The sequence below is a fragment of the Streptomyces sp. NPDC048514 genome, assembly GCF_043199955.1.
GTDB lineage: Bacteria > Actinomycetota > Actinomycetes > Streptomycetales > Streptomycetaceae > Streptomyces.
In genome coordinates, this window is record NZ_JBICWT010000005.1 from 57,672 (window position 1) to 115,342 (window position 57,671).

The window sequence follows — 57,671 nt, forward strand, 5'->3', positions numbered from 1 at the left end:
CGCAGCAGCTCCTGCGTGCGGGCCGCCGCCTGTTCGCGGTCGTAGGCGAGCAGCAGACGGCAGCCCTGACCGTGGGCCGGCCGGACATGCGGGAGCCACCCCAGCCAGGACCACTCGGCCGTGCGCTCCTCCACCGCACGGGCGCGGTCCGCGCTGATCAGCACGATCTCCAGCAGATCCGGGGAGTGCAGCGCGGCGAGCTGGGCCAGCACCGCACGGGCCAGGCCGGACAGCCGGGGGCGCGGACCGGCCAGGCCCAGCGCACCGGCTTCGCGCAGCGCCGCCGTCACCGGTACGGCGGGCAGCAGGCCCGAGCTGTTCGGCGCGCTCCGGTCGGCCGTGCCGAGCCGCACGGTCAGCGCCTCCGGGTGGTTCGCCCCCCGCTCCCACAGCCGGGGCCCCGGACCCAGCGCCGTCAGCAGCAGCGCGGCCGGGTCCGGCCAGGTCTCCGGCTGCCGCGGGGATTGGGGCAGCGGTGACTCGGCGGCACGGGCCGCTCCGTCGGCGTAGGTCTCCGGCCCGGGCGGCTGCTCCGCACGACCCCCGGCCAGCCGTCGTGCCCACGCGCCGAGCCCGCGCCGCCGCGCACCCTGCGGGGCGCCGCCGCCGGTGAGGGGATCCCCTTCCCGCCCGCCCGCCTGAGCGCCCCCCGCCGGGTAGGCGCCACCGTCCGCGCGGGCGTCCTGCGTCGGGTACGCGGCTGGGTGGGCGCCGCCGTCCGTCCGGCCGTCCTGCGCCGGGTAGGCACCACCGTCCGCGCGGGCGTCCTGCGTCGGGTACGCGGCTGGGTGGGCGCCGCCGTCCGTCCGGCCGTCCTGCGCCGGGTAGGCACCACCGTCCGCGCGAGGGCCCTGCGACCAGGAGGTGCCGCTGTCCGCCCGACCGTGTGCGGACCTGTCGTCGCCCGGGTCTCCGGGTGCCCGGCCGGGACCGGTGACGCCGAAGCGTCCTGCATGCGTGTCCCCGCCGGAGGCCGTACCGCTCACCCGCCGGCCCCGGGCCCGGCCCCGGTCGTGGTCGCCGGGGGCCCCGCCGTGCCCGGGGACCGGACCGGTCGCCCAGCGGTCCGCACCGGCGTCTCCGCGGTCCCCGCCGGCCGCCCCCCGGCTTCCGCCGGGCCGCTCGATGCTCGGGGCGGCAGCCTGTCCCGGTACCACCGGCGGCTCCGGGAAGCCGGTCGGCCGCAGCCCCGTGTCACCGCCGGAGGTTTCCCGGTCGTGGACGGGACGAGCCGGTCCGGAGGATCCGTGGGCGCCGGGGGACGGACCGGGCCGCACGCGTGCGTGAGCCGCCTGACCGCCCTGTGGGCCGATGCCGGTGCCGGCAGCGGATCCGGGCGGCCCCCCGGCCGGCGTACCCGCATCCGCCCCCGGAGTCCCGCCGGCCGGGACGACCCGTATGCAGCCCTCCCCGTCGGCCACCGTCCGGACCCGCGCCCCCGGTCCCCCGGACGGCGTCACCCGCAGGGCCGACTCGCCGATCCTCAGCAGCGCGCCCGCCGGGAACGGCACCGGCCGGTCCGTCACCCGCGTGCCGTCGAGGGCCGTTCCGTTCGTCGAGTCCAGGTCGGCCACGCCGACGCGGCCGTCGGCGTCGACCGTGACCGCGCAGTGCAGACGGGAGACGTCGGGGTCGTCCAGCGGGACGTCGGCCTCGGCTGAGCGGCCCACCGTGATGCGGCCGCCGTGCAGCAGATGGACCCCGCCCGCGTCCGGACCGGCGACCACGTGCAGCTGTGTCGGCGCGTCGTCCAGCTCGGGATGCGGCTCGGCGGCCGCGGGGGCGCCGAGGGACAGCACGGCGCCGTCGACCAGCGGAGGCTCGCCGAGGGTGCAGCGGCGAAGGTCCAGGCGGTCGGTTCCGGCGTACAGGACGACGGGGGAGCCGCCGGCGTCGCGGCCGGCACCGCCCTCCGCGGCGACCGCACCGGCCAGTGCCGACGCGACCGCGGCCAGGTCCGTGCCCGTGGGCGCCGTGACCAGTACGTCGCGGCTCGCGGCGCGGCCCCGCTCCGCGGGCGGGCCCAGCGGGTCTACGACGGTCAGCCGGATCTGCATCGGCGTCAGCGGTCCCTTCTGCGCGGGTCTGCGCGGGCGCGGACTTCCCCCCACCCCACACGAGCACGTCGGCCAGTACTGGGAGGCATCCTTGCACCTGCCACCGACAACGCGCCCGGAACCCGGAGAGAAGTGATCTTGATTGGTCGGCTCTGCCCGCAAAAGTGCCTGACCACTAGCGCACGTCCGATCAGTTGAGATCGGTCACGTCCGGGCCCGGCAACCGGGAGACCGGACGCAGCGTCTTTCCTTCGAACATGCTCGGGAACGCATACGTAGTGCTCTGAAGCACGGCACTACAGTGGGTCGGAACACCGGAATGCAGGCAAGCAAGCCTCAGCAAGCAGCAGGGAGCGCGTGACGTGCGGCCAGTCGGCAGCAAGTACCTGCTTGAGGAGCCGCTCGGACGCGGCGCCACAGGCACCGTCTGGCGTGCCCGCCAGCGCGAGACCGCGGGCGCCGAGGCGGCCGTGGCCGGGCAGCCGGGCGAGACGGTCGCGATCAAGGTCCTCAAGGAGGAGCTGGCGAGCGACCCGGACATCGTGATGCGCTTCCTGCGCGAGCGCTCCGTCCTGCTCCGCCTCACCCACCCGAACATCGTCCGGGTCCGCGACCTCGTCGTCGAGGGCGATCTGCTGGCGCTGGTCATGGACCTCGTCGACGGCCCCGACCTGCACCGCTACCTGCGCGAGAGCGGGCCCCTCACCCCGGTCGGGGCCGCCCTGCTGACGGCCCAGATCGCCGACGCGCTCGCGGCGAGCCACGCCGACGGCGTCGTCCACCGCGACCTGAAGCCCGCGAACGTGCTGCTGCGGCAGCACGACGGCCAGATGCACCCGATGCTGACCGACTTCGGCATCGCCCGCCTCGCCGACTCCCCGGGCCTGACCCGCACCCACGAGTTCGTCGGCACGCCCGCGTACGTCGCGCCGGAGTCCGCGGAGGGCCGCCCGCAGACCTCCGCCGTCGACATCTACGGCGCCGGCATCCTGCTCTACGAGCTGGTCACCGGCCGTCCGCCGTTCTCCGGGGGCAGCGCCCTCGAGGTCCTGCACCAGCACCTGAGCGCCGAACCGCGCCGGCCCTCCACCGTCCCGGACCCGCTGTGGACGGTCATAGAGCGCTGCCTGCGCAAGAACCCGGACCAGCGCCCGAGCGCCGAGAACCTCGCGCGCGGGCTGCGAGTCGTCGCCGAGGGCATCGGCGTGCACGCGAACTCCGCCCAGATCGCGGCCGCCGAGGGCGTCGGTGCCCTGCTCGCCCCCGACCCCGCGCCCGCCGCCGTCCCCGGCGTGCCGGGTGCCGCCGACCCCACCCAGGTGCTGCCGACGAACGCGCCGCAGGGGGCGTACGACCCGAACGCCGCGACCAGCTTCCTTCCGCACACCGGCGGCCCGGCCGGCGCCGCCGACCCCACCGCCGTGCTGCCGAACACCGGCGCGGCGGACCCGACGGCCGTCCTGCCGCCGGTGCCCCCGGGCCGGCCCGGACAGCAGGGGCAGCAGGGTCAGCAGCCCGATCAGCCGCATCCCTGGCAGAGCCAGCTGCGGGCCGCCCGCGACCGCAACGAGCAGACCCAGGTCCAGTACCTCGACCCGAACGAGGACCCGCTGCGCCGCCGCCCGCAGCGCCAGGCGGCCCGGCCCCAGCAGCAGCCGCGCCAGGCCCCGCAGCCCCGCCCGCAGCAGCCGCAGCCGCGTGGCCGGCAGCAGGCCCCGGCCGGCTACGGCTACCCGCAGCAGCAGCCCCCGCACGCCCCCCAGCAGCAGCCGCAGCGCTACGCGCCGCCCGCCCCGGAGCCGCAGCGGCCCGCGCGCGAGCCCCGGGCGCCCCGGCAGCGCAACGCCAACCCGATGAAGATCCCCGGGCTCGGCTGCCTCAAGGGCTGCCTGTTCACGATCGTCATCCTGATCGTCGCGAGCTGGCTGGTCTGGGAACTGACCCCGCTGCAGGACTGGATCGGCACCGGCAAGGGCTACTGGGACCAGCTGAGCGACTGGGCCGGCAAGGTGGGCGGCTGGATCAAGGACCTGGGCGGCTCCACCGGCGGCTGAAACCGATCGGGCGGAAGTACCGGAAATCGATCGCTGGTTTAGGGACTTGTCGACATCTGGCGGGTGATTTCCGTCTCCGCGGTGAAGGTTGGCGTGTCCGGCGCGTAGTTTTGTCGACCAGGGGTCCTGGTCTGTCGGCTGGGGGTCCGGGGGTCGCCCCCCGGAATGACGCAGCACGACAACACGCGTCTGTAGGAGCAGTCTTGGCACGGAAGATCGGCAGCCGGTACACCGCGAACCAGATTCTGGGGCGGGGCAGCGCCGGCACGGTGTGGCTGGGCGAGGGGCCGGAGGGCCCCGTCGCCGTCAAGCTGCTGCGCGAGGACCTCGCCTCCGACCAGGAACTCGTCGGACGCTTCGTCCAGGAACGCACCGCGCTCCTCGGCCTGGAGCACCCGCACATCGTCTCCGTGCGCGATCTGGTGGTCGACGGCAACGACCTGGCCCTGGTCATGGACCTGGTCCGGGGCACCGATCTGCGCACCCGGCTGGAGCGTGAGCGGCGGCTCGCCCCCGAGGCGGCCGTGGCCATCGTCGCGGACGTCGCCGACGCGCTGGCGGCGGCCCACGCGGCCGGGGTCGTCCACCGGGACGTCAAGCCCGAGAACGTCCTGCTGGACATGCAGGGCCCGCTCGGCCCCGGCGGAGCGCACCCGGCGCTGCTCACCGACTTCGGGGTCGCCAAGCTGATCGACTCGCCGAAGCGGACCCGCGCCACGAAGATCATCGGTACGCCGGACTACCTGGCCCCGGAGATCGTCGAGGGGCTGCCCCCGCGGGCCGCCGTCGACATCTACGCGCTGGCGACGGTCCTGTACGAGCTGCTGGCCGGCTTCACCCCCTTCGGCGGCGGGCACCCGGGCGCGGTCCTGCGCCGCCACGTCACCGAGACCGTCGTGCCGCTGCCCGGCATCCCCGAGGAGCTGTGGCAGCTGATCGTGCAGTGCCTGGCCAAGGCGCCCGCCTCCCGGCTGCGGGCCTCGGAGCTGGCGGCGCGGCTGCGCGAGCAGCTGCCGACGCTGGCCGGGATGCCGCAGCTGGACGTGGACGAGCCGGACGTCTCCGAGGAGCCCGAGGACGAGCCGGCGCCCGCCGCCCCGCCCGGTGACGAGCCGGTGCGCCGGCGGGGGGCCGTCTCCCTGGTCCCCGGTGCCAAGCCGGACTCCAACCGGGACACGCACACCTCGATGCGGGTGCCCGGGCCGGACGAGCTGGCGGGCGGCGCCCACGGGACCGCTCGCGCCCCTCGGGCCATCGGCGAGCCCCGGCCGGGCTCGGCGCGGCATCGTGCGGTCGTGCGGCGCCGCCGGATCACGCTGGGCGTGGCCGGGGTGGTGCTGGCGGCCGTCGTGGGCGTCGGCGCGTGGCTGATCTCCGCGGACGGCGACTCGGAGCCACCGCAGGACACCCACAGCACCTCGACCCCGTGACCCGTCGGGGGTCGCCCTGCCCCGTGTGACGCCGAGGAAGGGCCTTGCCCCGTGTGACGCCGGCGAGGGGCGCCTCGCCCCCCGTAGCCCCCGGGCGCCTCGGCCCCTTCGTGGCCCCTCTGGGCGTCGCCGCACCCCTGTTCGTGCCCGGCAGGGGCCGCCATGCCCCTCCGTGCCCGTCCGGGGCCCCATAGCCCCCTCCGTGCCCGTCCGGAGCCGCCATGGCTCCCTCCGTGCCCGTCCAAGGCCGCCGTGCCCCTCCAAGGCCGCCGTGCCCCTCCCGTGCCCCGGCGGTGGGCGGCCTGCCCGGAGTGACGCCGGGAGGCGCGTCCGGCCCCTGGACCGCCGTCTCCCCGCCCCGCACGCACCCGCTTCGCCGGGAGGCGGGCCGGACCGGTTGCCGCAACCGTTACGCTGGAGAGCGTGGCAGTCGTCGATGTATCCGAAGAGCTGAAGTCCCTCTCCTCGACCATGGAGTCGATCGAGGCCGTCCTGGACCTCGATGCGATGAGGGCAGATGTCGCCGTGCTCGAGGAGCAGGCGGCGGCGCCGTCCCTGTGGGACAACCCGGACGAGGCGCAGAAGATCACCAGCAAGCTCTCCCACCTCCAGGCCGAGGTCAGGAAGGCCGAGGCGCTGCGCGGCCGGATCGACGATCTCGCGGTCCTCTTCGAGATGGCGGAGGAGGAGGACGACCCGGACACCCGCGCCGAGGCCGAGTCCGAGCTGACCGCCGTGCGGAAGGCGCTGGACGAGATGGAGGTCCGGACGCTGCTCAGCGGTGAGTACGACTCCCGTGAGGCCCTCGTCAACATCCGTGCCGAGGCCGGTGGCGTCGACGCCGCCGACTTCGCGGAGAAGCTGCAGCGCATGTACCTGCGCTGGGCAGAGCAGCGGGGCTACAAGACCGAGGTCTACGAGACGTCGTACGCCGAAGAGGCCGGCATCAAGTCGACCACCTTCGCCGTGCAGTCGCCGTACGCCTACGGCACCCTCTCCGTCGAGCAGGGCACCCACCGCCTCGTGCGCATCTCGCCCTACGACAACCAGGGCCGCCGCCAGACGTCCTTCGCCGGCGTCGAGGTGCTTCCCGTGGTCGAGCAGTCCGACCACGTCGAGATCGACGAGTCGGAGCTGCGCATCGACGTCTACCGGTCCTCCGGGCCGGGCGGCCAGGGCGTGAACACGACCGACTCCGCGGTCCGTATCACCCACCTGCCCACCGGCATCGTGGTCTCCTGCCAGAACGAGCGGTCGCAGATCCAGAACAAGGCCACCGCGATGAACGTCCTGCAGGCCAAGCTGCTGGAGCGGCGCCGGCAGGAGGAGCAGGCCAAGATGGACGCCCTCAAGGGCGACGGCGGCAACTCCTGGGGCAACCAGATGCGTTCGTACGTGCTGCACCCGTACCAGATGGTCAAGGACCTGCGCACCGACCACGAGGTGGGCAACCCGGAGGCCGTCTTCAACGGTGAGATCGACGGGTTCCTCGAGGCGGGTATTCGCTGGCGCAAGCAGCAAGAGAAGTAACTTTGTCGACAAGCCAACTGCCGCCCTCGAGGCGGCAGTTGGCTTATGTCTGGGTTTTACATCACACTCACGGACTGCAATCCCCCGCAAACACCCTGCCGCCGGACATTGCGCGCGCAACGGCCTTGACGTTGCTTTGAAAAATCGGAAGGGTGATGCGCGGCATGCGTATTTGAGGGGCGCATGTGAACCGGGGGATCGAGTCGACGCTTCTGTCGTCACCCAGCTACCCCCGTCGATCACGGCCAGCCCCACGCGCCGCCTCATTGACGAACAGCTACTGGGGGTAGCAACCACATGACGAAGAAGACGCGGATCCGGGTCGCGCGAATAGCCGCGGGCGCCGTGATCGCGGCCGGTGCGTCACTCACCGCCGCCGGTGCGGCCTCCGCCCTGGACCTCGGCGTCCAGGCGGGCCCGATCAGCATCGGTGTGACCACGGACGGCCCGGCCGACGGCGGCGCCGACGGTGGTGCCGACGGTGGCGCCGACGGTGGTGATGACGGCGGCAACTGCCCGGTCGGCATCTGCACCGACGGTGGTGCCGACAATGGTGGCGCTGACAACGGTGGTGCCGACAACGGTGGCGCTGACAACGGTGGCGCTGACAACGGTGGTGCCGACAACGGTGGTGCCGACAACGGTGGCGCTGACAACGGTGGCGCTGACAACGGTGGCGCTGACAACGGTGGCGCTGACAACGGTGGCGCTGACAACGGTGGTGCCGACAACGGTGGTGCCGACAACGGTGGTGCCGACAACGGTGGCGCCGACAACGGTGGCGCCGACAACGGCGGTACCGGTGACAACGGCGGTACCGGCGACAACGGCGGTACCGGTGACAACGGTGGCGCTGGTGACAACGGCGGTACCGGTGACAACGGCGGCGCTGGTGACAACGGCGGTACCGGTGACAACGGCGGTACCGGTGACAATGGCGGTACCGGTGACAACGGCGGCGCCGGCGACAACGGTGGTACCGGTGACAACGGCGGTTCCACCGGCTCCGGTGGCAACCACACGACCCCCGACGGCGGCAACGACAACGCCGCTCAGGAGGAGGGCTCCTCGGCCCTCACGGACACCGGCTCCGACACCGCGGCCCAGGGTGGCGACAAGCAGCTCGCCGAGACGGGTGCCGGTCAGACCGCGTTCCTGCTCATCGGCGCCGCGACGATGATCGCCGGCGGCATCGGCTTCCGCGTCCTGCCGCGGCTGGCCGGAAACCGGGGCGGCGCGGTCGCCTGACCGTAGCCGTACGGTCACGCGCTGCGCGCACGGCCTACGCGAAGGGCCCGGAGCACCGCTCCGGGCCCTTTCGGCGTTCCGGCCTCGCCGGCCCGTCCGCTACGCGGTCTGGTGCGCCAGCAGCGCCACGGCGGCGATCAGCACCGCAAGCAGCGCGATCAGCGCCATCGGGTTCAGACCCGCGAGGAAGCCGTCCTGCTGCAGCCGCTCGCGGTTGGCACGGCACACGGGGCACCGGCCCTCGCTCACGGGCGCCGCGCAGTTCGCGCACACCAACCGGTCGTACGTCATGCGCTCGCCCTCCTTGCACCGGCCATCACACATACAACGCGCGCGGGAACGAGAACGTTCCCCCTCCACTGTGCCAGGTTCCCGCGGAGCGTGCGCGGGGCCCCGGAAGAACGGGGCGAGACGGCGGGCCGGTACAAAACGTACAAGTCTTGCCCAACCTGCACCTGCGACTGCACTTGCACACCCGGTTCGCGTATGGTCACGCTCATCTACCCCCGGCGACCCGTGGTGCATCCGTGATCCGATTCGACAACGTCTCCAAGGTCTACCCCAAGCAGACCCGCCCAGCCCTGAGGGATGTCTCCCTCGAGTTGGAGAAGGGTGAGTTCGTCTTTCTCGTGGGATCCTCCGGCTCCGGAAAGTCCACGTTCCTGCGGCTCGTCCTGCGAGAGGAGCGGTGCAGCCACGGCCAGGTGCACGTGCTGGGCAAGGACCTCGCGCGCCTCTCCAACTGGAAGGTGCCGCAGATGCGCCGCCAGCTGGGGACGGTCTTCCAGGACTTCCGGCTGCTGCCGAACAAGACGGTCGCGGAGAACGTGGCCTTCGCCCAGGAGGTCATCGGCAAGTCGCGCGGCGAGATCCGCAAGTCCGTGCCGCAGGTGCTCGACCTCGTCGGGCTCGGCGGCAAGGAGGACCGGATGCCCGGCGAGCTGTCCGGTGGTGAACAGCAGCGCGTCGCCATCGCACGAGCCTTCGTCAACCGGCCCAAGCTGCTCATCGCCGACGAGCCGACCGGCAACCTCGACCCGCAGACCTCCGTCGGCATCATGAAGCTGCTCGACCGCATCAACCGGACGGGCACCACGGTCATCATGGCGACGCACGACCAGAACATCGTGGACCAGATGCGCAAACGCGTCATCGAGCTGGAGAAGGGCCGCCTCGTGCGCGACCAGGCCCGCGGCGTCTACGGCTACCAGCACTAAGCAAGTTCACGACGGAAAGGCTCGACCAGACGCCATGCGCGCCCAGTTCGTCCTGTCGGAGATCGGTGTCGGTCTCCGCCGCAATCTGACGATGACCTTCGCCGTCATCGTCTCCGTAGCCCTGTCCCTGGCGCTGTTCGGCGGCTCCCTGCTGATGAGCGACCAGGTCGGCAAGATGAAGGGCTATTGGTACGACAAGGTCAACGTCTCGATCTTCCTGTGCAACAAGCACGACGCCGATTCCGACGTCAACTGCGCCAAGGGAGCGGTCACCGAGGACCAGCGGAAGCAGATCCTCGCCGACCTGCACAAGATGCCGGTCGTCGAGAAGGTCGACTACGAGTCCCAGGACCAGGCGTACAAGCACTACAAGGAGCAGTTCGGCGACTCCCCGCTGGCCGGTTCCCTGACGCCGGACCAGATGCAGGAGTCGTACCGGATCAAGCTCAAGGACCCGCAGAAGTACCAGGTGATCGCCTCCGCCTTCAACGGGCGGGGCGGCGTGCAGTCGGTGCAGGACCAGAAGGGCATCCTGGACAACCTCTTCCAGCTGCTGAACCTGATGAACCGGGCCGCGCTCGGCGTGATGGCGCTGATGCTGCTCGTGGCGCTGCTGCTGATCGTCAACACCGTGCGCGTCTCGGCGTTCAGCCGCCGGCGCGAGACCGGGATCATGCGCCTGGTCGGTGCCTCGGGCTTCTACATCCAGGCGCCGTTCATCGCCGAGGCGGCCGTCGCCGGTCTCATCGGCGGTGGCCTCGCCTGTCTCTTCCTGGTGGCCGGCCGGTACTTCACCATCGACCACGGCATGGCCCTGTCCACCAAGCTCACGCTCATCAACTTCGTGGGCTGGGACGCGGTGTTGACCAAGCTGCCGCTGATCCTCGCCACGAGTGTGCTCATGCCGGCGCTGGCGGCGTTCTTCGCGTTGCGCAAGTACCTGAAGGTGTGACGCATGCCAAGGCGGCCGTACGGGCTCCGGGCCGTACGGCGCCTTCGGGTTGTCCTAGACTCACCGCCATGTCAGGCCGTGACCTGTTCTGTCAGCCCCGTCGCATCCGCCGCGGGGCCGCCCTGACATTGGTCTTCGCCGGCGTACTGGCCGCCGGCGCCGTAACCGGCTCCTTCCCCGAGCCCGCGCAGCCCGAGCGGAAGATCGCCGCCGGACCGGTGGGCACCGCCACCCGGCACGAGGCCGTGCAGAAGGCCGCCGCCGAGGCGATGGCCGACGGCAAGTCCCCGACGGAGGCCGCCGAGCGTGCCGTGAGCCGCAGCGGCGACCGGTGGGGCGCCGTCTACTCCGAGGGCGAGTACGAGGAGTTCCAGCAGGCCCTCGACGGCCGCTACACCGGCGTCGGCCTGTGGGCGCGGCTCGAGACGGACGGCCGGATCGCGGTGACGAAGGTGCGGCCCGGCTCGCCGGCGGCCGACGCCGGGATCCGCAAGGGCGACCGGCTGCGCAGCATCGACGGCCGCGAGGTCGACGGCCGGCCGGTCACCGAGGTGCTCTCCTTACTGCGCGGCGACGCCGAGGACGCCCCGGCCGGTACGACGGTCACGCTCGGCCTGCAGCGCGGCACGCGCGCGTGGACCGAGAAACTGCACCGGGCCCGGCTGTCCACCGACTCCGTGACCGACCGCCGGCTGTCCGGCGGGGTCACCGTCATCAAGATCGCCGCGTTCACCAAGGGCACCGCCGGCGCCGTCCGCGCGGCCCTGCGCGAGGCCCCGGCCCAGGCCGGGATCGTCCTCGACCTGCGGGGCAACTCCGGCGGCCTGGTCACCGAGGCCGTGGACACCGCCTCGTCCTTCCTCGACGGCGGCCTGGTCGCCACCTACGACGTCGAGGGCGCCCAGCGGTCCCTGCACGCCGCCGGCGGCGGCGACACCGCCCGGCCCCTGGTCACCCTCGTCGACGGCGGCACGATGAGCGCGGCCGAGCTGCTCACCGGCGCGCTGCAGGACCGGGGCCGCGCGGTGGTGATCGGCTCCCGCACCTTCGGCAAGGGCTCCATCCAGATGCCGACGAAGCTCCCCGACGGCTCGGTGGCCGAACTGACCGTCGGCCACTACCGCACGCCCTCGGGGCACGCGGTCGACGGCCGGGGCGTCACTCCGGACCTGGAGGCGGGGTCCGGGGCGCTGCGACGGGCCGAGACGGTCCTCACCGGTCTCGGCGACCCCTCGTAGGTCCCCCGAAATGCGCTTCCCCCGCACCCCCTGTGTGGTGCGAAAATGGGCGGCACTATGAGCAAGGGAATGTACGTACCGAAGGAGTCCCAGCCCAAGCAGGGCGGAGGGGCCGCGAAGGCGGCCAAGGACGGCAAGCGCAAGATCGTCGCGCAGAACAAGAAGGCACGGCACGACTACGCGATCATCGACACCTACGAGGCCGGGATCGTGCTCACCGGCACCGAGGTGAAGTCGCTGCGTCAGGGGCGGGCCTCGCTGACCGACGGCTTCGTCCAGATCGACGGGAACGAGGCGTGGCTGCACAACGCCCACATCCCCGAGTACAGCCAGGGCACCTGGACCAACCACTCCGTGCGCCGCAAGCGCAAGCTGCTCCTGCACCGCGAGGAGATCGACAAGCTGGAGTCGAAGTCCCAGGAGACGGGTCACACGATCGTGCCCCTCGCCCTGTACTTCAAGGACGGGCGCGCGAAGGCCGAGATCGCGCTCGCCCGCGGCAAGAAGGAGTACGACAAGCGGCAGACCCTGCGCGAGAAGCAGGACCGGCGGGAGTCGGACCGCGCGATCGCGGCGGCGAAGCGCAAGCAGCGGGGCGTCTGACCGGGCCGCAGGGAATAAGCTGGCACCGGCGTGCGTTGGTCACGTACGATGGCACTGCACTCCACAGCGGGTGCGCGCCCCCTCCTCGGAGGGGATTGAAAAAACAACATGGGGATGATCGGTTTCGACAGCGGCTGTCGAAGCAGGGGAAGCGTGTCGAGGAAGCGGCAATGATCTCGTAAACCATATGTCGCAAAAAATAATCGCCAATACCAAGCGCGATTCCTTCGCCCTCGCTGCCTAAGTAGCGACTTGCGAAGTGTCAGCCCGGGGCTGTTCCCGACCCGGATCCTGGCATCAGCTAGGGAACTAAACCTTGATCCCGGTCACGGGGTGAAGAGGGAAATCTAACAGTGACTGGGCCCGTCGGCGACTTGTTCGCGTGATCGCCGGGGCCGAGAAAATCACAGCGAACTGCACACGGAGAAGCCCTGATTCTGCACCGGTGGACGCGGGTTCGATTCCCGCCATCTCCACGATCGGGAGGCCTTCCGGCCCCCCTAACCCATGTGGGCGAAGGCCCCGCCGCTCTCGAGCGGCGGGGCCTTCGTCATGTCCGCCGTCCGTCCGGTCGCCGTTCTCGTCGCCGGCCCGGCTCACGGACGCGCCGGGAGGAGCGGGGCGCACCAGCCTCCCCGCTCACGGCGTCGACCAGCAGGGCGAGGCAGGCGCAGGCGGCCGGGACCGTGAACGCGGCGGCGGGGGAGAGGTGCTCGGCCGCCCAGCCGCCCGCCGCCGAGCCGCAGGCGATGCCGCCGAGCAGGCCGGTCACCATCAGACTCATGCCCTCGTTGAGCCGGTCGGCCGGGGTACGCCGCTGCACCAGCGTCATCGCCGTGACCATGGTCGGCGCGGTCGCCATGCCCGCCACCAGCAGCGTCGCCGCCAGCACCGGGAGGGAACCGGCGACCGCGGCGGACAGCCAGGGCAGGGTCATCAGCGCGGCCATCGCCGCAAGGCACCGGGTCAGGCCCAGGCCGGCCGGCTTCAGCGCCCCGTACACCAGCCCCGCCGCACACGAGCCCGCCGCCTGGAGCGCCAGCACGGCCCCGGCCGCCGCCCGGTGCCCCTGCGCGTCGGCGAAGGCGATCGTGACGACCTCCATCGAGCCGAACACCGCGCCGGTGGCCGTGAAGCAGGCGAGCAGCGGCGGGATGCCGGGACTGCGCAGCGGCGAGGGCGCCTCGGCGGGAGCCCGGGCCGGCGGCTCGGTGGCCCGCTGGACGGTGAACAGCGCCATTCCCGACAGCAGCAGCACCGCCCCGGCGAGGGTGCCCGCCTCCGGGAAGAACGTGCCGGTCAGGAAGGACACGAGCACCGGCCCGAGCATGAAGCACAGTTCGTCGGCGGCCTGCTCGAAGGAGTTCGCGGTGTGCAGCGCGCCGGGATCGTCGCGCAGCAGATGGGCCCAGCGGGCGCGGGACAGGCCGCCGATGTTGGGGGTGGCCGCGGTGGCCGCGTAGGCGGCGAACAGGGTCCAGCCGGGGGCGCCGAAGTGCACGCACAGCAGCAGGGCGACACTGCCGAGCACGGAGACGAGCGTGGCCGGCACGGCGACCCGGGCCTGCCCGTGCCGGTCGACGAGCCGGGCGATCCACGGCCCGGCCAGCGCGGTCGCGGCGAGCCCGGTCGCGGTGACGGCACCGGCCAGGGCGTACGAGCCGCGGGAACCGGCGATCATCACGACGGCGCTCACGCTGAACATGCCGACCGGCAGGCGGGCCAGGAGATTGCCGGCGGTGAAGGCGCGGGTGCCGGGGAGGGAGAACAGCCGGCGGTAGCCGGTCCGGTGCGCAGGGGCGGCCGGTATGCGTCGGTCGTCGGTCGTGGGGTGCGGCATGGCTCCACCGTGGCCCGGAGCGGAGCACGGGGTCCAACACCTTCTCGGGGCCGATCGACGCACCTGTGTTGTAAGTTCACCGCCATGCCCGCCCCCGCACATCTCGATCCACGCCTGCTGCGCGCCTTCGTCGCGGTGGCCGAGGAACTGCACTTCACCCGGGCCGCGGCCCGTCTCTACGTCGCCCAGCAGGCGCTCAGCCGGGATGTGCGGCGGCTGGAGCGGGAGTTGGGCGTGGAACTGTTCGTGCGGACCACCCGGCAGGTGGCGCCGACCGCCGACGGTGAGCGCCTGCTGCCGTACGCCCGGCGGATCCTGTCCGCCCAGGACGATGCGCTGGCCGCGTTCGGGCAGGCACGCCCGCTGCTCGTGGACCTCAACTCGCCGGGCATGGCCACCGGTCGCCTGGTGCTGCACCGCGCCCGTGAACTCGCCCCGAACTGCGAGCTGATGGCCCGCTACGAGAGCGGGCTGACCGGGGCCGCGGCCGGTCTGCTGGCCGGCCGGCTGGACGCCTCCTTCGGCCGTTTCGCCGGTCTGGACCCGGCGCTGCGCTCCGGCCTGGAGCAGCAGCCGGTGCGCTATGAGCCGATGGCCGTCGTCCTGCCGGAGGACCACCCGCTGGCCGGTCTCCCCGAGGTGCCGACGGCCGCGCTGGCGGGGCAGGAGGTGTACGCCGGTGCCGGCGACCCGCGCACCCCGGAGTGGACCGACCTGGCCCGGCGCCTCTTCGAGGGACACGGCATCCGGCTGTCCGCGCCCCTTCCGCCGGCGGTCGGGGACGAGGAGTTCGACCGGATCATGGCCAAGACCAGAACCCCGGTGCTGGCCGTCGTGGACTTTCCGGACATGCCCCGGACGGTACGGCGGCCCCTCGTCGGGCCCGTCCCGCTCTCACCCGTCTCCCTGGTCTGGCGCAAGGGGCTGCTCCATCCCGGCCTGGACGAGCTGCGCCGGGCGGCGGCCGAGATCGCGGCGGCGCGCCGCTGGCTGCGCCGACCGCCCGGCGGCTGGCTCCCGGCCATCGACGAGGACGCGATGAGCCCCCACGGCCAGACCCCCACGACCCCCCACCCCTGACCCCCCGACCCCCCTGACCCCCCGACCCCCCACCCCTCCGACCACACCCGTGAGTGACCGCCGCGTCCCCGCCTCGGCCGTCACCCGGGCCCTGGCGCCCGCCCGTCACCCGGGCTCTCGGCACCGTCGGCCACCCGGACTTTCACCCTCCGGCCGCCGCCCGCGCGTTCCCTCACCGGCCGTCTTCGGGGGGAGTGAGAGCAACGTTCCCTTGCGGTCACCCGGGGCCACGGGGTGGAAACGCGGTCTTCCTACCTTCGGGCTCAGTCCCTTGTTCGGCAGACCGAGCAGCCGGAGCACCGTGGAGGCGTGATGACAGCCCCAGCCCCAACCCGTCGCAGTGGCCGTTGGATCGAGCACTGGGACCCGGAGGACGAGGCATTCTGGAAGGAGCACGGCGAGCGGACCGCCCGCCGGAACCTCTGGTTCTCCGTGCTCTGCGAGCACATCGGCTTCTCGGTGTGGACCCTGTGGTCCGTGCTCGTGCTCTTCATGGGGCCCGAGTACGGGCTGGGCCCCGCCGACAAGTTCCTGCTGACCTCGGTCGTCACCCTCGTCGGCGCCGTCGTGCGCGTGCCCTACACCTTCGCCGTCGCCGTCTTCGGCGGGCGGAACTGGAGCATCGTCTCGGCGGCCCTGCTGCTGGTGCCGACCGTCGCCGCATTCGTGGTGATGGAGCCGGGGACCTCCTTCTCGACCTTCCTGCTGGTGGGTCTGCTGGCCGGTATCGGCGGCGGCAACTTCGCCTCCTCCATGACCAACATCAACGCCTTCTTCCCCCTGCGGAAGAAGGGGTGGGCACTCGGCATCAACGCCGGCGGCGGCAACATCGGCGTGCCGGTCATCCAGCTGATCTGCCTCGCGATCATCGGCGCGGGCGGCGGGCCCCGCGTGCTGCTCGGCATCTACATCCCGCTGATCGTCGTCGCCGCCGTGCTCGCCGCGCGGTTCATGGACAACCTGGCCACCGTGCGCAACGACACCGGGGCGGCGAAGGACGCCGCACGGGACGCCCACACCTGGATCATGGCCTTCCTCTACATCGGTACGTTCGGGTCGTTCATCGGCTACAGCTTCGCCTTCGGCCAGGTGCTGACGAGCCAGTTCGGGCGCACGCCGCTGCAGGCCGCGTACGTCACCTTCATCGGGCCGCTGCTCGGCTCCCTGGTCCGGCCCGTGGGCGGGTGGCTGGCCGACCGGTACGGCGGTGCCCGCATCACCCTGTGGAACTACGTCGGCATGGCCGCCGCCGCGGCGGTGCTGATCGTGGCCGGCCGGCAGAAGTCACCGGCGCTGTTCGTACCGGTCTTCGTGGTGCTGTTCGTGCTGAGCGGGCTCGGCAACGGCTCGACGTACAAGATGATCCCCGGCATCTTCCAGGCGAAGGCCCTCGCCAGGGGGCTGACGGGGGAGGACGCGGTGGGCCACGGCCGGCGGCTGTCCGGCGCCGCCATGGGACTCATCGGGGCCGTCGGCGCGCTCGGCGGCGTCGGCATCAACCTCGCCTTCCGGCAGTCCTTCCTGGCCTACGGCACCGGCACCGGCGCGTTCGTCGCCTTCCTCGCCTTCTACGGGGCCTGCTGCGCCGTCACCTGGGCCGTATACCTTCGCCGTCCGGCCGGACGGACCGGGGCCGCGCCGACGACGGACACCGAGCCGCGGCTCGGCTACGCCGAGGTATGACGTAACACCGGCGACACGCAGCCGAACCGAGCCCGTCACGCGTCGTTGACAGGCTCGCCGGCATGCGGGCCAGCTAGGAGAGCCATGTACGACGAACAGCAGCATCCCGAGCACGGACCCCTCGCCGGGTTCACCGTGGGCGTCACCGCCGCGCGGCGCGCCGAAGAACTGAGCGCGCTCCTGACGCGGCGTGGTGCCGTGGTGCTGCACGCGCCCGCCCTGCGGATCGTGCCGCTCGCCGACGACGGCGAACTGCTCGCCGCCACCGAGGAACTCATCGAGCGGGTACCGGACGTCGTCGTGGCCACCACCGCCATCGGGTTCCGGGGCTGGGTGGAGGCCGCGGACGGATGGGGGCTCGGGGAGCGGCTGCTCGGGCGGCTGCGGGACGTCGAACTGCTGGCACGCGGCCCCAAGGTCAAGGGGGCCGTGCGGGCCGCCGGACTGACCGAGACGTGGTCGCCGTCCAGCGAGTCGATGGCCGAGGTCATCGACCGGCTGCTGGAGGAGGGGGTGGACGGGCGCCGGGTCGCCGTGCAACTGCACGGCGAGCCGCTGCCGGGATCCGTGGAGGCTCTCCGGGCCGCGGGGGCGGAGGTCGTGCCGGTGCCGGTGTACCGCTGGATGCCGCCGGAGGACATCGGCCCGCTCGACCGGCTGCTGGACGCGGCCGTCTCCCGTGGCCTGGACGCCCTCACCTTCACCAGCGCGCCCGCCGCGGCCTCCCTGCTCGGCCGGGCGGAGAAGCGCGGGCTGCTCGACGAGCTGCTGACGGCGCTCGGCCACGACGTGCTGCCGGTCTGCGTCGGCCCGGTCACCGCGCTGCCCCTGCAGGCGCACGGCGTGGACACCGTCCAGCCGGAGCGGTACCGGCTCGGGCCGCTCGTGCAACTGCTCTGCCGGGAACTGCCGGGCCGCGCGCGCGTGCTGCCGGTGGCCGGGTGCCGGCTGGAGATCCGCGGCCACGCGGTCCTGGTGGACGGCGAGCTGAAGCCGGTGCCGCCGGCGGGGATGTCGCTGCTGCGGGCGCTGGCGCGGCGGCCGGGGTGGGTCGTGGCCCGGGCCGAGCTGCTGCGGGCGCTGCCGGGGTCCGGCCGCGACGAACACGCGGTGGAGACGGCGATGGCCCGCCTGCGCACGGCCCTCGGGGTGCCGAAGCTGATCCAGACGGTGGTGAAGCGCGGCTACCGGCTGGCGCTGGACCCGACGGCGGACGCGAAGTACTCCGACGTGTGAGCCGAGCGGGCCGGAGACCTCGGTACGAGGGGTTCCGGGCGATAGCCGCGGCGGGCACTGTGGAGGGGAGCGACAAAACGGTTCCTCCGCGGATCCTGCCTAGGCGGTGACAGGCACATGGCACTGGGTACGGCCACGCCCCCGTACGGGCTTCGGTTCGACGCCGGGCGGATCTGCCTGGATCTCCTCGCCACCGCGCACCCGGCCGAACGGCTGGACGGCGTCGGGTCGTTGTGCGCCTGGATCGCCGGCGCCGCACTGGTGCCGCCCGGCACGCCGCTGACCCACGCCGAGGCCTCCTGGCTGGAGGCCTTCCGGGAACTGCGGGAACATGTGGGGCAGTTGGTACGAGGCCCGCACCCGCCGGTCGGGCCGCCGTACGAGCGCGCTCTCGCCCGGGTCAACGAGACGGCCCGGGCAGCGCCGCCGGCCCCGCGTGCCGTGTGCGGCGAGGACGGCACGCTGGTGCGGGAGCTGGCCGGCCCGCCGCAGTGCGCGGCGCTGCTCGCGGTCCTCGCCCGGGACGCCGTGGAACTGCTCACCGACCCCGTGGCGCGGGCGGCCGTGCGGGAGTGCGAGGCGGACGACTGCCCGCTCGTGTACCTGGACACGTCCCGGGGCAGGCGCCGGCGCTGGTGCTCCAGCGAGGTCTGCGGAAACCGTGAGCGTGTCGCCCGCCACCGGCGCCGGGCGGCTCATGCGCGGGCCTGGCCGTCGGGCTAGGACGGACCTGGCCGTCGGACTCGCGCGGGCCTTCCCGTCCGCTACGGGCGTTACGCCGGATTGCGCCCCCGAGGTGTGCGAAGTGATTTGCGCAACACCGCGTTTGTGGGCGAGGCTGCCCGGGCGGCCCGGCCACTTCCGGCGCCGTGTCGGAAATGTAAAGATCATGCGGTGGGAATGTGTGCGCATGTCCCGCTCGTCACGTCGGCACCAAGAAAACTGTCACCTCCGTTTGAACGCCACGCCGCTGCCTTCCGTACGGGTGGGCGAGCGACCGACTGGGGGAACCCCCGGACACCGGAGGTGGGCGTGCGCAAGGATGCGGCCGTGGCCAATGAACGTGGATCGAGGGCCCGACATCGCATGTCCTCACAGTCCTCGGAACCAGACGAGGAGCTGATGCGCGCCCTGTACCGGGAGCATGCCGGACCTTTGCTCGCGTATGTCCTGCGACTGGTCGCCGGTGATCGGCAGCGCGCCGAGGACGTCGTACAGGAAACGCTCATCCGTGCCTGGAAGAACGCCGGTCAGCTCAATCGGGCTACCGGATCGGTACGCCCCTGGCTGGTGACGGTCGCTCGCCGCATCGTCATCGACGGCCACCGCAGCCGGCAGGCCCGGCCGCAGGAGGTCGATCCGTCGCCGCTGGAGGTCATCCCCGCGGAGGACGAGATCGACAAGGCGCTGTGGCTGATGACGCTGTCGGACGCGCTCGACGACCTGACCCCGGCCCACCGGGAGGTCCTGGTCGAGACGTACTTCAAGGGGCGTACGGTCAACGAGGCGGCCGAGACGCTGGGCATACCGAGCGGCACGGTCCGCTCCCGGGTGTTCTACGCCCTGCGATCGATGAAGCTGGCACTGGAGGAGCGGGGGGTGACGGCGTGATGAGCGGGTACGGGGGAATGCAAGGGTTCGGCACGGGTGGTCCGGGTATGTCTGGACCCATGAGCCCCAGTCAGGGATCTTCGGTGCCGAGCGAGCACGAGACCGTCGGCGCCTACGCGCTCGGGATCCTCGACGACGCCGAGGCGACCGCTTTCGAGACCCATCTCGCCGGCTGCGAGTGGTGCGCCCAGCAACTCGACGAACTGGCCGGAATGGAGCCCATGCTGGCCGCGCTCGCGGACCTGCCCGGCTCCGGCAGCACCCCGGCGATCGGCGAGTCGCTGTCGGCCAGGCCAGGCCCGCGGCTGGTGGAGAAGCTGGTCGACGAGGTCTCCGAGCAACGCGCCCGCAAGCGCCGGCGCGGCTTCTACATGATCGCGGCGGCGGCCGCGCTGATCATCGCCGGCCCGCTGGCCGCGATGGCGGCGGGCGGCGGTTCGGACGGCGGCAAGCAGGTCGCCGCCGCCACTCCGGCCGAGACCACGTTCCGGACCATGTCCGACAAGGCGTCGGGGACGGACACCTCGACCCACGTCAGCGCCACCGTCGGCATGTCCCACAAGGCCTGGGGCACCCAGGCGGTCCTGGAGCTGAAGAACGTCAAGGGCCCGCTCAAGTGCTCCCTGGTCCTGGTCGCCAAGAACGGCCAGCGGGTCACGATGTCGTCGTGGTCCGTGCCGGACTGGGGCTACGGCCTCCCGGACGGCACGACACCCGAGTCGAAGAAGCCGCTCTACATCGGCGGTGCGGCGGCCTTCCAGCCGAACGAGATCGACCATTTCGAGGTCGTGACCTTCGAAGGGAAGAAGCTGGTCCAGGTGGACGCGTAGTCGCCGTAGCTTTGCCGGGTCCCCTTCGCGTACGGTTGACGGCTGCCCAGCACGTCAGAAGGGGGCCCGGTGGCCGCTCAGGTTCAGCAGTCCGCGGTCGGCTCGGTACGCGACGCGCACGACTCCGTGCGTGACCGAGAGATCAGCGTCGAACAGGAACATCTGGACCGGGTGTACCGGCGGCTCGAGGAGAAGATCCACGAGGCCGAGTTCCTGATGAACGACGCCGCCAAACGCGGCCAGGTCGGCACCCCCGGCGCACTGGCCGAGCGGGACGCGCAGGTCTTCCGCGCAGGCATCCACCTGAACCGGCTCAACAACGAGTTCGAGGACTTCCTCTTCGGCCGCGTCGACCTGCTCCTCGGCAAGGACGGCAAGAAGGGTCCCGACGGCGCGTACACGGCGGTGGAGCCGGCCGAGGGCGCGGTCCGCGAGGACGACACCGCCGACATCGCCGAGACCCTGCACATCGGCCGCATCGGCGTGCTCGACGCGGACTACTCCCCGCTGGTCATCGACTGGCGGGCGCCGGCCGCGGCGCCCTTCTACCGCGCCACGCCCGTCGATCCCGGCCGGGTCGTGCGGCGCCGGGTCATCCGCTCCAAGGGCCGCCGCGTCCTCGGCGTGGAGGACGACCTGATGCGGCCCGAGCTGACCGCCCGCCTCGACGGCCGCGAGCTGGCCGTGATCGGCGACGGCGCGCTGATGGCCGCACTCGGCCAGGCCCGCAGCCACACCATGCGGGACATCGTCTCCTCCATCCAGGCCGAGCAGGACCTGGTCATCCGCGCCCCCGCCGCTTCCGTCACCTATGTGGAGGGCGGTCCGGGCACCGGCAAGACCGCGGTCGCCCTGCACCGCGCCGCCTACCTGCTCTACCAGGACCGCAGACGCTACGCGGGCGGCATCCTGATCGTCTCCCCGACCCCGCTGCTGGTCGCCTACACCGAGGGCGTGCTGCCCTCGCTCGGCGAGGAGGGCCAGGTCGCCATCCGCGCGATCGGCTCGCTCGCCGTGGACACCGTCGGCGCCGAGGCCACCCTGTACGACTCCCCGTCCGTGGCCCGCGCCAAGGGCTCGTACCGGATGCTCAAGGTGCTGCGGAAGGCGGCCCGTGGCGCCCTGGAGTCGGGCTCGGGCGCGCCGGCGGAACAACTCGCCCTGGACGACGGCGGCGAGAACGGCGCTGGCACCGGTTCCGGCGCCGCCCCGCAGGCCGTGTCCGGCCCGCCCTCCCGGCTCCGGGTCGTCGCCTTCGGGCGCCGCCTCGAACTGGAGGCCGGTGAGCTGGAACGTATCCGCCGCACCGCCCTCGGCGGCACCGCGCCGGTCAACCTGCTGCGCCCGCGCGCCCGCAGGCTGCTCCTGGACGCCCTGTGGGCCAAGTCCGGCGCCGGGACCCGGCACACCGACCCGGAGCTGGCCGCAGAGCTGCGCTCCTCCTTCGACGAGGACGTCACCGGCGAGGACACCTTCGTCGCGTTCCTCGACGCCTGGTGGCCCGAGCTGACGCCGAAGGCGGTACTCGCCGCCATGGCCGACGAGAAGCGGCTGAGCCGCTGGGCCCGCAGGATCCTGAACCCCGGCGAGGTGCGCAAGGTCGCCCGCTCCCTGAAGCGGGACGGCCACTCCGTGCACGACATCGCCATGCTCGACGAGTTGCAGGCGGTCCTCGGCGCCCCGGCCCGCCCGCGGAAGAGACGCGAACTCGACCCGCTGGACCAGCTCTCCGGCCTGGAGGAGCTGATGCCGGTGCGCGAGGAGACCCAGCGGGAGCGGGCCGAGCGCCTCGCCCAGGAGCGCACCGAGTACGCGCACGTCATCGTGGACGAGGCGCAGGACCTCACCCCGATGCAGTGGCGCATGGTCGGCCGCCGCGGCCGGCACGCCACCTGGACGGTCGTCGGCGATCCGGCCCAGTCCTCCTGGTCGGACCCGGACGAGGCGGCCGAGGCCCGCGACGAGGCGCTCGGCACCCGTCCGCGGCGCCGTTTCCAGCTCACCGTGAACTACCGCAACCCGGCCGAGATCGCCGCGCTGGCCGCCAGGGTCCTCGCGCTCGCCATGCCCGGTTCCGAGGCGCCGTCCGCCGTCCGGTCCACCGGGGTGGAGCCGCGCTTCACGGTCGTGGCGGACTCGCTGGGGAGCACCGTGCGGGCCGCGGCCGAGCGGCTCCTCGCCCTGGTGGACGGCACGGTCGGCGTGGTCGTCGCGATGAACCGGCGCGAGGAGGCCCGCCGCTGGCTGGCCGGGCTCGGCGACCGGGTCGTCGCGCTGGGCAGCCTGGAGGCCAAGGGCCTGGAGTACGACGCGACCGTCGTCGTGTCGCCCGCGGAGATCGCGGACGAGTCGCCGGCCGGGCTGCGTGTGCTCTACGTGGCGCTCACCCGGGCCACCCAGCAGCTGACGGTGGTCTCCGGCGAGCGCGACGAGCCGGACGCGGCCGGGGTCCCGGACCTGCTCAGGGACTGACTTCCGGGGAACATCGCGGAGGGGAATGGCTGTCCGGCATCCGTTTGTTAGCCTTGACGTGGCACCGGCCCGATCCAAGCCCCCGGGCCCAACCTTCGTCCCTCAGAGGGACCACTTGCCGCGAGGCGAGCATGGCGGGTCGGTGTCATGAACGTGAGAGAGGCCCACGTCACCTGACGTGGGCCTCTTTCTTTGCCCGATCAATTCTCGTATGGTGGAAGTCGTTTTCCGAAAGCGTGCCTCACCGGTCGGCCGCCGTGAACAAAACGTCCGTAACCCAGGGCGACTACCACGTACTGATCGGTAGGTGCGACGATCGGACGGCACAACACGCGACACGGTGAAAGCAGAGGAAGTCGGCCATGGCAACGGCGCCCAGCGTCTCCTACTCGATGACCATCCGGCTGGAGGTGCCCGCGAGCGGAACCGCCGTCTCGCAGCTCACCACCGCCGTGGAGTCCTCCGGAGGCTCGGTCACCGGCCTCGACGTCACCGCGTCCGGCCACGAGAAGCTCCGCATCGACGTCACCATCGCGGCCTCCTCCACCGCGCACGCCGACGAGATCGTCGAGAAGCTGCGCGGCATCGAGGGCGTCACCCTGGGCAAGGTCTCGGACCGTACGTTCCTGATGCACCTCGGTGGCAAGATCGAGATGCAGTCCAAGCACCCCATCCGCAACCGTGACGACCTCTCCATGGTCTACACGCCGGGTGTGGCCCGCGTCTGCATGGCCATCGCGCAGAACCCCGAGGACGCCCGCCGCCTCACCATCAAGCGCAACTCGGTCGCCGTGGTCACGGACGGCTCGGCCGTGCTCGGCCTCGGCAACATCGGCCCCAAGGCGGCCCTGCCGGTCATGGAGGGCAAGGCCGCCCTCTTCAAGCGCTTCGCCGGCATCGACGCCTGGCCGCTGTGTCTGGACACCCAGGACACCGACGCGATCGTGGAGATCGTCAAGGCGATCGCCCCCGGCTTCGCCGGTATCAACCTCGAGGACATCTCCGCGCCGCGCTGCTTCGAGATCGAGGCCCGCCTGCGCGAGGCCCTCGACATCCCGGTCTTCCACGACGACCAGCACGGCACGGCGATCGTCGTCCTCGCCGCCCTGACCAACGCCCTGCGGGTGGCCGAGAAGCCCATCGAGAACATCCGGGTCGTGATGTCCGGTGCCGGCGCGGCCGGCACGGCCATCCTGAAGCTGCTGCTCGCCGCCGGTGTGAAGAACGCCGTCGTCGCCGACATCCACGGCGTGGTCCACTCCGGCCGCGAGGACCTGGTGGCGGCCCCGGCCGACTCGCCGCTGCGCTGGATCGCCGACAACACCAACCCCGAGGACCTGACCGGCACCCTGAAGGAGGCCGTGCGCGGCGCCGATGTCTTCATCGGCGTCTCCGCTCCGAACGTCCTCGACGGCACCGACGTGGCCGCCATGGCCGACGGCGCCATCGTGTTCGCGCTCGCGAATCCCGACCCCGAGGTCGACCCGGCGATCGCGCGCCAGACGGCGGCCGTCGTGGCCACCGGCCGTTCCGACTTCCCGAACCAGATCAACAACGTGCTGGTCTTCCCGGGTGTCTTCCGCGGCCTGCTGGACGCGCAGTCCCGCACCGTCAACACGGAGATGATGCTCGCAGCCGCGAAGGCCCTCGCCGACGTGGTGACCGAGGACGAGCTGAACCCGAACTACATCATCCCGAGCGTCTTCAACGACAAGGTCGCGGGCGCCGTGGCCGGCGCGGTCCGGGAGGCCGCGAAGGCGGCCGGCGCGACCGTCTGACGGTCACGTGCCGTGCCGTGCCGGGGCTGTGAGGATCACCACGGCGGCCCCGGCCCCGGCGCGTCGCGGAACCACCTGATGCCGAGCGCGCTCTAGGGTGACGGCCGAGCAGGCGCTTTTCGTGTGACTCCCCAGGGTGTTCTCACGACTCCGACGGGTGCCGGATTGGCTTTCCCGCCGCAGGTAGGGGCAGGATGCGTCCCTGGGCGCGAGCGCATCGGCATCGCAGTGCCTCGGGCGGCTCCGCCGCGTGGCACACCCCAACGGCAAGAAAAACACGGGAGTAACAACATGAACCGCAGTGAGCTGGTGGCCGCGCTGGCCGACCGCGCCGAGGTGACCCGCAAGGACGCCGACGCCGTGCTGGCCGCGTTCGCCGAGACCGTCGGCGAGATCGTTGCCAAGGGCGACGAGAAGGTCACCATCCCCGGCTTCCTGACCTTCGAGCGCACCCACCGTGCCGCTCGTACCGCGCGCAACCCGCAGACCGGCGAGCCCATCAACATCCCCGCCGGCTTCAGCGTGAAGGTCACCGCGGGCAGCAAGCTCAAGGAAGCCGCCAAGGGCAAGTAGGCGCTCCGCTTCGAGCGCCGTCCGCCTGGAGCACCGCGGGTGACTGCGGGCCGGTCGCGGCCGGCCGCGCAGTTCCCGCGCCCCTTCCGGGCGCGCCTCAGCCGAAGACGCCGAATGGGCGGCCCCCCTGATGCAGGGGGGCCGCCCATTCGGCGTAGCCGGCGCTCTGGCCGCCCCGCCCCGCCCGGGCCCGGTGGCCCGACCTCGGCGCCCGGCTCGACCGGCTTCTCCAGGCCGTGTCCGCCGGGGGGCGTGCCTGGACCCGGCCGGGGATGTCCGTCCGGTGGGGTGCGCGGCCGTCCGTCAGCCGAGCGCCTTGCCCGGGAGCTCGACCTTGGCGCCGAGTTCCACCAGCTTCTCCATGAAGTTCTCGTAGCCGCGGTTGATCAGCTCGATGCCGTGGACGCGCGAGGTGCCCTCGGCCGCGAGGGCCGCGATGAGGTACGAGAAGCCGCCGCGCAGGTCGGGGATGACCAGGTCGGCGCCCTGCAGCTTGGTCGGTCCGGAGACGACCGCGGAGTGCAGGAAGTTGCGCTGGCCGAAGCGGCAGTCGGAGCCGCCCAGGCACTCGCGGTAGAGCTGGATGTGGGCGCCCATCTGGTTCAGCGCGGAGGTGAAGCCCAGCCGGGACTCGTACACCGTCTCGTGGATGATGGACAGGCCGGTCGCCTGGGTCAGCGCCACCACCAGCGGCTGCTGCCAGTCGGTCTGGAAGCCCGGGTGCACGTCCGTCTCCAGCGCGATGGACTTCAACTGGCCGCCGGGGTGCCAGAAGCGGATGCCCTCGTCGTCGATCTCGAAGGCGCCGCCCACCTTCCGGTAGGTGTTCAGGAACGTCATCATCGAGCGCTGCTGGGCGCCGCGGATGTAGATGTTGCCGTTGGTCGCCAGCGCCGCCGACGCCCAGGAAGCGGCCTCCAGGCGGTCCGGCAGGGCCGCGTGGGTGTACCCGCCGAGCTGGTCCACACCGGTGATGCGGATCGTGCGGTCCGTGTCCATCGCGATGATCGCGCCCATCTTCTGCAGCACGCAGATGAGGTCCTCGATCTCCGGCTCGACGGCCGCGTTGGACAACTCCGTGACGCCCTCGGCGAGTACGGCCGTCAGCAGCACCTGCTCGGTCGCGCCGACGGACGGGTACGGCAGCCGGATCTTCGTACCGCGCAGCCGCTGCGGAGCCTCCAGGTACTGCCCGTCCGCGCGCTTCTCGATGGTCGCGCCGAACTGCCGCAGCACGTCGAAGTGGAAGTCGATGGGCCGGCCGCCGATGTCACAGCCGCCGAGACCCGGGATGAACGCGTGGCCGAGACGGTGCAGCAGCGGACCGCAGAAGAGGATCGGGATACGGCTGGAACCCGCGTGGGCATCGATGTCAGCCACGTTGGCGCTCTCGACGTGCGTCGGGTCGAGCACCAGCTCACCGGGCTCCTCGCCCGGACGGACCGTCACCCCGTGCAACTGGAGCAGGCCGCGTACGACTCGCACGTCACGGATGTCGGGAACGTTGCGCAGTCGGCTCGGCGCGCTGCCCAGCAGGGCGGCGACCATGGCCTTCGGCACGAGGTTCTTCGCACCGCGGACACGGATCTCGCCCTCCAGCGGGGTTCCGCCGTGGACAAGCAGGACATCGTCGTTGACGGTCATGAATCTCGCGTTCCGATGAGTTGGGCAGGGGCCGGCCGATCACTGTGCGCAGGGGCCGGGAAGACAGGGTAATCGCCGATCACCCCTCGCTCGTAAGCCTGAGGACGGCTCAGTCACGTCATAGGTGTGTCACAACACGAACCGTTCCCCAACGGGCACAAGGGGTCACCGGGCGCCGATGCGCGCCGGGGCCGCATGCCCGCGCCCTGAGCTGCGTTCACTCCGGTGCGCCCGATTGGCTCCCCACACCGGGGGAAGATGCGGGATCATGTCTGGCATGACCGAGGTGTCCTCGCTCACAGGGCGGCTGCTCGTGGCCACGCCCGCCTTGGCGGACCCGAACTTCGACCGCGCGGTGGTGCTCCTTCTCGACCACGACGAGGAGGGCTCTCTCGGCGTCGTCCTCAACCGGCCCACCCCGGTGGACGTGAGTGACATCCTGGAGGGCTGGGCCGATCTCGCGGGCGAGCCCGGTGTGGTCTTCCAGGGCGGCCCGGTGTCACTGGACTCGGCGCTCGGCGTGGCGGTCATCCCGGGCGGTTCGAACGGCGACCAGGCCCCCCTCGGCTGGCGGCGGGTGTACGGCGCGATCGGCCTCGTCGACCTGGAGGCCCCGCCGGAGCTGCTCGCCTCGGCCCTGGGCGGCTTGCGGATCTTCGCCGGTTACGCCGGCTGGGGGCCCGGCCAGCTGGAGGACGAGCTGGTCGAAGGCGCCTGGTACGTGGTCGAGTCCGAACCGGGCGACGTCTCCTCGCCGGCGCCGGAGAGACTCTGGCGCGAGGTGCTGCGCCGCCAGCGCAACGAGCTGGCGATGGTGGCCACCTATCCGGACGACCCTTCACTCAACTGATGCCCCTGCGCTTCAGTACCCTGGGCGGTATGAGCACTCTTGAGCCCGAGCGCGGGACTGGTACGGGGACCCTCGTAGAGCCGACGCCACAGGTGTCCCACGGCGACGGCGACCACGAGCGCTTCGCCCACTACGTCCAGAAGGACAAGATCATGGCGAGCGCCCTCGACGGCACCCCCGTCGTGGCGCTGTGCGGCAAGGTCTGGGTGCCGGGGCGCGACCCGAAGAAGTACCCCGTGTGCCCCATGTGCAAGGAGATCTACGAGTCCATGAGCAGCGGGGGCGACGACAAGGGCGGCGACAAGAAGAAGTGACGCCCTCCCCGTCGGCCTGAGATTCCGCGAGGCCCCCGGCACGGCGCGCGACCCGCGCGCCCCCGGGGGCCTTCGTGTTTTCCGGTCACCAAGTGGTGGAGACCTCTTGTCGGCATGTTCATGTAGTCCTTAGCCTCCTGGTGTTGTGCAGAGCGAAACAGTCATTGCACATGTTGCAACGCACACTCTCCGGAGGAACGCTCCATGAAGCCGTCCGCCCCACTCGCCGCGCTGCTCACCCTGGTCGTCGCCACCGCCTGCGCCCCCCAGTCCTCCTCCAACCCGGCCTCCGACCGGGACGACAGGAGCGGCACCCTGCGGGTGTGGCTCTTCCAAGAGGTCGGCAACGAGCCGAAGAAGAAGGTCGTCGACACGGTCGTCACCGCCTTCGAGAGGGCCCACGAGGACGCCCGGGTCGAGGTCGAGTACATCCCCGTGGAGACCCGCGCCCAGCGCGTCAAGGCCGCCTTCAACGACCCGAAGTCCGCCCCCGACGTCATCGAGTACGGCAACACCGACACCGCCGGCTACGTCCACGACGGCGGACTCCTCGACGTCACCGGCGATTTCGCCGCCTGGAACGAGGCCAAGGACACCGACCCGACCGCCCGGCAGTCCGTCACCGTGGACGGCAAGGTCTACGGCGCTCCCCTCTACGTCGGTGTCCGCGCCCTGTACTACCGCACCGACGTCTTCGCGCAGCTGGATCTGGAACCGCCCAGGTCCCTGGCCGAGCTGGCCACCACGGCCCGTACGATCCGCGCCGCGAAACCCGACCTGTACGGCCTGGTCGTCGGCGGCGCCTACACCTACGGCGCCCTGCCCTTCATCTGGGCGAACGGCGGTGAGCTGGCGACCGGCAGGAGCGGCTCCTACGCCTCCGCGATCGACGGCGCCGCCGCACGCAAGGGCATCAAGGCCTACACCTCGCTGTTCTCCGACGCCAACTGCCCCGCCGCCAAGTGCGCCGGCATGGGCGGCAACGACACCGTGACGGCGTTCGCGGCGGGCAAGGCCGGCATGGCGATCGGCGGCGACTTCAGCCACGCGGCCGTGGAGGCCGGGAAGGTCAAGGGCAAGTACGCGGTCGTACCACTGCCGGGCGTGGCACCCGGCTCGATCGCCCCCGCGTTCGCGGGCGGCAACGACATCGGCGTCCTGAAGAGCACCGCACACCGCACGCTCGCCGTCGACCTGATGGAACGGCTGGCCTCGAAGAGGACGCAGTCGGCCCTGTTCGACGCGATGGGCTTCCTGCCGACGTTCACGGACACACGACAGCAGGCGGCGGCCCGGGAGCCGTTCGTGAAACCCTTCGTGCGGACGCTCGAGGCCGGCACGAAGTTCGTCCCCGCATCGGCGGCCTGGTCGCAGATCGACTCCTCGCTCCTGCTGCCGACCATGTTCCAGCAGGTGATCAGCGGCAGGAAGAGCGTGGACGCCGCCGCCGGCTCGGCGGCGGCGAAGATGAACGACGCGTTCGGGTCGGCCGGATGAGGGCGCCCGGCAAGCCGGTGCCGGCGGACCGCCGGCCGGCCCGGGCCGTGCCCGGCCCCGCGCGCCCGCGGGCCGGAGCCGCGACCGTCACCTCCCCGCGCCGCCGAGGCGGCCGCTCCACTCCCTGGCTGTACCTGGCGCCCGCTCTCGTCGTCCTCGGCGCACTGCTCGTCTACCCCGTCTACCAGCTCGGGCTGATCTCCCTCTTCCACTACACCCAGGCACAGGTCAGCGGCGGTGAACCGGCCGCCTTCCGAGGCTTCGGCAACTACACGGACCTGTTCTCCGACGGGCAGTTCTGGCGGGTGCTGCTGGCCACCGTGGTCTTCGCGGCGGCCTGTGTCGCCTCCACCCTCGCCGTCGGCTGCGCGCTCGCCGTCCTCCTCACGCGCGTGCGCGCCGTACCGCGGCTGGCCCTGATGCTGGCCGCGCTCGGCGCCTGGGCCACCCCGGCGGTCACCGGCTCCACCGTGTGGCTGTTCCTCTTCGACCCGGACTTCGGCCCCGTCGACCGGCTGCTGGGACTGGGGGACCACTCCTGGACGTACGGCCGGTACAGCGCCTTCCTGCTCGTCCTCCTCGAAGTGGTCTGGTGCTCCTTCCCGTTCGTGATGGTGACCGTCTACGCCGGCATCCGCTCCGTACCGGCCGAGGTGCTGGAGGCCGCCGCCCTGGACGGCGCCTCGCAGTGGCGGATCTGGCGCTCGGTGCTGGCGCCGATGCTCCGGCCGATCCTCACCGTCGTCACCATCCAGTCGGTCATCTGGGACTTCAAGGTGTTCACCCAGATCTACGTCATGACGAACGGCGGCGGCATCGCGGGCCAGAACCTGGTGCTGAACGTGTACGCCTACCAGCAGGCGTTCGCCTCCTCGCAGTACGGGCTCGGCTCGGCGATCGGCGTGGTGATGCTGCTGCTCCTGCTGGCCGTGACGCTCGGGTATCTGCGGCTGCTGCGCCGGCGGGGGGAGGAGCTGTGAGGCGGCCCTGGCGGCTCCTCGCCGAGGGGACGGCGCTGCTCGTCGCCGTCGTGGTGGCCTTCCCGCTGTACTGGATGGTGCTGAGCGCCTTCAAGCCGGCCGGGGAGATCGAGTCCGACCGGCCGAGGCCCTGGACGCTCGCACCGTCCCTGGACGCCTTCCGGCGGGTCTTCGGACAGCAGGAATTCGGCCGGTACTTCGTCAACAGCCTGGTGGTGGCGGGGAGTGTGGTGATCGCCTCGGCGCTGATCGCCTTTCTCGCGGCGACCGCCGTGACGCGATTCCGTTTCCGCTTCCGGACCACCCTGCTGATCATGTTCCTGGTGGCCCAGATGGTGCCCGTGGAAGCCCTCACGATCCCGCTGTTCTTCCTCATGCGGGACTTCGGCCAGTTGAACACCCTGGGCTCGCTGATCCTGCCGCACATCGCCTTCTCGCTCCCCTTCGCGATCTGGATGCTGCGCGGGTTCGTGAAAGCGGTTCCCGAGGCCCTGGAGGAGGCCGCCCGTCTCGACGGGGCGAGCCGCGGACGGTTCCTCTGGCAGATCCTTTTCCCGCTCGTTCTGCCGGGCCTGGTGGCCACGAGCGTGTTCTCCTTCATCTCGGCCTGGAACGACTTCCTGTTCGCCAAGTCCTTCATCATCAGCGACACCTCGCAGTCGACCCTGCCGATGGCCCTCCTGGTGTTCTACAAGCCGGACGAGCCGGACTGGGGCGGGGTCATGGCCGCCTCCACGGTGATGACGATTCCGGTACTGGTCTTCTTCGTACTCGTGCAGCGCCGCCTGGTCTCGGGACTGGGCGGAGCGGTTAAGGACTGAACATGGTGGATGTGATTCCGGCGCCCCTCGACGCGACGGCCGACGGGAACGACTCCTTCGAACTGGGCCCGGACACCGGGCTCGCCGCGGGGGAGGGCGCGGCGGGAACGGAGCGCTGGCTGCGCGGCACCCTGGGCGCCGCCACCGGCCTGCCCCTCGCACCCAGGGACGCCGGGGCCGACGACGTCGTCCGGCTCTCCACAGACCCTCAGGTCACCAGGGAACTCGGCGAGGAGGGCTACCGGCTCACCGTCGAGCGAACCGGCGTCCACCTGGTGGGAGGCGGTCCGGCCGGCCTGTTCTGGGGCGCCCAGACACTGCGGCAACTGCTCGGCCCGGACGCCCACCGGCGCGCCCCGCTGCCCGGCGGGCGATGGCGGCTGCCCCTGGTGCACCTGCGGGACTCGCCCCGCTTCGGCTGGCGCGGCCTTCTCCTCGACGTGGCCCGGCACTTCATGCCCAAGGAGGGCGTGCTGCGTTACCTGGACCTGATGGCCGCGCACAAACTCAACGTCTTCCACTTCCATCTGACGGACGACCAGGGCTGGCGGATCGAGATCGAGCGCTACCCGAAGCTGACCGAGATCGCCTCCTGGCGGACGCGGTCGAAATTCGGTCACCGCGCCTCACCACTGTGGGAGGAGAAGCCGCACGGCGGTTACTACACCCAGGACGACATCCGGGAGATCGTCGCCTACGCCGCCGAACGGCATATCACCGTCGTCCCGGAGATCGACGTACCGGGCCACTCGCAGGCCGCCATCGCCGCGTACCCGGAACTCGGCAACTCCGACGCCGTCGACACCACCGCCCTCTCCGTCCTGGACACCTGGGGGATCAGCTCCAACGTACTGGCCCCCACCGACACCACCCTGCGCTTCTACGAGGGGGTGTTCGAGGAGGTCCTGGAGCTGTTCCCCTCGCGGTACATCCACGTCGGCGGCGACGAATGCCGCAAGGAGCAGTGGAGCGAATCGGTGACCGCCAAGACCCGCATCGCCGACCTCGGCCTCACCGACGAGGAGGAACTGCAGTCCTGGTTCATCGGGCACTTCGACGCCTGGCTCACCGCACGCGGGCGGCGCCTCATCGGCTGGGACGAGATCCTGGAGGGCGGCCTCGCGAAGAACGCGGCGGTCTCCTCCTGGCGCGGATACGCGGGCGGCGTCACGGCCGCGCGAGCAGGTCATGACGTGGTCATGTGCCCCGAGCAGTACGTCTACCTGGACCACCGTCAGGCCCCGGGCGAGGACGAGCCGGTGCCGATCGGCTTCGTGCGCACCCTGGAGGACGTCTACCGGTTCGAACCCGTGCCGGCCGGCCTCACCGACGCCGAGGCGGGGCACATCCTGGGCACCCAGGCGAACGTGTGGACCGAGGTGCTTGAGGACAGCGCGCGCGTCGACTACCAGACCTTTCCCCGGCTCGCGGCCTTCGCCGAGGTGGCCTGGAGCCGGCTGCCGGGCCCGGCGGAACGGGACTTCGCGGACTTCGAGCGCCGCATGGCCACCCACTACCGGCGACTCGACGCCCTCGGCGTCGCCTACCGGCCGCCCGCCGGCCCCCGGCCCTGGCAGCGCCGCCCGGGTGTGCTCGGACGCCCGATCGAGGGTCCGCCCCCGAACAGGTAATGGAAAAAGACCGCAAGCGTCACCGAAGAGTGGCAATCCGCTCGCACCGGTGATGTCGTGCGAAAACGGACCATCTCCCTGATGAGGTGGGCGAACGCCTCCTAGCGGACCCCCGCGTTCGGGCCTTGCGAAGATGTGCCAGAGTTGCCACGTCCGCCCTGTGAGCACGTACCGTACGGCCACACAGGTGGGACCAGGTGGGGCAGCGGGAAGGGGCAGCCGGTTTGACCACGCACGCACCGCAGGCGGCGCAGGCCGTCACGCTGCCCACGACGCTGGACGAGGCCGTGGCGGCCCTGGCCGCCATGCCCGCCGCGGTTCCGGTCGCGGGCGGCACCGACCTCATGGCCGCCGTCAACTCCGGCCAGCTCAGGCCCACCGCCCTGGTGGGCCTCGGGCGGATCAGCGAGATCCGCGGCTGGCAGTACCAGGACGGTCACGCGCTGCTCGGCGCGGGCCTCACCCACGCCCGCATGGGCCGCCCCGACTTCGCGGCCCTCATCCCGGCGCTCGCCGCCGCGGCACGTGCGGCGGGCCCGCCGCACATCCGCAACGCCGGCACGCTGGGCGGCAACATCGCCTCCGCCGCTCCCACCGGGGACGCGCTGCCGGTCCTGGCCGCCCTGGAGGCGACCCTGGTCATCGCGGGCCCGGGCGGAGCCCGCCGGGAGATCCCGGTGTCGCACCTGCTGGCCGGCGTGGAGATGCTGGGCGGCGGCGAACTCATCGGCTTCGTGCGCGTACCCCTGCTGCACGCCCCGCAGGTCTTCCTGAAGGCCACCGGACGCACCGGCCCTGGGCGCGCACTGGCCTCCGTGGCCCTCGTCCTCGACCCCGCCCGGCGCGGGGTGCGGTGCGCCGTCGGAGCCATAGCGCCGATGCCGCTGCGGCCGCTGGAGGCCGAGCAGTGGGTCGCGCGACTCATCGACTGGGACAACGACCGCGCCCTCGTCCCGGAGGCCCTGAACGCCTTCGGCGAGTACGTCGCCGCGGCCTGCATCCCCGATCCGGCTCCCGAGCCGGACGGCTCGGTGGCCTCGCTTCCGCCCGCCGTACTGCACCTGCGGCGCACCGTCGCCGCGCTGGCCCGACGAGCACTGGGGAGGGCGCTGTCGTGAGCGACGACCAGCACGGAGAGGGCACGCCCCAGGGCGGCGGACGCTGGAACCCGCTGCCCCAGGGCGACTACGACGACGGCGCCACCGCCTTCGTCAAGCTCCCCGAGGGCGGCATCGACGCCCTGCTGTCCGGCGACAGCCCGCTCGCCGCACCCGGCCACGGCTATGTGCCGCCGCAGATAGCGGTCACCCCCGGGACCGGCGACCCCACGGCCACCGGCGCCTGGACGGCACCCGCCGGCGGCGCCCGGTGGCCCGACCCGAACGCCGCGGGCCCGGCACAGTCCGCGGAGGCCGGCGACCGGTTCACCTACCAGCCGGGCGCCACCCAGCACTGGACCTTCGAGGAGCCCCCGGCCCCGGGTCCGGCCGCTCCCGGGCACGACGTCACCGGGCAGTGGTCCATCCCCGTCGCCGGCGGTGATCTTCCGGACGAATCGGGCGAGTTCACCACGTCCTCGCTGGTCGAGCAGTGGGGCGGCACCCCACCGGCCACCCTGCCCGGCGGCGCCCCCGCGCCCTGGGCGACGGACGGCGCGGGCCGCCCCTGGGACCAGCCGGCGGAACCACGGATCCCGGACGGCCCCGCCGCGCCCCTGCCCGATCACACCGGCGCCCACCCGGCGGCCCCGGCACCGGCCCCCGCGCCGGAGGGGCCGGACGGCTACGCCCCGCACGAGCGGTACGGAGACGGCACGGCCGGCCACGCGGAGGACGGCCGGCCTACGAGCGGCCGGCCGGGGAACGCCGAGCCGGCGAACGGCCACGCGGCGAACGGCCACGCGGCGAACACCGACGCGGCGAACACCGACGTGGAGCACGGCGGTGTGGAGCACGCCGGTGTGGAACAGGCCGGTGTGCCGAACGGGCACGCCGGGCACGGGCGCCTGGACGCCGGGCAGGGCGACGGGCTCGACGGAACCGCCGCGCAGGCCGCGCCCGGTGGGCCCGCGACGCACGCGGTGCAGGGGGCGGGGACGGAGTCCGGCACGGTCCCGGACGCGGGTTTCCACAGCCCCTCGGCCACGGACACGGGCGTGCACGGCCCCGGGACCGCGGACACGGGCTCCCTTGATCTCTCGGCCACGGACACGGGCCTGCACGGCCCCGCGGTTCCGGGTACGGGCGTTCACGGGCTCGCGCAGCCGTCTGAGCGGGCCGCTGACGGCCCGGCGGACCACGGGGAGCCCGAAGGCCCGGTGGTGCGGCGGCAGGCCGCCACGGCAGCGGACACGGACGACGCGTCAGCACCCGTCGACTCAGCGACCACGACGGACCCAGCGGCCGCCACCGCCCCGGGACGGACGACCGGCCACGGACGGACGACCGGCCACGGACGGACGACCGTCCGGGGACGGGCCACCGACCCGACGCCCGGCACCGCCCCGGCGAGTACCACCGCACCGGAACACGCGACCGGGGCCGCCGCACCGGAGAACGCGGCCGGGGCATCCGTACCGGAACACGCGGCCGAAGGCGCCGTACCCGGGCACGCCGCCGACTCGAGCTCGCCGGCCGCCGCGGGCGACACGCCCGAGGGCGAGGCCGACGACACGGGCGAGGAGGGCGCCGAGGATCCGGCCGCCGAGCCGCTCCCACCGCACGACGACCACCCCCTCGCCTCCTACGTCCTGCGCGTCAACGGCGCCGACCGCCCCGTCACCGACGCCTGGATCGGCGAGTCCCTGCTGTACGTGCTGCGTGAACGGCTCGGCCTCGCGGGCGCCAAGGACGGCTGCTCGCAGGGCGAGTGCGGCTCCTGCAACGTGCAGGTCGACGGCCGTCTGGTCGCCTCCTGCCTGGTCCCCGCGGTCACCGCGGCCGGCAGCGAGGTGCGTACGGTCGAGGGCCTGGCGGGCGACGGGCGGCCGTCCGACGTGCAGCGCGCACTCGCCAAGTGCGGTGCCGTGCAGTGCGGCTTCTGCGTGCCCGGCATGGCGATGACCGTGCACGACCTGCTCGAGGGCAACCCGGCACCCAGCGAGCTGGAGACCCGGCAGGCCCTGTGCGGCAACCTGTGCCGCTGCTCCGGCTACCGGGGTGTCCTGGAGGCCGTCAAGGAGGTCGTCGCCGAACGCGAGGCCGCGCACGCCGGCTCCGAGACGGACGCGGACGAGGCGCGCATCCCGCACCAGGCGGGCCCCGGTTCCGGCGGCGTCAACCCGTCGGCGTTCGAGGCGCCGGGCGCGTTCGACGTCCCCCGGACCGCCCCCGCCCGCTACGGCGACCCGCAGGGCGGCTACGCCGGACCGCAGGGACCTTACGGGGACGCACCGGACGCCTACGGGGACGCGCCGGACGCCACCTACGGGGACGCGCCGGACGCCTACCGGGACGCGCCGGACGCCACCTACGGGGACGCACCGGACGCGTACGGGGACGCGCCGCCCGACCCGTACGGCACCCCCGGGCCGCACGACCAGCACTACGGCCAGGACGGAGGCCAGGCGTGAGCAACGAAGCCGGCATCGCGACCACCGCGGCGGAATCCGCCCCCGCGGCCGAGTCGTTGCCCCGCGGCATCGGCGCCTCCCTGCCGCACGCCGACGCCCGCGCCAAGACCGAGGGCACCTTCCCCTACGCGGCCGACCTGTGGGCCGAGGGCCTGCTGTGGGCGGCCGTGCTGCGCTCCCCGCACGCGCACGCGCGCATCGTGTCCATCGACACCAGCCACGCGCGCGCGATGCCCGGCGTACGGGCCGTCGTCACCCACGAGGACATCCCCGGCACCCCCCGGCACGGCCGGGGCATTCCCGACCGCCCGGTCTTCGCCTCCGAGGTCGTACGCCACCACGGCGAGCCCATCGCGGCCGTCGCCGCCGACCATCCGGACACCGCGCGGATGGCCGCGGCGGCCGTCATCGTCGAGTACGAGGTGCTCGACCCGGTCACCGACCCCGAGCACGCCTTCGAGGCCGAGCCGCTGCACCCGGACGGAAACCTGATCCGGCACATCCCGCTGCACCACGGCGACCCGGACACGGCCGGCGAGGTCGTCGTCGAGGGCCTGTACCGCATCGGCCGCCAGGACCCGGCCCCCATCGGCGCCGAGGCCGGCCTCGCCGTGCCCCGCCCCGACGGCGGGGTCGAGCTGTACCTCGCCTCCACCGACCCGCACACCGACCGCAACTCGGCCGCCGCCTGCTACGGCCTTTCCCCGGATCGGGTGAAAATCGTCGTCACCGGGGTGCCCGGAGCCACCGCCGACCGCGAGGACCAGGGTTTCCAGCTCCCCCTCGGCCTGCTCGCGCTCAAGACCGGCTGCCCGGTGAAGCTCACGGCCACCCGCGAGGAGTCCTTCCTCGGCCACGCCCACCGACACCCGACGCTGCTCAGGTACCGCCACCACGCCGACGCCGAGGGCAACCTGGTCAAGGTCGAGGCACAGATCCTGCTCGACGCGGGCGCGTACGCCGACACCTCCGCCGACGCCCTGGCCGCCGCCGTCTCCTTCGCGTGCGGCCCGTACGTCGTGCCGAACGCCTTCATCGAGGGCTGGGCGGTCCGCACCAACAACCCGCCGTCCGGCCACGTACGCGGCGAGGGCGCCATGCAGGTGTGCGCCGCCTACGAGGCGCAGATGGACAAGCTCGCCAAGAAACTCGGCCTGGACCCGGCCGAGCTGCGCCTGCGCAACGTCCTCGCGACCGGCGACGTCCTGCCGATCGGCCAGACGGTGACCTGCCCGGCGCCGGTCGCCGAACTCCTGCAGGCGGTTCGCGACTTCCCGCTGCCCGCGCTGCCCATGGACACGCCCGAGGAGGAGTGGCTGCTGCCCGGCGGCCCCGAGGGCGCGGGCGAACCGGACGCGGTGCGCCGAGGGGTCGGCTACGGGCTGGGCATGGTCCACATGCTCGGCGCGGAGGGCGCCGACGAGGTGTCCACGGCGACGGTGAAGGTCCACGACGGTGTCGCGACCGTCCTGTGCGCGGCCGTGGAGACCGGTCAGGGCTTCACCACCCTGGCCCGGCAGATCGTCCAGGAGACCCTCGGCATCGAGGAAGTCCACGTCGCCCCGGTCGACACCGACCAGCCCCCGGCCGGCGCGGGTTGCCGCAGCCGGCACACCTGGGTGTCGGGCGGCGCGGTGGAGCGCGCGGCGAAGATGGTCCGCACCCAGCTCCTGCAGCCCCTGGCCCACAAGTTCGGCATGTCCACCGAACTCCTGCAGATCACCGACGGCAAGATCACCTCCTACGACGGCGTGCTGTCGACGACCGTCACCGAGGCGCTGGACGGCAAGGAACTGTGGGCCACGGCCCAGTGCCGCCCGCATCCCACCGAGCCCCTGGACGCCGCCGGGCAGGGCGACGCCTTCGTGGGCCTCGCCTTCTGCGCGATCCGCGCGGTGGTGGACGTCGACATCGAGCTGGGCTCGGTCCGGGTCGTCGAACTGGCGGTCGCCCAGGACGTGGGCCGGATCCTCAATCCGGTGCAGCTGACGGCCCGGATCGAGGCGGGCGTGACACAGGGCGTCGGTATCGCGCTCACCGAGAACCTGCGCGCGCCGCGCGGCCTGATCCGCCACCCCGACCTGACCGGGTACGCCCTGCCGACCGCCCTCGACGCGCCGGACATCCGGATCGTCAAGCTGGTCGAGGAACGGGACGTGGTCGCCCCCTTCGGTGCCAAGTCGGTCAGCGCGGTCCCGGTCGTCACGGCGCCCGCGGCGATCGCCTCCGCCGTCCGCGCGGCCACCGGCCGCCCGGTCAACCGCCTCCCGATCCGCCCGCAGGCGGCGGTGACGGCCCAGTGAGCACACGGTCCGACGAGCGGCGCCGCCCGGCCGGCCGCCTCCCGATCCGCCCGCGGGCGGCGGCGCGGGCCCAGTGAGCACACCGCCCGACGAACCGCGCTACGAACCTCCGCCGAGCGCCGGCAAGCTGGCGGTGTGGATCCTGCTGTTCCTCGGAGCGGCCCTGGCCGTCGTGCTGGGCGGCATCTACTTCACATGACGTGACCGCAGGGCGGCCGCCACGACTTCACGTGACGTGACCGCAGGTAGGCCGCCGCGGACCTGGAACGCAGCCGCCGTCTCGAACGTCATTGCCACCGAGGGCCGTTGTCAGTGGGGCGGCGTAGTGTGCTGAGCAGTGGGGGCGCCACGCCCACCGAGGATCGCGCACGGCGACGTACTCGCACGGGCAGGCACGGGGAAGACCGCGGGGGAGCGATGAGCACGACCGACACCGGGAGTACGGCGATCACGCTGACCGAGGCGGAGCTGGACCGCTACGTCACGCACGCGCCGACGCGCGGTCTGCTCGCCGGCCCCGGACTGCCCGCGGAGACCGACCTGCTGACCTTCTCCCCGCTGCGCACGCACGGCCTGCGCACACTCGCCGACGCGGCCGGCGGCCCCTTCCGCGTGGCGGAGGAGCTGCGCAGCCGTCTGGTGATAGGCGAGCTGCTCAACCCGGCGGGCATGACCCCCGAGTCGATCCTGCTCGACGGCGTCACGGGCGAGATCACCACGGCGTACCTCTTCGAGCCGTCCGACCCGCGCCCCTTCGCGCCCTCCCTGGACACGCTCCTGAGATTCGCCGCGGTCACCGAGGAACTGGCGGGCCTGCGCGTCCGCCTGGCCACGCCGGCCGGGCAGTTCGGTCCCCGGACGGTGGCCGAGGCCTCCCGCCGGCTCCTCGCCCTGTTCGAGGAGGGCACGGACGGCAGGGTCCCGCCGTACTGGAAGGCCGCCGCGCTGATCCGCCCGCTCGCCCTCGTCGCCGGGCCGGGCGCGGCGTCCGGCCTGACCCTGGACGTCCCGGCCCGCGTGCTGGATCAGGAGTTCGGCCACGGCAGGGTGGCCCGCTTCGAAGAGGTCGACTTCCCCGGCACGCTCACCCACGAGCCGACCCGCCGCTTCCTGCGCGAGACGGGACTGCCGGAGGAGGCGGTCCTCTTCCTCGCCGACACGGACGTCCCGCTGCCGACCCTCCGCGAGTACTTCGCCGACGAACGCGGCGGCGACTACCCCTTGGACGAACTCCCCGCCCACTGCGACCACTTGATCCGCCTCGGCCATCTGGTCGACCAGAACAGCCTGGTGATCGACGGCAGAACGGGCGCGGTCCTCACCTTCAGCGAACCCGAGGCGACGCTCCACCCCCTCAACACGGACGTCTCCACGCTCGCCTTCACGCTCTTCCTCCTGCACCACGAGCGCACCATCGACGAGCACCTGGGCCGTGAACTCACCACCCGGGCCTACGACCAGCTGGCCGCGGCCATGCTCCACACCCTGACCACACTCGACCCCACGGCCACCCTGCCCGAAACCGCCTGGCACTACTGGACGGAAATCCTCCGGAACGCCCCCCACGGATCCCTCTGAACCACGGCCCGCCGAATCCCCGAGTGACGGCGAAACCTTCTGGCGAGCAGGCCCGGTGAACAGGCGCCGCCCGACCGAAACGACCGTGACGAGAACGCGGACGAACAACAGAAACGGTCGGCACCGCTGCAGGCCCGCCACCCTCGGTCCGCCCGCGCAGGCGGTAGAGGCCGCGACGGGACCCGAACGGTGGGCCGTTGCCCTCGCGCTCGGTCTGCGTCAGGGGGAGGTGCTGGGGTTGCAGTGGGTGGACGTTGACCTTGACGGTGGGTTCCTCATGGTCCGCCGTAGCCGCCACCGGCCGCAGTACGCCCAGGATGCACTGAGCCGTGTGGGCGCAAGGCCGCCGGGTACTGCCCGCAGAGGCGACGGACCAACCCGGAGCTGACCGTCACCAAGTCGCGCGCCGGCCGCCGGGCGGTCGGTCTTCCCGAACAGCTCGTCGGCCTGCTCCGGGCTCACCTCACGGCGCAGGAGGTGGAGAAGGAGGCGGCCGGGAAGGGATGGGAGGAGAACGACCTAGTGTTCCCGGACGAGCACGGCCGTAGCCCGTGCCACCGCCGGGACTGGTCTGAGTGGAAGGCACTTCTGGCGGAGGCCCACGTGCGAGACGGGCGACTGCACGACGCCCGGCACACAGCCTCGACAGTTCTTCTCATCCTGGGAGTCCCTGAGCGTGTTGTCATGGGGCTCATGGGATGGTCAACCACCGCCATGGCAGCGTGATATCAGCACATGGTTGATGCGGTTCGGGCTGACGTAGCAAGGCAAGTGGACGGACTGATCTGGTCCACCCCAGCACATCGTTTGCCGAGCGGGAAGTAGCCGATGTGCGCGGGGGTGGGCTGCCGAACGGTCACCCCCGCAAGCGCCTTGTCGGATGTTCGCCAAAGCACTCGACAGCGCCCCGCTCACTGCCAGAATGTCTCCATGGCTGATCGCGTTCTTCGTTCCAGGTTTTTGCATCGCCGAGCGCGGCGAATCGGCGCTCGCTATGCCGCGTCCATCTTGGCTGAAATCTCCGATGCGGGTATCGCGCAGCCAGAGCGACGAATAAGGATTGCAGAACGGTGGGCGTTTTCCTTCCTGGTCGTTGGGACGCTTCGCTTGTTGATTGCAGCGGCTCTTATCTTGTACGCATTTGGCCCTGGCTATCACCCCATTTTCAAGGGCTACTATAAGGCGGTGACAGGCTTCAATGAGGGCTTTGGGAGTGCTAGGCAACGGGTTCAAGGGGTTAGCTTCTCAGAGTGGTACAACCTTGTTGCTGGTTCGTCCGTACTTTTATTTCTGATGTTGGCGGTTGTCTACGCTGCTAGGCCAATGGCGGTGTTGGGTCTCATACTCGCCGACAGGAACACGGAAGCCAACCTGCACAAGGGTAGCCTATTTGTGCTCGAAAGGCGTCTGAGGGCGGCGCTCATTCTGTATGGCCATGCAGCTCTATGTGGGCGTTCTTTGTCGGCGAGGGGATTGGTGCGGGAGTCGATGGCCAATTCGGCTCGCGAGATGTCGCAGGCTGAACGCCTGGTGCTTCGCGCTTGGAAGACTTCAAGGTTGGGGTGGTCCAAACCTAGCCGCCGCTGCAGGTCTGAATGGAAGAATCACGCAGGACGGGTGGTGTCGGTCATGCGCACTGCTGCCGCACGAGTTGATGCGGACCCTGACGAGGGCATGCGGGAGCTCGGGATTCTTTTGGTTCGAATCGGGGATCGGCTCGCCGAGGGCCGCGTAGGAGCATTGCTGGACGAGGCTGAGCTGCAAGGCCACGAGGCAGTGCGTGATCGGGAGGTACTGAGAACGTTGGTCGCGGCGCTGATAGTCGCGGCCGCTGCCGTGGGCATCGCGCTCTTGCATCTACCAGAACAGGTTGCCGGCCCTCTTACTACCGTTGCTGGGGTCATAGTGCTGGTGACTCTGTTCAGGGGGGCAGCCAAGGGTGTTGAGACGGTGGCGCTTCTGCTTGGGTCCAAGTAGGCAGGGAAGCCGTACCGCGGACGAACTGAGACGGCAACTGAGACGGACGGTAGTAGGGCGGCATCCCTCCAGGGGTGCCGACCTTTCGTTCTGCCTTCTCAAGCAGCTGGAGGCCGTGGCGGGAATCGAACCCGCGTAACTCGCTTTGCAGGCGAGCCCCTGAACCACTCGGGCACACGGCCGTGTTCGTGAGACGAACGTATGGGGGAGCCGGGGTGGGGTTCAAGGGTGGGCGGGGGGTTGCAACAGGGCTGCCATACGCCGTTCATGAAGCGCGTCGGGCGTACGACCAAGGGCGGAGGGAAGGCCGGTCTCCTGACAGGGGTCAAACTCGGTGTCGGGCCTTACGCTGGCGGCCATGAGTGCCGTCGAATCCCGTGTCACCGCCGTCGTGGACCAAGCCGTCGCACCGGACGGCGGCGTGCTGGGCCGGTCCTACCGCGCGCTCAGTGTCGGGATCGTCTCCGTCGTGCTGCTCATCGCCTTCGAGGCGACCGCGGTCGGCACCGCGATGCCCGTCGCCGCGCGGGACCTGGACGGCGTGGCGCTGTACGCCTTCGCCTTCTCCGGGTACTTCACGACCAGCCTGTCCGGGATGGTCCTCGCCGGGCAGTGGTCCGACCGGCGCGGCCCCCTCGGCGCGCTGGCCGCGGGGATCGGCGCCTTCGCCACGGGCCTCGTCGTCGCCGGAACCGCACAGGCGATGTGGGTGTTCATCCTCGGGCGGGCCGTGCAGGGTCTCGGCGGCGGGCTGGTCATCGTCGCCCTGTACGTCGTCGTCGGCCGCGCCTACCCGGAACGGCTGCGGCCCGCGATCATGGCGGCCTTCGCGGCCGGCTGGGTCGTACCGTCCATCGTCGGCCCCCTCGCCGCCGGTGCCGTCACCGAGCACCTCGGCTGGCGCTGGGTCTTCCTCGGCATGCCGGTCCTCGTCGTGTTCCCGCTCGCTCTCGCCCTGCCGCAGATACGGCGGCGGGCGGCCGGCCCGGTCGACGCGGCCGCGGGCGCCGGGTCCTTCGACCGCCGCCGCATCCGGCTCGCCCTCGGTATCTCGCTCGGCGCCGGGCTCCTCCAGTACGCCGCCCAGGACCTGAGGCCCCTCTCCCTGCTTCCCGGTCTGGCCGGCGCCGCCCTGCTCGTGCCCGCCGTCCTCGGCCTCCTCCCGCGCGGCACCTACCGCGCGGCCCGGGGCCTGCCCTCGGTCGTGCTGCTGCGCGGGCTTTCCGCGGGTTCCTTCATCGCCGCCGAGTCCTTCGTCCCGCTGATGCTGGTCACTCAGCGCGGGCTCTCGCCGACGCTCGCCGGGTTCTCGCTCGCGGCCGGCGGCGGCACCTGGGCGCTGGGCTCCTGGCTGCAGTCCCGGCCACGCGTGGCGCCGTACCGGGAGCGGCTCATGACGATCGGGATGGTGCTGGTCGCCGCCGCGATCGTGGCCGCGCCCGGCGTGCTGGTGCACTCCGTGCCCGTCTGGACCGTCGCCGTCGCCTGGGGCTTCGGCTGCCTGGGCATGGGGCTGGTGGTGTCCTCCACCAGTGTGCTCCTGCTGCGGCTGTCCGCCCCGGAGGAGGCCGGTGCCAACTCGGCCGCGCTGCAGATCTCCGACGCCCTCTCCAACGTCGTCCTCCTGGCGGGTACCGGAGCGGCCTTCGCCGCCCTGGGCGGCGGGAGCGCGGCGGCCGGTGCGGCCGGCACGGCCGACGGCAGCCACCCCGCCGCCTTCGCGGCCGTGTTCCTGCCGATGGCGGGGGTGGCCCTGGCCGGGGTCTGGGTGACCCGACGGGTCTGGGAGAGGTGAGCCGGTGCCGGTGCCGTGGGTGGCGGGATGAGCCGGCGCGGGAGCGGTGAGCCGGTCCGGTGATCGCGGACGCGGATACGGACGCGGATACGGATACGGATGCGGACGCGGATGCGGATATGGGCGCGGATGCGGAGATGCGGGGGCCGGTGCCGGAGCGGAGGGGCCGTGTCGTGGTCGTGGGGTGGGTGCGGGAGTTGTGACGTGGGTCCCACCCGGGGGCGACCCGGCCTCGTCCGGGCGTTGGCGGGTGGGCGGCGCCGGTAGGGTGGCCCGGTTGTCATACGTAGCCGAACCGCCCGCCCGTCACCGACCCCTTTCCACGGAGACCGTGACTACCACCACCGCTTCCTCCACGCCCTCCCACCACCTCTCGCCCGCCTTCCCCGGCCGGGCCCCGTGGGGTACCGCCAGCAAGCTGCGTGCCTGGCAGCAGGGCGCGATGGAGAGGTACCTCCAGGAGCAGCCGCGTGACTTCCTCGCCGTCGCCACGCCCGGTGCCGGCAAGACGACCTTCGCGCTGACCCTCGCCTCCTGGCTGCTGCACCATCACGTCGTGCAGCAGGTGACCGTGGTCGCGCCGACCGAGCACCTGAAGAAGCAGTGGGCGGAGGCGGCCGCACGGATAGGGATCAAGCTCGATCCCGAGTACAGCGCGGGACCGCTCGGCAAGGAGTACGACGGCGTCGCGGTCACCTACGCCGGTGTCGGCGTACGCCCGATGCTGCACCGCAACCGGGTGGAGCAGCGCAAGACCCTCGTGATCCTGGACGAGATCCACCACGCCGGTGACTCCAAGTCCTGGGGCGAGGCGTGTCTGGAGGCGTTCGAACCGGCCACGCGCCGGCTCGCGCTGACCGGTACGCCGTTCCGGTCCGACACCAACCCCATCCCCTTCGTGACGTACGAGGAGGGGAGGGACGGGATCCGGCGCTCCTCCGCCGACTACACCTACGGCTACGGCAACGCCCTCGCCGACCACGTCGTGCGGCCGGTCATCTTCCTCTCCTACAGCGGCAACATGCGCTGGCGCACCAAGGCCGGTGACGAGATCGCCGCCCGGCTCGGCGAGCCGATGACCAAGGACGCGGTCAGCCAGGCCTGGCGTACCGCGCTCGACCCGCGCGGTGAATGGATGCCGAGCGTGCTGCGCGCCGCCGACCAGCGGCTGACCGAGGTCAGGAAGGCCATCCCGGACGCCGGCGCCCTCGTCATCGCCTCCGACCAGGACTCCGCCCGCGCCTACGCCAAGCTGATCCGTGAGATCACCGGCAGCAAGGCGACGCTCGTGCTGTCCGACGACGCCGGCGCCTCGAAGCGGATCGACGACTTCAGCGCCGGCGACGACCGGTGGATGGTCGCCGTGCGGATGGTGTCCGAGGGTGTCGACGTGCCGCGCCTCGCGGTGGGTGTCTACGCCACGACGATCTCCACCCCGCTGTTCTTCGCCCAGGCCGTCGGGCGTTTCGTGCGGTCCCGGCGGCGCGGCGAGACCGCCTCGGTGTTCCTGCCGACCGTGCCCGATCTGCTGACCTTCGCCAACGAGATGGAGAAGGAGCGGGACCACGCCCTCGACAAGCCGAAGAAGGAGGGCGAGGAGGACCCGTACGCCGAGTCCGAGAAGGAGATGGAGGAGGCGAACAAGGAGCAGGACGAGGACACCGGCGAGCAGGAGCAGTTCGCCTTCGAGGCGCTGGAGTCCGAGGCCGTCTTCGACCGGGTGCTCTACGACGGCGCCGAGTTCGGCATGCAGGCCCACCCCGGTAGCGAGGAGGAGCAGGACTACCTGGGCATTCCCGGGCTGCTGGAGCCCGATCAGGTGCAGATGCTGCTGCAGAAGCGGCAGGCCCGGCAGATCGCGCACAGCAAGAAGAAGCCGGACAGCGAGGCGGACCTGCTGGAGCTGCCGGCCGAGCGGCGGCCGATCGTCTCGCACAAGGAGATGATGGAGCTGCGCAAGCAGCTCAACACCCTGGTCGGCGCGTACGTCCACCAGAGCGGCAAGCCGCACGGGGTCATCCACACCGAGCTGCGGCGGGTGTGCGGGGGGCCGCCGAGTGCGGAGGCCACGGCGGGGCAGTTGCGGCAGCGGATCGACAAGGTGCGGGAGTGGGCCACCCGGATGCGGTGACGCTCCGCCGGGGTGCCGAACCTTCTCTTCCCACTCACCTGCCGTCCACCCACTCACCTGCCGTCCACCCACTCACCTGCCGTCCGCCCACCTGCCCGTCCGCCCACCTGGCTCGGTCGGCCGGATACCGGCCGCCACGGGGCTCCGCCGCGGAGCCCGATTCCGTTCCGGGCTCCCGCCCCGGCCCGACGGGTGTGGGCTTCTCGCGAGTCCGGCGTGTGCGTATCAGGACGAATGCAGGCAGGCCGGATCTGCCCTTGCCCGGATTCTGGACGAAGGCTTCCGCTCAGCGAACCGGCTTCGCTACTGTCCCGCTACGCACACGCCCCGTGGCAGCGCCGCCGCGGAGCGCAGCCGTGAAGCGACTCGGCCCGGAAGCTGCCGGGCCGTTCTGCCGATCGGCGGCCTCTGCGCGCGTCGCCGACGGGACTCGGTGAGGCATCCGCCGTCAGAGGGCGCCGACCTCACCACCAAAGGAGTGGGCGTCGTGACCGCGGAGACCTCTCAGACGCTCGACCGGGGACTGCGCGTCCTCAAGCTGCTCGCCGACACGGACCACGGTCTGACCGTCACGGAGCTGTCCACCAAACTGGGCGTGAACCGCACCGTGGTGTACCGGTTGCTGGCCACGCTGGAGCAGCACGCCCTGGTACGACGTGACCTGGGCGGGCGAGCCCGGGTCGGGCTCGGCGTGCTGCGGCTCGGCCGCCAGGTGCATCCGCTGGTCCGGGAGGCCGCGCTGCCCGCGCTGCGATCGCTGGCCGAGGACATAGGGGCGACCGCCCATCTGACACTGGTGGACGGGACCGAGGCGCTGGCCGTCGCCGTGGTCGAGCCGACGTGGACGGACTACCACGTGGCCTACCGGGCCGGCTTCCGGCATCCCCTGGACCGCGGGGCGGCAGGCCGGGCGATCCTCGCCGCACGGCAGTCGCCGTCCGCCGATCCCGGATACACGCTCACGCACGGCGAGCTGGAGGCCGGGGCGAGCGGGGCCGCGGCGCCGCTGGTCGGCGTGACGGGGGTCGAGGGCAGCGTGGGTGTGGTGATGCTGGCCGACGCCGTACCGGAGCGGGTGGGGCCCCGGGTGGTGGAGGCGGCACGGGAGGTCGCGGAGGCACTGCGCTGACCTGGGCCCGGGTGCTCGATCTCCGTGCCGGGTGAGGGGCAGGTGGCGGGGGGTAGGGGGCGGGTTAGATTGAGCTTGTGCTCTCACGTCTCACACGCCCCCAGGCCGTAGCCGTCTGCGCCGTGCCCGTCGTGGCCCTCGTCGCCACCGCCGCTTTCGCGCCGCTGCCCTTCTCGGTGGCGCAGCCCGGGATGACGGCGAACGTGCTCGGGGAGAACAAGGGCACCCCCGTGATCACCGTCTCCGGCGCGCCGACCCGCAGGACCAGTGGGCAGCTGCGGATGACCACGATCGAGGCGACCGGTCCGGACGCCCGGGTGTCCCTCGGTGACGTCTTCGGCAACTGGTTCCGCAGCGACCGGGCCGTCATGCCACGCGACTCGGTCTACCCGAGCGGCGGCGACGTCAAGGAGATCGAGAAGCACAACACGGCGCAGATGCGGCAGTCCCAGGACGCCGCGACCCAGGCGGCGCTGAAGTACCTGCACCTGAGCGCCGGCAAGGTCAAGGTCACGCTCCGGCTCGCCGACGTGGGCGGGCCCAGCGCGGGGCTGCTGTTCACCCTGGGCATCGTCGACAAGCTGGACGGCGACGGCAGCGGCGGCGACCTGACCGGGGGACGCACCATCGCCGGCACGGGCACCATCGACGCCGCCGGCAAGGTCGGCGCGGTCGGCGGGGTGGCTCTGAAGACGCAGGCCGCCCGGCGGGACGGGGCCCGTGTCTTCCTGGTGCCGAAGGCGGAGTGTGCCGATGCCAGGTCGAATCTGCCGGAGGGGCTGAGGCTGGTCCCGGTGACCACGCTCCGGAGCGCGGTCGACTCCCTGGTGGCCCTGGAGAAGGGCAAGGGCGCGGTCCCGAGCTGCTAGAGGGAGACCCCGACCCCCTCCCACTTCACGACCCCCTCCCACTTACACGAACCACTCCTACTTCACGAACCCCTCCTGCTTCATCCAGTCCAGGGCCACCTGGTGCGGGTCCTGCCCGTCGACGTCCACCTTGGCGTTCAGCGTCTGGGCCACCGCGTTGTCCAGCTTCCTGGTGACGGGCTCGATGACGCCCGCGATGGCCGGCCACTTCTTCAGGACCGCGGAGTTGACCACGGGCGTGGCGTTGTAACTGGGGAAGAACTTCTTGTCGTCGGCCATGACCACCAGGTTCATCGACTTGATGCGGCCGTCGGTGGTGAAGACCTCCCCGTAGGTGCAACTGCCCTTCGCCACCTGGGTGTAGATGATCCCGGTGTCCATCTGGGTGATGTTCTTCGCCGGCACGCTCATGCCGTACGCCTTCTCCATCCCCGGCAGCCCGTCGGCCCGGTTGGCGAACTCGCCCTCCACGCACAGGGTGACGGCTCCCGGGTCCTTCCTGGACAGCGCGGCCACCTCGGACAGCGTCCTGGTGGGGTACTTCCTGGAGTTCGCCTGGTTCATGGCGAGGGCGTAGGTGTTGTCCAGCTTCGAGGGCGGCAGCCAGGTGAGTCCGTTCTTCCGGTCGGCCTCGCGCACGGCCTCCCACTGCTTGCGCGGATCGGGGATCGGCCTGCTGTTGCCCAGATAGGTGATCCAGCCGGTGCCCGTGTACTCGAACTGCGCGTCCGCGTCGCCCTTCTTCACCGCCTCCCGCGATCCGATGGAGCCCTGGATACCCGTGCGGTCCACGACGTCCGCGCCGGCCGCCTGGAAGGCGATCCCCATGATGGCGCCGAGGATCAGCTGCTCGGTGAACTCCTTCGAGGTGACGGTCAGATGGGCGCCCCGGAGCGGCTCGCCCCGGCCGATCGTGCCCGGCGTCACGTCGTCGGTCATGGGGGAGCCGCTGGTCAGCCCGCAGCCGGTGGCCACGGTCAGCAGCGCCGCCGGCAGCAGGCTCGTACGCCGCCTCATGACCCCGCCTCCAGGCCTCGGGGCCGCAGCAGCGCCTCCGCCAGTGAGGCCAGCCAGTCCACCAGCAGGGCGAGGGCGATGGTGAGGATCGAGCCCAGCACCAGCACCGGCATGCGCTGGGTGGTGATGCCCGTGGTGATCAGCGTGCCCAGGCCGCCGCCCCCGCCGAACGTCGCGAGGGTCGCGGTACCGACGTTGAGGACCAGGGCCGTCCGCACGCCCGCGAGGATCAGCGGTACGGCGAGGGGGAGTTCGACCCGGGCGAGGACGCCGAGCGGGGACATGCCGATGCCGCGGGCCGCCTCCAGCAGGGCCGGGTCATTGGCCTGCAGACCGGCGATGGTGTTGGCGAGGACCGGCAGGACGGCGTAGACGATGATGCCGATCAGGGCCGCCCTGGTGCCGGTGCCGAGCCAGATCACCAGCAGGGCGAGCAGGCCGATCGCCGGGGTGGCCTGCCCCATGTTGGCGATCGTCATCGCCAGTGGAGTGGCCCTGCGGCAGGCCGGCCGGGTCAGCAGGATGCCCAGCGGGATCGCGATGATCAGCACGAAGAAGGTGGAGATCGCCGTCAGTTCCACGTGCTGCCACAGCGCCTTGGCGACCAGCCCGCCGGACAGCGCGTTCCTGGAGATCGTGTCCAGGTCCGCCTGCTCGAACCAGAGCCAGGTCCCGAGCAGCAGCAGGAGCAGCAACGCCGGCAGGATGGTCAGCCGCTGCCAGGTCAGACGGCGTGCGGGCGGGCGCGGGCGCGGTGCCGGTGCCTCCTGCTCCTCCTCGCCCTCGGCCTCGTCGGCGAAGGCGGGTGCGTCGATCTCGTGCTCGCCCCCGGGCGGCCGGGCCGTGCTCACGCCTTCTTCTCCGCTCCGTGACCCTCCTGCTCGAAATGGGTCTGCTGGGCGCGCGCCTCGACCAGGTCGGCCTGCGCCTCCATGGCCTCCAGGCGGTCGGCCTCCAGCAGTTCGTGCACGGAGTTCATCAGGGTCTCCATGTCGACGACGCCGATGTACTCCCCGCGCCGCCCGGTGACGGCCACCCGACCCGCGTTGTCGGTGAGCACCGCCTCCAGCGCGTCCCGGAGGGTGGCGTCCCGGGTCACCGTGTCGTGCACCAGCGTGCCCGCCCGGGCCAGCGAGCCCCGCGCCCGCATCAGGTCGCCGCGCCGGAGCCACTTGTAGGGCCGGCGGCGCCTGTCGAGCAGCAGGATCTCGTTCGTACCGCTGCCCCGCAGGAAGCCGAAGATCTGCTGCAGCGGGGTGTCCACGGTCACCGTCGGGTAGTCCCGCATCTCCACGTCCCGTACCCGGGTCAGGTTCAGCCGCTTCAGGGCCGCGCCCGCGCCGACGAAACCGGAGACGAAGTCGTCCGACGGGTTGGTGAGGATCGCCTCCGGGGTGTCGAACTGGGCGATGTGCGAGCGCTCGCGCAGCACCGCGATCCGGTCGCCCAGCTTGATCGCCTCGTCGAAGTCGTGCGTGACGAACACGATCGTCTTGTGCAGCTCGCGCTGGAGCCGGATCAGCTCGTCCTGCAGGTGGTCGCGGGTGATCGGGTCGACCGCGCCGAACGGTTCGTCCATCAGCAGCACCGGGGGATCGGCTGCCAGCGCCCGGGCCACACCGACGCGCTGCTGCTGACCGCCGGAGAGCTGGCGCGGATAGCGGCCGTGGAACTCGCCCGGGTCCAGGCCCACCAGGTCGAGCATCTCCTCCACCCGGTCGCGGATCCGGGGCTTGGACCAGCCGGTCATCCTCGGCACCAGCGCGATGTTCTGGGCGACGGTCATGTGCGGGAACAGGCCCGAGGACTGGATGGCGTACCCGACCGTGCGGCGCAGCTTCACCGGGTCGATGTCGGTGACGTCCTCGCCACCGATGCGGATCCGCCCGCCGGTCGGCTCGATCAGCCGGTTGATCATCTTCAGGGTGGTCGACTTTCCGCAGCCCGAAGGGCCGACGAAGATCACCGTCTCGCCCGCCCTGATCTCCATGCTGACGTTGTCCACGGCCGGCTGCGGGCTGCCCTGGTACCGCTTGGTCAGGTTCTCCAGTTCGATGGTCGCCCCCGCGACGGCCGTCTCAGACACGGATCCCCCTGGGGATGGTCAGCCGTCCCAGCAGGACGTAGGCGGCGTCGAAGAGGAGCGCGAGGATGATGATCCCGAGCGTGCCCGCGAGCACCTGGTTCAGGGCGTTCTTGCTGCCCAGCGAGGCCAGCCCGCGGAAGATCTCGTTGCCCAGGCCGGGGCCCGACGCGTAGGCGGCGATGGCGCCGATGCCCATCAGCATCTGCGTGGCGACGCGGATGCCGGTCAGGATCGGCGGCCAGGCCAGCGGCAGCTCGACCCTCAGCAGCCGCATCGGGCGGGACATGCCGATGCCGCGGGCCGCGTCCACCAGATCCGGATCGACCCCGCGCAGGCCCACGATGGCGTTGCGCACGATCGGCAGCAGGCCGTACAGGGTCAGTGCGATCACCGTCGGCGCGACGCCCAGCCCCACGACCGGGATCAGCAGACCGATCAGCGCCAGGGACGGGACGGTGAGGATGGTGGAGGTGGTGAGCGTGGCGAGGTGGCCGGCCCATTCGCTGCGGTAGGTGACGACCCCGACGAGCACCCCGATGACGGTCGCCAGGACCATGCACTGGAAGACCGCGCTGGCGTGCTGGAGGGCGTCCGTGAGCAGTTGCTGGTGGCGGCTGCCCAGGTACTCCCAGAAGTTCACCCGCGCTCACCCCCGGGTCGGCTGTGTCCCTTCGCTGTCCGCGGCCGCCTGTTCCACCAGCGGGATGACCCGCAGCGGGACGGGGTTCTCCATGACGATCGCCGTGGAGGCCCGGACGATGCCATCAAAGCCGACGACGCGGTCGATCACCCGCTGGAGATCGGCGTTCGAGCGGGCCACCAGACGGCACAGCATGTCCCCGCCGCCGGTCGTGGTCAGCAGCTCCAGCACCTCGGGCACGGTCGCCAAGTACGCCCGCACGTCGGCCCCTTGACCCTGCCGGATCTGGAGCGTGGCGAACGCGGTGACCGGGTAGCCGAGGGCCGCCGGATCCACCTGCGGGCCGAATCCGCGGATGACTCCATTCGACTGAAGCCGGTCCAGGCGGGCCTGGACGGTGCCGCGCGCCACCCCGAGCCGCCGGGACATCTCCAGGACCCCGATGCGCGGCTCCTGGGCCAGCAGCACGATGATCCGCCCGTCCAGCCGGTCGATCGCCATCCGAGCCCTCCCGAGGTGGTCATCCTGTACAGAAAGTGCGCCATAGCCGGCGTTCTGCTGAACAGATTGCCCAACGAATACGCCAACTATTGCGCACCTTGCAGGGCCGGGTCAGGCTTCCGCTATGACGCAGACCACACACCACACTCCCGACACCGCACGGCAGGCCGACCCCTTCCCGGTCAAGGGAATGGACGCGGTCGTCTTCGCCGTGGGCAACGCCAAGCAGGCGGCGCACTACTACTCCTCCGCCTTCGGCATGAAGCTGGTCGCCTACTGCGGACCGGAGAACGGCAGTCGTGAGACCGCCGGCTACGTGCTGGAGAACGGCTCCGCCCGCTTCGTCTTCACCTCGGTGATCAAGCCGAGCAGCACCTGGGGCCACTTCCTCGCCCAGCACGTGGCCGAGCACGGTGACGGTGTCATCGACCTCGCCATCGAGGTCCCGGACGCGCGTGCCGCGTACGCGTACGCGATCGAGCACGGTGCCCGGTCCGTCGCCGAGCCGTACGAGGTCAAGGACGAGCACGGCACGGTCGTCCTCGCCGCCATCGCCACCTACGGCGAGACCCGCCACACCCTGGTCGAGCGCACCGGCTACGACGGCCCCTACCTGCCGGGTTACGTGGCGGCCGAGCCGATGGTCGCGCCGCCCGCCCAGCGCACCTTCCAGGCCATCGACCACTGCGTCGGCAACGTGGAACTCGGCAAGATGAACGAGTGGGTCGGGTTCTACAACAACGTCATGGGCTTCACGAACATGAAGGAGTTCGTGGGCGACGACATCGCCACCGAGTACAGCGCGCTGATGTCGAAGGTCGTCGCGGACGGCACCCTCAAGGTGAAGTTCCCGCTCAACGAGCCCGCGATCGCCAAGAAGAAGTCCCAGATCGACGAGTACCTGGAGTTCTACGGCGGCCCGGGCGTCCAGCACATCGCGCTCAACACCAACGACATCGTGCAGACGGTCCGGACGATGCGCGCGGCCGGCGTCGAGTTCCTCGACACCCCCGACTCGTACTACGACACCCTCGGCGAGTGGGTGGGCGACACGCGCGTCCCGGTCGAGACCCTGCGCGAGCTGAAGATCCTCGCCGACCGCGACGAGGACGGCTACCTGCTGCAGATCTTCACCAAGCCCGTCCAGGACCGGCCGACCGTCTTCTTCGAACTCATCGAGCGGCACGGCTCCATGGGCTTCGGCAAGGGCAACTTCAAGGCGCTCTTCGAGGCGATCGAGCGCGAGCAGGAAAAGCGCGGCAACCTGTAGCGGGACACGCCGCCCGCCCGCCCGCACCGGGCCGCCCGCACCGGGCCGCCCGCACCCGGCCGCTCGCACCCGGCCGGCCGCGATCGGTCGGCCGCGCGATCGGTCGGCCGGGCAGGACGCCACCGGCCGGCCAGGGTCCGGGCGGCTGACAAGGAAGCGCCCGGCCAGGACCTGTCGCCCGGCCAGGGCGTGTCGGCCGGCCAGGGCGTGTCGGCCGGCTAGGGCGCGTCGCCGGGCAGGGGCTCGTCCGGGACCTCACCGAGCCCCTGCAACGCGGCCCGCGCCACGGGCGCCCGCAGCGGCGAGAAGTAGGGGTTGATCCGCAGCGCCTCCTGCAGATGCCGCCGGGCCGGACCGGCCAGCTCCAGCTCCAGTTCGATCATGCCCCGGTGGAACGCGTAGAGCGCGCTGCGCACCCCGCCCCCCTTCGTCTTGTCCGTGGCGGCGGACGCGTAGGTCAGCGCCTCCTCGTCCTCACCGGTGCGGTGCAGCGCCCAGCCGAGCGCGTCCGCCACCTCGGTCCCCGGCTGACGCCGCCACTCCTCCTCCAGCCGCTCCACCGCCTCCCACGGATCCCCGTGGTCCGCCTCGAACTGCCCGATCAGCAGCTCCTCGTCGACCCCGCCCGCCACCGACTGCCGCACCCGCGTCTTCAGCTGCTCGTACTGCGCGGCGGCGGCCCGGCTCTGCCCCAGCGACTCGTACAGCTCGCCCAGCTCCAGGGTGTCCTGCGGGCTCGGCTGCCGGGCCAGGGCCGTCCGGTACGCGGCCAGCGCCTCCGGCGTGCGGCCCAGTGCGGCCAGCGTCCGCCCCCGCCCGACGAGCGCCGCCCGGCGCCCGGGCTCGAGCCGAGCGGCCGCCTCGAAATGCCGGAGCGCGTCCTTCAGGTCGCCGCGCTCGAAGGCCAGCTGCCCGAGCCCGGTCAGGTAGGCGGCCTGCTCGGCGGGTGTACGGGCGCCGGCCGCCGCGTCGGTCAGCTGGGCCACCGCGTCCTCCCGCCAGCCCCGGTCCCGGTACACCGCCGAGGCCCGCGCCATCACGGCGGGCCGCGCGACCGCACCGCTGTGCAGCTCCAGCAGCTTGTCCAGGGTCTTGTGGGCCGCCTCGTAGTCGCCGAGCCCGTCGTAGGCGTCGATCATCGGCGGATACGCCGCCCACCGCTTGGGCGTGGCCTTCAGCGCCTGCTCGGCGTACTGCTTCGCCGCCGGGAAGTCCCGCCGTGCGAGCGCCAGCGCCGCCAGGCCGTCCAGTGCCTCGGTGTTCCGGGTGCCGCGCACCCGCAGCGAGGTCTGCAGCGCCTGTTGCGCCTTCGGGTAGTCAGCCGCGTCGGCGGCCGTGCGCCCCCGCTCCACGTACGCGGAGCCCAGCGCCGCCCAGGCCCGGGCGTCCTGCGGCTGCTCCCGGACCCGCCGTTCCTGCTGCCCGATGAACGCCGTCAGCTGGGGCAGCGCGGCCGGCACCCCGAACGTCACCGCCGCCGGCACGTGCGCCTGCGGCCCCGCGGCCGGCGGCCGGACCACCTCGGGCCGCTGCCGGTCCTCGGGCAGCGCCACCAGCACCGCGCCCGCGACGACACCCCCCGCCAGCGCGGCGACGAGCACCCGGCGCAGCCACCGCAGACCGCGGCGCGGCGCCGGCGGCCCGGTGGTCGGGGACGTACCCGGCAGGCTCAGTCGGTTGTCCATGGCGCTCACTGTGCGTCAATACGACGAACACATCCGGGCGGCCCAAGGAACGGGCGTGCGGGGTTCACACCGATGGCCGCGAGTGCGACCCTTTGATCATGAGCCGCATCGAAGCCCCCCACGATGACACCGCGGCAACCGGCGACCTCACCGACCGGCTCCTGGCCGGCCTGCCGCCCGAGGCCGTCCTGACCGACCCCGATGTCACGGCCTCCTACGCCAACGACATGGCCAGCTTCTGCCCCGCGGGCGCCCCGGCCGTGGTCGTGCTGCCCCGCACGGTGGAGGAGGTGCAGCACGTCATGCGCACCGCCACCGAACTGCGCGTCCCGGTCGTCCCGCAGGGCGCGCGCACCGGCCTGTCCGGCGGCGCCAACGCCACCGAGGGCTGCATCGCGCTGTCCCTCACCAAGATGGACCGCATCCTCGAGGTCAGCCCCGTCGACCGGATCGCCGTGGTCGAACCGGGCGTGATCAACGCGGTGCTCTCCCGCGCCGTCGAGGAACACGGCCTGTACTACCCGCCGGACCCCTCCAGCTGGGAGATGTGCACGATCGGCGGCAACATCGGCACGGCGTCGGGGGGCCTGTGCTGCGTCAAGTACGGCGTGACCGCCGAGTACGTGCTGGGCCTGGACGTCGTCCTCGCCGACGGCCGGCTGATGTCCACCGGCCGCCGCACGGCGAAGGGCGTCGCGGGCTACGACCTCACCCGTCTCTTCGTCGGTTCCGAGGGCTCGCTCGGAATCGTCGTCCGGGCGGTCCTCGGCCTGCGGCCCAAGCCGCCCGCGCAGCTGGTGCTGGCCGCGGAGTTCCCCTCCGCCACGGCCGCCTGCGACGCCGTCTGCCGGATCATGGCGGGCGGTCACCTCCCCTCCCTCCTCGAACTGATGGACCGTACGACCGTCAAGGCCGTCAACGACCTCGCCCACATGGGGCTGCCGGAGACCACCGAGGCACTGCTGCTGGCCGCCTTCGACACCCCCGACCCGGCCGCAGACCTGGCCGCCGTCGGCGCCCTGTGCGAGGCGGCCGGCGCCACCCAGGTCGTCCCCGCCGAGGACGTCACCGAGTCCGAGATGCTGCTGCAGGCCCGGCGGCTCTCGCTGACCGCGCTGGAGGCGGTCAAGGGCACGACGATGATCGACGACGTGTGCGTGCCCCGCTCCCGGCTGGGCGCGCTGCTCGACGGGGTGGAGCGGATCGCCGGGAAGTACGACCTGACCATCGGCGTCTGCGCGCACGCCGGCGACGGCAACACACACCCCACCGTCTGCTTCGACGCGCGGGACCCCGAGGAGTCCCGGCGGGCCCGGGAGTCCTTCGACGAGATCATGGCCCTCGGCCTGGAGCTGGGCGGCACGATCACCGGCGAACACGGCGTCGGCGTGCTGAAGAAGGAGTGGCTGGCCCGGGAGATCGGCCCGGTCGGGGTGGAGATGCAGCGGGCCGTGAAGCAGGTCTTCGACCCGCTGGGCATCCTCAACCCGGGCAAGCTGTTCTGACCCCGCACGGACCGCGGCCCGCCGCGGCGCCCTCACTGGGCGAGCAGCTGGTCGAGCTCGTCGTCAAGGCCCAGCCGCCCGCCCTCCGCCCCCGGCGGCACCACCCGCAGCGTCCGCTCCAGCCAGGCCGACACCTGCGGGACCGGCGCCTCCAGCAGGGCGTCTCCGTCGGGTGAACTGAGCGACATCAGCACGACACTGCGACCGCCGGCCTTGGTCGGCCACACCCGCACGTCGCCGTGCCCGCACGGCCGGAACACCCCCTCCACCAGCAGGTCGCGGGCGAACGTCCAGTCGACGGGATGCTCGGAGTTGATGTGGAAGGTGATGTGGACGGCGTACGGGTCCTCGGAGCGGTAGCCGAGCCGGGCCGGTACCGGGATGCTGCGCTCCGGCGACAGGATGAGTTTCAGCTCCAGCTCGCGCTCCACCACGGTGTGCTGCA

General features: G+C 72.0%; 46 protein-coding genes, 1 tRNA gene, 1 other RNA gene and 1 pseudogene (2 of these 49 cut by a window edge). 37 read left to right on the forward strand and 12 right to left on the reverse strand.

Annotated elements, in window-relative coordinates; translation table 11 throughout:
• Window positions 1–2,057 carry the start of an FHA domain-containing protein gene (locus ACGFT2_RS11970; protein ID WP_393276460.1) on the reverse strand. Its footprint begins 2,194 nt before the window's first position, so 2,057 of the gene's 4,251 nt are visible here — the first part of the coding sequence; it begins with the start codon at window positions 2,055–2,057; the stop codon falls past the left edge of the window.
• A gap of 362 nt (window positions 2,058–2,419) precedes the next feature.
• Between ACGFT2_RS11970 and ACGFT2_RS11975 the strand changes: the two genes are divergently transcribed.
• From ACGFT2_RS11975 to ACGFT2_RS11990, 4 genes are all read left to right on the forward strand, one after another.
• A complete protein-coding gene (locus tag ACGFT2_RS11975) occupies window positions 2,420–4,111 on the forward strand; it encodes a serine/threonine-protein kinase (protein WP_393276463.1) in 1,692 nt (563 codons plus the stop codon).
• Between the two features lie 203 nt (window positions 4,112–4,314).
• Window positions 4,315–5,541, forward strand: a complete 1,227-nt coding sequence (locus ACGFT2_RS11980; RefSeq protein ID WP_393276466.1) for a serine/threonine-protein kinase — start codon at window positions 4,315–4,317, stop codon at window positions 5,539–5,541.
• Window positions 5,542–5,964: 423 nt separating this feature from the next.
• On the forward strand, window positions 5,965–7,071 hold the full coding sequence (gene prfB / locus ACGFT2_RS11985) for a peptide chain release factor 2 (RefSeq protein ID WP_393276469.1): 1,107 nt from the start codon (window positions 5,965–5,967) through the stop codon (window positions 7,069–7,071).
• A gap of 297 nt (window positions 7,072–7,368) precedes the next feature.
• Entirely contained in the window at window positions 7,369–8,319 is a 951-nt protein-coding gene (locus ACGFT2_RS11990) for a hypothetical protein (protein WP_393276472.1), read from the forward strand.
• Window positions 8,320–8,418: 99 nt separating this feature from the next.
• Here ACGFT2_RS11990 and ACGFT2_RS11995 read toward each other — a convergent pair whose 3' ends face one another.
• Window positions 8,419–8,610: a hypothetical protein gene (locus ACGFT2_RS11995; RefSeq protein WP_393276475.1), complete on the reverse strand. Its 192-nt coding sequence runs from the start codon at window positions 8,608–8,610 to the stop codon at window positions 8,419–8,421.
• A 236-nt stretch (window positions 8,611–8,846) separates the two neighbouring features.
• Between ACGFT2_RS11995 and ftsE the strand changes: the two genes are divergently transcribed.
• The 5 genes from ftsE (at window position 8,847) to ssrA (ending at window position 12,808) form a co-directional block, all read left to right on the forward strand.
• On the forward strand, window positions 8,847–9,536 hold the full coding sequence (ftsE, locus tag ACGFT2_RS12000; protein WP_393276478.1) for a cell division ATP-binding protein FtsE: 690 nt from the start codon (window positions 8,847–8,849) through the stop codon (window positions 9,534–9,536).
• A gap of 34 nt (window positions 9,537–9,570) precedes the next feature.
• Window positions 9,571–10,488, forward strand: coding sequence for a permease-like cell division protein FtsX (gene ftsX, locus ACGFT2_RS12005; protein ID WP_393276481.1), 918 nt, complete (start codon window positions 9,571–9,573; stop codon window positions 10,486–10,488).
• Window positions 10,489–10,556: 68 nt separating this feature from the next.
• A complete protein-coding gene (locus ACGFT2_RS12010; RefSeq protein ID WP_393276484.1) occupies window positions 10,557–11,726 on the forward strand; it encodes a S41 family peptidase in 1,170 nt (389 codons plus the stop codon).
• A gap of 57 nt (window positions 11,727–11,783) precedes the next feature.
• Complete coding sequence (gene smpB, locus ACGFT2_RS12015; protein WP_393276487.1) at window positions 11,784–12,329, forward strand: SsrA-binding protein SmpB; 546 nt, start codon at window positions 11,784–11,786, stop codon at window positions 12,327–12,329.
• 110 nt (window positions 12,330–12,439) lie between these two features.
• Window positions 12,440–12,808: a transfer-messenger RNA gene (gene ssrA / locus ACGFT2_RS12020) on the forward strand.
• Window positions 12,809–12,879: 71 nt separating this feature from the next.
• On the opposite strand, the gene ACGFT2_RS12025 is transcribed toward ssrA, so the two are convergent.
• The gene (locus ACGFT2_RS12025; protein WP_393276490.1) at window positions 12,880–14,169 is read right to left on the reverse strand and encodes an MFS transporter; all 1,290 of its coding nucleotides are present in this window, start codon (window positions 14,167–14,169) and stop codon (window positions 12,880–12,882) included.
• A gap of 84 nt (window positions 14,170–14,253) precedes the next feature.
• On the opposite strand from ACGFT2_RS12025, the gene ACGFT2_RS12030 reads away from it, so the two are divergent.
• The 9 genes from ACGFT2_RS12030 to ACGFT2_RS12070 all read left to right on the forward strand — a co-directional run bounded on the left by ACGFT2_RS12030 (window position 14,254) and on the right by ACGFT2_RS12070 (window position 25,432).
• Entirely contained in the window at window positions 14,254–15,249 is a 996-nt protein-coding gene (locus ACGFT2_RS12030) for a LysR family transcriptional regulator (RefSeq protein ID WP_393276493.1), read from the forward strand.
• A 312-nt stretch (window positions 15,250–15,561) separates the two neighbouring features.
• Entirely contained in the window at window positions 15,562–16,932 is a 1,371-nt protein-coding gene (locus tag ACGFT2_RS12035; protein WP_393276496.1) for a nitrate/nitrite transporter, read from the forward strand.
• 84 nt (window positions 16,933–17,016) lie between these two features.
• Complete coding sequence (locus tag ACGFT2_RS12040) at window positions 17,017–18,168, forward strand: uroporphyrinogen-III synthase (RefSeq protein ID WP_393276499.1); 1,152 nt, start codon at window positions 17,017–17,019, stop codon at window positions 18,166–18,168.
• A 117-nt stretch (window positions 18,169–18,285) separates the two neighbouring features.
• Complete coding sequence (locus tag ACGFT2_RS12045; RefSeq protein WP_393276501.1) at window positions 18,286–18,891, forward strand: CGNR zinc finger domain-containing protein; 606 nt, start codon at window positions 18,286–18,288, stop codon at window positions 18,889–18,891.
• A 363-nt stretch (window positions 18,892–19,254) separates the two neighbouring features.
• A complete protein-coding gene (locus ACGFT2_RS12050; RefSeq protein WP_353602379.1) occupies window positions 19,255–19,779 on the forward strand; it encodes a sigma-70 family RNA polymerase sigma factor in 525 nt (174 codons plus the stop codon).
• Between the two features lie 59 nt (window positions 19,780–19,838).
• Window positions 19,839–20,609: an anti-sigma factor family protein gene (locus ACGFT2_RS12055; RefSeq protein WP_393276504.1), complete on the forward strand. Its 771-nt coding sequence runs from the start codon at window positions 19,839–19,841 to the stop codon at window positions 20,607–20,609.
• 69 nt (window positions 20,610–20,678) lie between these two features.
• Complete coding sequence (locus ACGFT2_RS12060) at window positions 20,679–23,081, forward strand: HelD family protein (RefSeq protein WP_393276506.1); 2,403 nt, start codon at window positions 20,679–20,681, stop codon at window positions 23,079–23,081.
• Between the two features lie 362 nt (window positions 23,082–23,443).
• Window positions 23,444–24,859 (forward strand): NAD-dependent malic enzyme, encoded by a 1,416-nt coding sequence (locus ACGFT2_RS12065; RefSeq protein WP_393276509.1) that lies wholly within the window; start codon window positions 23,444–23,446, stop codon window positions 24,857–24,859.
• 291 nt (window positions 24,860–25,150) lie between these two features.
• A complete protein-coding gene (locus ACGFT2_RS12070) occupies window positions 25,151–25,432 on the forward strand; it encodes an HU family DNA-binding protein (RefSeq protein ID WP_014673024.1) in 282 nt (93 codons plus the stop codon).
• Between the two features lie 303 nt (window positions 25,433–25,735).
• On the opposite strand, the gene murA is transcribed toward ACGFT2_RS12070, so the two are convergent.
• Entirely contained in the window at window positions 25,736–27,076 is a 1,341-nt protein-coding gene (gene murA, locus ACGFT2_RS12075) for a UDP-N-acetylglucosamine 1-carboxyvinyltransferase (protein WP_393276512.1), read from the reverse strand.
• A 277-nt stretch (window positions 27,077–27,353) separates the two neighbouring features.
• On the opposite strand from murA, the gene ACGFT2_RS12080 reads away from it, so the two are divergent.
• From ACGFT2_RS12080 to ACGFT2_RS12140, 13 genes and pseudogenes are all read left to right on the forward strand, one after another.
• On the forward strand, window positions 27,354–27,926 hold the full coding sequence (locus ACGFT2_RS12080) for a YqgE/AlgH family protein (RefSeq protein WP_393276515.1): 573 nt from the start codon (window positions 27,354–27,356) through the stop codon (window positions 27,924–27,926).
• A 29-nt stretch (window positions 27,927–27,955) separates the two neighbouring features.
• On the forward strand, window positions 27,956–28,240 hold the full coding sequence (locus tag ACGFT2_RS12085; RefSeq protein WP_330458116.1) for a DUF3039 domain-containing protein: 285 nt from the start codon (window positions 27,956–27,958) through the stop codon (window positions 28,238–28,240).
• Window positions 28,241–28,444: 204 nt separating this feature from the next.
• Window positions 28,445–29,737 (forward strand): extracellular solute-binding protein, encoded by a 1,293-nt coding sequence (locus tag ACGFT2_RS12090; RefSeq protein ID WP_393276519.1) that lies wholly within the window; start codon window positions 28,445–28,447, stop codon window positions 29,735–29,737.
• Window positions 29,734–30,717, forward strand: a complete 984-nt coding sequence (locus ACGFT2_RS12095) for a carbohydrate ABC transporter permease (RefSeq protein WP_393276522.1) — start codon at window positions 29,734–29,736, stop codon at window positions 30,715–30,717. Before ACGFT2_RS12090 ends, ACGFT2_RS12095 begins: the two co-directional genes overlap by 4 nt.
• A complete protein-coding gene (locus tag ACGFT2_RS12100; RefSeq protein ID WP_393276525.1) occupies window positions 30,714–31,538 on the forward strand; it encodes a carbohydrate ABC transporter permease in 825 nt (274 codons plus the stop codon). The genes ACGFT2_RS12095 and ACGFT2_RS12100 overlap by 4 nt, the downstream gene beginning before the upstream one ends.
• Window positions 31,539–31,540: 2 nt before the next feature.
• Window positions 31,541–33,169: a beta-N-acetylhexosaminidase gene (locus tag ACGFT2_RS12105; RefSeq protein ID WP_393276528.1), complete on the forward strand. Its 1,629-nt coding sequence runs from the start codon at window positions 31,541–31,543 to the stop codon at window positions 33,167–33,169.
• A gap of 224 nt (window positions 33,170–33,393) precedes the next feature.
• Complete coding sequence (locus ACGFT2_RS12110; protein ID WP_393276531.1) at window positions 33,394–34,287, forward strand: FAD binding domain-containing protein; 894 nt, start codon at window positions 33,394–33,396, stop codon at window positions 34,285–34,287.
• Complete coding sequence (locus ACGFT2_RS12115) at window positions 34,284–36,740, forward strand: 2Fe-2S iron-sulfur cluster-binding protein (protein WP_393276534.1); 2,457 nt, start codon at window positions 34,284–34,286, stop codon at window positions 36,738–36,740. Before ACGFT2_RS12110 ends, ACGFT2_RS12115 begins: the two co-directional genes overlap by 4 nt.
• Entirely contained in the window at window positions 36,737–39,043 is a 2,307-nt protein-coding gene (locus tag ACGFT2_RS12120; protein ID WP_393276537.1) for a xanthine dehydrogenase family protein molybdopterin-binding subunit, read from the forward strand. The genes ACGFT2_RS12115 and ACGFT2_RS12120 overlap by 4 nt, the downstream gene beginning before the upstream one ends.
• Before the next feature lie 73 nt (window positions 39,044–39,116).
• On the forward strand, window positions 39,117–39,242 hold the full coding sequence (locus ACGFT2_RS12125) for a hypothetical protein (protein WP_393276539.1): 126 nt from the start codon (window positions 39,117–39,119) through the stop codon (window positions 39,240–39,242).
• Window positions 39,243–39,460: 218 nt separating this feature from the next.
• The gene (locus tag ACGFT2_RS12130; RefSeq protein WP_393276541.1) at window positions 39,461–40,621 is read left to right on the forward strand and encodes an SUKH-4 family immunity protein; all 1,161 of its coding nucleotides are present in this window, start codon (window positions 39,461–39,463) and stop codon (window positions 40,619–40,621) included.
• Between the two features lie 184 nt (window positions 40,622–40,805).
• Window positions 40,806–41,446 (forward strand): annotated as a pseudogene (locus tag ACGFT2_RS12135) (site-specific integrase); the annotation flags it as partial.
• Window positions 41,447–41,551: 105 nt separating this feature from the next.
• A complete protein-coding gene (locus ACGFT2_RS12140) occupies window positions 41,552–42,598 on the forward strand; it encodes a hypothetical protein (protein WP_393276544.1) in 1,047 nt (348 codons plus the stop codon).
• A gap of 107 nt (window positions 42,599–42,705) precedes the next feature.
• Here ACGFT2_RS12140 and ACGFT2_RS12145 read toward each other — a convergent pair.
• Window positions 42,706–42,780: transfer RNA gene (locus ACGFT2_RS12145), tRNA-Cys, on the reverse strand.
• 176 nt (window positions 42,781–42,956) lie between these two features.
• On the opposite strand from ACGFT2_RS12145, the gene ACGFT2_RS12150 reads away from it, so the two are divergent.
• The 4 genes from ACGFT2_RS12150 to ACGFT2_RS12165 all read left to right on the forward strand — a co-directional run bounded on the left by ACGFT2_RS12150 (window position 42,957) and on the right by ACGFT2_RS12165 (window position 48,522).
• Window positions 42,957–44,393 carry an MFS transporter gene (locus ACGFT2_RS12150; RefSeq protein WP_393276547.1) on the forward strand — a complete coding sequence of 479 codons (1,437 nt, stop codon included), beginning with the start codon at window positions 42,957–42,959 and terminating at the stop codon, window positions 44,391–44,393.
• 331 nt (window positions 44,394–44,724) lie between these two features.
• Complete coding sequence (locus ACGFT2_RS12155) at window positions 44,725–46,524, forward strand: DEAD/DEAH box helicase (RefSeq protein WP_393276550.1); 1,800 nt, start codon at window positions 44,725–44,727, stop codon at window positions 46,522–46,524.
• A gap of 487 nt (window positions 46,525–47,011) precedes the next feature.
• Window positions 47,012–47,653, forward strand: coding sequence for a helix-turn-helix domain-containing protein (locus tag ACGFT2_RS12160; RefSeq protein WP_318203287.1), 642 nt, complete (start codon window positions 47,012–47,014; stop codon window positions 47,651–47,653).
• A 77-nt stretch (window positions 47,654–47,730) separates the two neighbouring features.
• Entirely contained in the window at window positions 47,731–48,522 is a 792-nt protein-coding gene (locus ACGFT2_RS12165) for a S16 family serine protease (RefSeq protein ID WP_393276553.1), read from the forward strand.
• A gap of 57 nt (window positions 48,523–48,579) precedes the next feature.
• On the opposite strand, the gene ACGFT2_RS12170 is transcribed toward ACGFT2_RS12165, so the two are convergent.
• Genes ACGFT2_RS12170 through ACGFT2_RS12190 form a run of 5 tightly spaced genes read right to left on the reverse strand, consistent with a single transcriptional unit; the run spans window position 48,580 to window position 52,766 of the window.
• Window positions 48,580–49,539: a glycine betaine ABC transporter substrate-binding protein gene (locus tag ACGFT2_RS12170; protein WP_393276556.1), complete on the reverse strand. Its 960-nt coding sequence runs from the start codon at window positions 49,537–49,539 to the stop codon at window positions 48,580–48,582.
• Complete coding sequence (locus tag ACGFT2_RS12175; RefSeq protein ID WP_393276559.1) at window positions 49,536–50,390, reverse strand: ABC transporter permease; 855 nt, start codon at window positions 50,388–50,390, stop codon at window positions 49,536–49,538. Before ACGFT2_RS12175 ends, ACGFT2_RS12170 begins: the two co-directional genes overlap by 4 nt.
• Window positions 50,387–51,625, reverse strand: a complete 1,239-nt coding sequence (locus tag ACGFT2_RS12180; protein ID WP_393276562.1) for a betaine/proline/choline family ABC transporter ATP-binding protein — start codon at window positions 51,623–51,625, stop codon at window positions 50,387–50,389. Before ACGFT2_RS12180 ends, ACGFT2_RS12175 begins: the two co-directional genes overlap by 4 nt.
• Entirely contained in the window at window positions 51,618–52,265 is a 648-nt protein-coding gene (locus tag ACGFT2_RS12185) for an ABC transporter permease (RefSeq protein WP_393276568.1), read from the reverse strand. The genes ACGFT2_RS12180 and ACGFT2_RS12185 overlap by 8 nt, the downstream gene beginning before the upstream one ends.
• Before the next feature lie 6 nt (window positions 52,266–52,271).
• Window positions 52,272–52,766, reverse strand: coding sequence for an Lrp/AsnC family transcriptional regulator (locus tag ACGFT2_RS12190; protein WP_393276571.1), 495 nt, complete (start codon window positions 52,764–52,766; stop codon window positions 52,272–52,274).
• Between the two features lie 124 nt (window positions 52,767–52,890).
• Here ACGFT2_RS12190 and hppD point away from each other — a divergent pair, with 124 nt between their 5' ends.
• Window positions 52,891–54,036 (forward strand): 4-hydroxyphenylpyruvate dioxygenase, encoded by a 1,146-nt coding sequence (gene hppD, locus ACGFT2_RS12195; RefSeq protein WP_393276573.1) that lies wholly within the window; start codon window positions 52,891–52,893, stop codon window positions 54,034–54,036.
• A 218-nt stretch (window positions 54,037–54,254) separates the two neighbouring features.
• Here the strand turns inward: hppD and ACGFT2_RS12200 are convergent, their stop codons facing one another.
• Window positions 54,255–55,721: a tetratricopeptide repeat protein gene (locus ACGFT2_RS12200; protein ID WP_393276576.1), complete on the reverse strand. Its 1,467-nt coding sequence runs from the start codon at window positions 55,719–55,721 to the stop codon at window positions 54,255–54,257.
• Window positions 55,722–55,813: 92 nt separating this feature from the next.
• On the opposite strand from ACGFT2_RS12200, the gene ACGFT2_RS12205 reads away from it, so the two are divergent.
• Window positions 55,814–57,226, forward strand: coding sequence for an FAD-binding oxidoreductase (locus ACGFT2_RS12205; RefSeq protein ID WP_393276579.1), 1,413 nt, complete (start codon window positions 55,814–55,816; stop codon window positions 57,224–57,226).
• A gap of 32 nt (window positions 57,227–57,258) precedes the next feature.
• Here the strand turns inward: ACGFT2_RS12205 and ACGFT2_RS12210 are convergent, their stop codons facing one another.
• Window positions 57,259–57,671, reverse strand: partial view of an SsgA family sporulation/cell division regulator gene (locus ACGFT2_RS12210; RefSeq protein WP_393276582.1) — the 3' portion only. The gene runs 1 nt beyond the window's last position; 413 of the gene's 414 nt are visible here — the last part of the coding sequence; the start codon is cut by the window's right edge — 2 of its three bases fall inside, at window positions 57,670–57,671; it ends in the stop codon at window positions 57,259–57,261.

Bases quoted from the DNA above. Each gene is read 5' to 3' on its own strand.
- ACGFT2_RS11990 (WP_393276472.1), top strand. From the start codon at position 7,369: ATGACGAAGAAGACGCGGATCCGGGTCGCGCGAATAGCCGCGGGCGCC.
- ACGFT2_RS11995 (WP_393276475.1), bottom strand. From the start codon at position 8,610: ATGACGTACGACCGGTTGGTGTGCGCGAACTGCGCGGCGCCCGTGAGC.
- ftsX (WP_393276481.1), top strand. From the start codon at position 9,571: ATGCGCGCCCAGTTCGTCCTGTCGGAGATCGGTGTCGGTCTCCGCCGC.
- ACGFT2_RS12010 (WP_393276484.1), top strand. From the start codon at position 10,557: ATGTCAGGCCGTGACCTGTTCTGTCAGCCCCGTCGCATCCGCCGCGGG.
- smpB (WP_393276487.1), top strand. From the start codon at position 11,784: ATGAGCAAGGGAATGTACGTACCGAAGGAGTCCCAGCCCAAGCAGGGC.
- ACGFT2_RS12025 (WP_393276490.1), bottom strand. From the start codon at position 14,169: ATGCCGCACCCCACGACCGACGACCGACGCATACCGGCCGCCCCTGCG.
- ACGFT2_RS12030 (WP_393276493.1), top strand. From the start codon at position 14,254: ATGCCCGCCCCCGCACATCTCGATCCACGCCTGCTGCGCGCCTTCGTC.
- ACGFT2_RS12035 (WP_393276496.1), top strand. From the start codon at position 15,562: ATGACAGCCCCAGCCCCAACCCGTCGCAGTGGCCGTTGGATCGAGCAC.
- ACGFT2_RS12040 (WP_393276499.1), top strand. From the start codon at position 17,017: ATGTACGACGAACAGCAGCATCCCGAGCACGGACCCCTCGCCGGGTTC.
- ACGFT2_RS12045 (WP_393276501.1), top strand. From the start codon at position 18,286: ATGGCACTGGGTACGGCCACGCCCCCGTACGGGCTTCGGTTCGACGCC.
- ACGFT2_RS12050 (WP_353602379.1), top strand. From the start codon at position 19,255: ATGTCCTCACAGTCCTCGGAACCAGACGAGGAGCTGATGCGCGCCCTG.
- ACGFT2_RS12055 (WP_393276504.1), top strand. From the start codon at position 19,839: ATGAGCCCCAGTCAGGGATCTTCGGTGCCGAGCGAGCACGAGACCGTC.
- ACGFT2_RS12065 (WP_393276509.1), top strand. From the start codon at position 23,444: ATGGCAACGGCGCCCAGCGTCTCCTACTCGATGACCATCCGGCTGGAG.
- ACGFT2_RS12070 (WP_014673024.1), top strand. From the start codon at position 25,151: ATGAACCGCAGTGAGCTGGTGGCCGCGCTGGCCGACCGCGCCGAGGTG.
- murA (WP_393276512.1), bottom strand. From the start codon at position 27,076: ATGACCGTCAACGACGATGTCCTGCTTGTCCACGGCGGAACCCCGCTG.
- ACGFT2_RS12080 (WP_393276515.1), top strand. From the start codon at position 27,354: ATGACCGAGGTGTCCTCGCTCACAGGGCGGCTGCTCGTGGCCACGCCC.
- ACGFT2_RS12085 (WP_330458116.1), top strand. From the start codon at position 27,956: ATGAGCACTCTTGAGCCCGAGCGCGGGACTGGTACGGGGACCCTCGTA.
- ACGFT2_RS12090 (WP_393276519.1), top strand. From the start codon at position 28,445: ATGAAGCCGTCCGCCCCACTCGCCGCGCTGCTCACCCTGGTCGTCGCC.
- ACGFT2_RS12095 (WP_393276522.1), top strand. From the start codon at position 29,734: ATGAGGGCGCCCGGCAAGCCGGTGCCGGCGGACCGCCGGCCGGCCCGG.
- ACGFT2_RS12105 (WP_393276528.1), top strand. From the start codon at position 31,541: ATGGTGGATGTGATTCCGGCGCCCCTCGACGCGACGGCCGACGGGAAC.
- ACGFT2_RS12130 (WP_393276541.1), top strand. From the start codon at position 39,461: ATGAGCACGACCGACACCGGGAGTACGGCGATCACGCTGACCGAGGCG.
- ACGFT2_RS12140 (WP_393276544.1), top strand. From the start codon at position 41,552: ATGGCTGATCGCGTTCTTCGTTCCAGGTTTTTGCATCGCCGAGCGCGG.
- ACGFT2_RS12150 (WP_393276547.1), top strand. From the start codon at position 42,957: ATGAGTGCCGTCGAATCCCGTGTCACCGCCGTCGTGGACCAAGCCGTC.
- ACGFT2_RS12170 (WP_393276556.1), bottom strand. From the start codon at position 49,539: ATGAGGCGGCGTACGAGCCTGCTGCCGGCGGCGCTGCTGACCGTGGCC.
- ACGFT2_RS12190 (WP_393276571.1), bottom strand. From the start codon at position 52,766: ATGGCGATCGACCGGCTGGACGGGCGGATCATCGTGCTGCTGGCCCAG.
- hppD (WP_393276573.1), top strand. From the start codon at position 52,891: ATGACGCAGACCACACACCACACTCCCGACACCGCACGGCAGGCCGAC.
- ACGFT2_RS12200 (WP_393276576.1), bottom strand. From the start codon at position 55,721: ATGGACAACCGACTGAGCCTGCCGGGTACGTCCCCGACCACCGGGCCG.